At 48.8% G+C, this 55,250-nt stretch carries 60 protein-coding genes and 1 tRNA gene (1 of these 61 running past the window's edge); 22 read left to right on the forward strand and 39 right to left on the reverse strand.

Annotated features, from left to right (window positions below; all coding sequences use genetic code 11):
- Window positions 1-264: 264 nt before the first annotated feature.
- The 3 genes from serS to ACI4J0_RS01550 form a co-directional block, all read right to left on the reverse strand.
- The gene (serS, locus tag ACI4J0_RS01540) at window positions 265-1,554 is read right to left on the reverse strand and encodes a serine--tRNA ligase (RefSeq protein ID WP_439764054.1); all 1,290 of its coding nucleotides are present in this window, start codon (window positions 1,552-1,554) and stop codon (window positions 265-267) included.
- Between the two features lie 114 nt (window positions 1,555-1,668).
- Window positions 1,669-2,328: a hypothetical protein gene (locus tag ACI4J0_RS01545; protein WP_439764055.1), complete on the reverse strand. Its 660-nt coding sequence runs from the start codon at window positions 2,326-2,328 to the stop codon at window positions 1,669-1,671.
- Window positions 2,319-2,828 (reverse strand): hypothetical protein, encoded by a 510-nt coding sequence (locus ACI4J0_RS01550; RefSeq protein WP_439764056.1) that lies wholly within the window; start codon window positions 2,826-2,828, stop codon window positions 2,319-2,321. Before ACI4J0_RS01550 ends, ACI4J0_RS01545 begins: the two co-directional genes overlap by 10 nt.
- A gap of 370 nt (window positions 2,829-3,198) precedes the next feature.
- Here ACI4J0_RS01550 and ACI4J0_RS01555 point away from each other — a divergent pair, with 370 nt between their 5' ends.
- The 4 genes from ACI4J0_RS01555 (at window position 3,199) to ACI4J0_RS01570 (ending at window position 7,207) form a co-directional block, all read left to right on the forward strand.
- A complete protein-coding gene (locus ACI4J0_RS01555) occupies window positions 3,199-3,906 on the forward strand; it encodes a pseudouridine synthase (RefSeq protein ID WP_439764057.1) in 708 nt (235 codons plus the stop codon).
- 181 nt (window positions 3,907-4,087) lie between these two features.
- Window positions 4,088-5,230: an ABC transporter ATP-binding protein gene (locus ACI4J0_RS01560; RefSeq protein WP_439764058.1), complete on the forward strand. Its 1,143-nt coding sequence runs from the start codon at window positions 4,088-4,090 to the stop codon at window positions 5,228-5,230.
- 149 nt (window positions 5,231-5,379) lie between these two features.
- A complete protein-coding gene (locus ACI4J0_RS01565) occupies window positions 5,380-5,994 on the forward strand; it encodes a TetR/AcrR family transcriptional regulator (RefSeq protein ID WP_439764059.1) in 615 nt (204 codons plus the stop codon).
- A complete protein-coding gene (locus tag ACI4J0_RS01570; protein WP_439764060.1) occupies window positions 5,978-7,207 on the forward strand; it encodes a cation:proton antiporter in 1,230 nt (409 codons plus the stop codon). The genes ACI4J0_RS01565 and ACI4J0_RS01570 overlap by 17 nt, the downstream gene beginning before the upstream one ends.
- A gap of 35 nt (window positions 7,208-7,242) precedes the next feature.
- Here the strand turns inward: ACI4J0_RS01570 and ACI4J0_RS01575 are convergent, their stop codons facing one another.
- The gene (locus ACI4J0_RS01575; protein ID WP_439764061.1) at window positions 7,243-7,875 is read right to left on the reverse strand and encodes a hypothetical protein; all 633 of its coding nucleotides are present in this window, start codon (window positions 7,873-7,875) and stop codon (window positions 7,243-7,245) included.
- 97 nt (window positions 7,876-7,972) lie between these two features.
- Here ACI4J0_RS01575 and ACI4J0_RS01580 point away from each other — a divergent pair, with 97 nt between their 5' ends.
- Window positions 7,973-9,538: an NAD(P)H-hydrate dehydratase gene (locus ACI4J0_RS01580; RefSeq protein ID WP_439764062.1), complete on the forward strand. Its 1,566-nt coding sequence runs from the start codon at window positions 7,973-7,975 to the stop codon at window positions 9,536-9,538.
- A 35-nt stretch (window positions 9,539-9,573) separates the two neighbouring features.
- Complete coding sequence (locus tag ACI4J0_RS01585) at window positions 9,574-10,353, forward strand: hypothetical protein (RefSeq protein WP_439764063.1); 780 nt, start codon at window positions 9,574-9,576, stop codon at window positions 10,351-10,353.
- A gap of 236 nt (window positions 10,354-10,589) precedes the next feature.
- Here the strand turns inward: ACI4J0_RS01585 and gpr are convergent, their stop codons facing one another.
- Complete coding sequence (gene gpr / locus ACI4J0_RS01590; protein WP_439764064.1) at window positions 10,590-11,459, reverse strand: GPR endopeptidase; 870 nt, start codon at window positions 11,457-11,459, stop codon at window positions 10,590-10,592.
- 304 nt (window positions 11,460-11,763) lie between these two features.
- Here gpr and rpsT point away from each other — a divergent pair, with 304 nt between their 5' ends.
- Window positions 11,764-12,006 carry a 30S ribosomal protein S20 gene (gene rpsT / locus ACI4J0_RS01595; RefSeq protein ID WP_432650916.1) on the forward strand — a complete coding sequence of 81 codons (243 nt, stop codon included), beginning with the start codon at window positions 11,764-11,766 and terminating at the stop codon, window positions 12,004-12,006.
- Window positions 12,007-12,123: 117 nt separating this feature from the next.
- Window positions 12,124-13,149 carry a hypothetical protein gene (locus ACI4J0_RS01600; protein ID WP_439764065.1) on the forward strand — a complete coding sequence of 342 codons (1,026 nt, stop codon included), beginning with the start codon at window positions 12,124-12,126 and terminating at the stop codon, window positions 13,147-13,149.
- A gap of 59 nt (window positions 13,150-13,208) precedes the next feature.
- Here the strand turns inward: ACI4J0_RS01600 and ACI4J0_RS01605 are convergent, their stop codons facing one another.
- Together ACI4J0_RS01605 and ACI4J0_RS01610 are read right to left on the reverse strand one after the other, a co-directional pair.
- A complete protein-coding gene (locus ACI4J0_RS01605; RefSeq protein WP_439764066.1) occupies window positions 13,209-14,264 on the reverse strand; it encodes a hypothetical protein in 1,056 nt (351 codons plus the stop codon).
- A 4-nt stretch (window positions 14,265-14,268) separates the two neighbouring features.
- A complete protein-coding gene (locus ACI4J0_RS01610; protein WP_439764067.1) occupies window positions 14,269-14,751 on the reverse strand; it encodes a sigma-70 family RNA polymerase sigma factor in 483 nt (160 codons plus the stop codon).
- Between the two features lie 279 nt (window positions 14,752-15,030).
- Here ACI4J0_RS01610 and ACI4J0_RS01615 point away from each other — a divergent pair, with 279 nt between their 5' ends.
- Both ACI4J0_RS01615 and ACI4J0_RS01620 read left to right on the forward strand, forming a co-directional pair.
- Window positions 15,031-15,804, forward strand: coding sequence for a winged helix-turn-helix domain-containing protein (locus tag ACI4J0_RS01615; RefSeq protein WP_439764068.1), 774 nt, complete (start codon window positions 15,031-15,033; stop codon window positions 15,802-15,804).
- Between the two features lie 320 nt (window positions 15,805-16,124).
- Entirely contained in the window at window positions 16,125-16,466 is a 342-nt protein-coding gene (locus ACI4J0_RS01620) for a phenylpyruvate tautomerase MIF-related protein (RefSeq protein ID WP_439764069.1), read from the forward strand.
- Between the two features lie 101 nt (window positions 16,467-16,567).
- Here ACI4J0_RS01620 and ACI4J0_RS01625 read toward each other — a convergent pair whose 3' ends face one another.
- Window positions 16,568-17,962 carry an ABC transporter substrate-binding protein gene (locus tag ACI4J0_RS01625; protein WP_439764070.1) on the reverse strand — a complete coding sequence of 465 codons (1,395 nt, stop codon included), beginning with the start codon at window positions 17,960-17,962 and terminating at the stop codon, window positions 16,568-16,570.
- A 306-nt stretch (window positions 17,963-18,268) separates the two neighbouring features.
- Between ACI4J0_RS01625 and ACI4J0_RS01630 the strand changes: the two genes are divergently transcribed.
- On the forward strand, window positions 18,269-18,772 hold the full coding sequence (locus tag ACI4J0_RS01630) for a hypothetical protein (protein ID WP_439764071.1): 504 nt from the start codon (window positions 18,269-18,271) through the stop codon (window positions 18,770-18,772).
- Between the two features lie 502 nt (window positions 18,773-19,274).
- Here the strand turns inward: ACI4J0_RS01630 and ACI4J0_RS01635 are convergent.
- The 10 genes from ACI4J0_RS01635 to ACI4J0_RS01680 all read right to left on the reverse strand — a co-directional run bounded on the left by ACI4J0_RS01635 (window position 19,275) and on the right by ACI4J0_RS01680 (window position 29,475).
- The gene (locus tag ACI4J0_RS01635; RefSeq protein ID WP_439764072.1) at window positions 19,275-20,426 is read right to left on the reverse strand and encodes an aminotransferase class V-fold PLP-dependent enzyme; all 1,152 of its coding nucleotides are present in this window, start codon (window positions 20,424-20,426) and stop codon (window positions 19,275-19,277) included.
- 22 nt (window positions 20,427-20,448) lie between these two features.
- Window positions 20,449-20,679 carry a DUF3343 domain-containing protein gene (locus tag ACI4J0_RS01640; protein WP_439764073.1) on the reverse strand — a complete coding sequence of 77 codons (231 nt, stop codon included), beginning with the start codon at window positions 20,677-20,679 and terminating at the stop codon, window positions 20,449-20,451.
- Window positions 20,680-21,091: 412 nt separating this feature from the next.
- Window positions 21,092-21,832, reverse strand: a complete 741-nt coding sequence (locus ACI4J0_RS01645) for an immunoglobulin-like domain-containing protein (protein ID WP_439764074.1) — start codon at window positions 21,830-21,832, stop codon at window positions 21,092-21,094.
- Window positions 21,833-21,952: 120 nt separating this feature from the next.
- Entirely contained in the window at window positions 21,953-22,123 is a 171-nt protein-coding gene (locus ACI4J0_RS01650) for a DUF1540 domain-containing protein (protein ID WP_439764075.1), read from the reverse strand.
- Window positions 22,124-22,256: 133 nt separating this feature from the next.
- Complete coding sequence (locus ACI4J0_RS01655) at window positions 22,257-23,495, reverse strand: hypothetical protein (protein WP_439764076.1); 1,239 nt, start codon at window positions 23,493-23,495, stop codon at window positions 22,257-22,259.
- Between the two features lie 22 nt (window positions 23,496-23,517).
- Window positions 23,518-24,771: a hypothetical protein gene (locus tag ACI4J0_RS01660; RefSeq protein WP_439764077.1), complete on the reverse strand. Its 1,254-nt coding sequence runs from the start codon at window positions 24,769-24,771 to the stop codon at window positions 23,518-23,520.
- 99 nt (window positions 24,772-24,870) lie between these two features.
- Window positions 24,871-25,692, reverse strand: a complete 822-nt coding sequence (locus ACI4J0_RS01665; RefSeq protein ID WP_439764078.1) for an alpha/beta hydrolase — start codon at window positions 25,690-25,692, stop codon at window positions 24,871-24,873.
- A 25-nt stretch (window positions 25,693-25,717) separates the two neighbouring features.
- Entirely contained in the window at window positions 25,718-26,785 is a 1,068-nt protein-coding gene (locus tag ACI4J0_RS01670; protein ID WP_439764079.1) for a leucine-rich repeat domain-containing protein, read from the reverse strand.
- Window positions 26,786-26,805: 20 nt separating this feature from the next.
- Window positions 26,806-28,074: a hypothetical protein gene (locus tag ACI4J0_RS01675; RefSeq protein ID WP_439764080.1), complete on the reverse strand. Its 1,269-nt coding sequence runs from the start codon at window positions 28,072-28,074 to the stop codon at window positions 26,806-26,808.
- Window positions 28,075-28,098: 24 nt separating this feature from the next.
- Window positions 28,099-29,475 (reverse strand): D-alanyl-D-alanine carboxypeptidase family protein, encoded by a 1,377-nt coding sequence (locus tag ACI4J0_RS01680; protein ID WP_439764081.1) that lies wholly within the window; start codon window positions 29,473-29,475, stop codon window positions 28,099-28,101.
- Window positions 29,476-29,664: 189 nt separating this feature from the next.
- On the opposite strand from ACI4J0_RS01680, the gene ACI4J0_RS01685 reads away from it, so the two are divergent.
- Together ACI4J0_RS01685 and ACI4J0_RS01690 are read left to right on the forward strand one after the other, a co-directional pair.
- Window positions 29,665-30,243, forward strand: coding sequence for a TetR/AcrR family transcriptional regulator (locus tag ACI4J0_RS01685; protein WP_439764082.1), 579 nt, complete (start codon window positions 29,665-29,667; stop codon window positions 30,241-30,243).
- A gap of 4 nt (window positions 30,244-30,247) precedes the next feature.
- A complete protein-coding gene (locus ACI4J0_RS01690) occupies window positions 30,248-32,551 on the forward strand; it encodes a PEP/pyruvate-binding domain-containing protein (protein WP_439764083.1) in 2,304 nt (767 codons plus the stop codon).
- Between the two features lie 42 nt (window positions 32,552-32,593).
- On the opposite strand, the gene ACI4J0_RS01695 is transcribed toward ACI4J0_RS01690, so the two are convergent.
- From ACI4J0_RS01695 to rpiB, 4 genes are read right to left on the reverse strand one after another with little or no spacing between them, the layout of a single operon-like run.
- The gene (locus ACI4J0_RS01695; protein WP_439764084.1) at window positions 32,594-33,181 is read right to left on the reverse strand and encodes an inorganic diphosphatase; all 588 of its coding nucleotides are present in this window, start codon (window positions 33,179-33,181) and stop codon (window positions 32,594-32,596) included.
- A 4-nt stretch (window positions 33,182-33,185) separates the two neighbouring features.
- Window positions 33,186-34,172 carry a glycosyltransferase family 2 protein gene (locus ACI4J0_RS01700; RefSeq protein ID WP_439764085.1) on the reverse strand — a complete coding sequence of 329 codons (987 nt, stop codon included), beginning with the start codon at window positions 34,170-34,172 and terminating at the stop codon, window positions 33,186-33,188.
- Between the two features lie 39 nt (window positions 34,173-34,211).
- Window positions 34,212-34,847 carry a uracil phosphoribosyltransferase gene (gene upp, locus ACI4J0_RS01705; protein WP_439764086.1) on the reverse strand — a complete coding sequence of 212 codons (636 nt, stop codon included), beginning with the start codon at window positions 34,845-34,847 and terminating at the stop codon, window positions 34,212-34,214.
- Between the two features lie 20 nt (window positions 34,848-34,867).
- A complete protein-coding gene (gene rpiB, locus ACI4J0_RS01710) occupies window positions 34,868-35,305 on the reverse strand; it encodes a ribose 5-phosphate isomerase B (RefSeq protein WP_439764087.1) in 438 nt (145 codons plus the stop codon).
- A gap of 350 nt (window positions 35,306-35,655) precedes the next feature.
- On the opposite strand from rpiB, the gene thrB reads away from it, so the two are divergent.
- Complete coding sequence (gene thrB, locus ACI4J0_RS01715) at window positions 35,656-36,543, forward strand: homoserine kinase (protein WP_439764088.1); 888 nt, start codon at window positions 35,656-35,658, stop codon at window positions 36,541-36,543.
- Window positions 36,544-36,928: 385 nt separating this feature from the next.
- Window positions 36,929-37,336: a bis(5'-nucleosyl)-tetraphosphatase gene (locus ACI4J0_RS01720; protein WP_432650943.1), complete on the forward strand. Its 408-nt coding sequence runs from the start codon at window positions 36,929-36,931 to the stop codon at window positions 37,334-37,336.
- Between the two features lie 64 nt (window positions 37,337-37,400).
- Here the strand turns inward: ACI4J0_RS01720 and ACI4J0_RS01725 are convergent, their stop codons facing one another.
- Both ACI4J0_RS01725 and ACI4J0_RS01730 read right to left on the reverse strand, forming a co-directional pair.
- Window positions 37,401-38,627 (reverse strand): homoserine dehydrogenase, encoded by a 1,227-nt coding sequence (locus ACI4J0_RS01725; RefSeq protein ID WP_439764089.1) that lies wholly within the window; start codon window positions 38,625-38,627, stop codon window positions 37,401-37,403.
- 98 nt (window positions 38,628-38,725) lie between these two features.
- Entirely contained in the window at window positions 38,726-39,199 is a 474-nt protein-coding gene (locus ACI4J0_RS01730) for an ACT domain-containing protein (RefSeq protein WP_439764090.1), read from the reverse strand.
- Window positions 39,200-39,501: 302 nt separating this feature from the next.
- Here ACI4J0_RS01730 and ACI4J0_RS01735 point away from each other — a divergent pair, with 302 nt between their 5' ends.
- The 6 genes from ACI4J0_RS01735 to ACI4J0_RS01760 are packed head-to-tail and all read left to right on the forward strand — an operon-like array spanning window position 39,502 to window position 43,073.
- Window positions 39,502-40,524, forward strand: a complete 1,023-nt coding sequence (locus ACI4J0_RS01735) for an ATP-grasp domain-containing protein (RefSeq protein ID WP_439764091.1) — start codon at window positions 39,502-39,504, stop codon at window positions 40,522-40,524.
- Window positions 40,521-41,375: a YkvA family protein gene (locus ACI4J0_RS01740; protein ID WP_439764092.1), complete on the forward strand. Its 855-nt coding sequence runs from the start codon at window positions 40,521-40,523 to the stop codon at window positions 41,373-41,375. The genes ACI4J0_RS01735 and ACI4J0_RS01740 overlap by 4 nt, the downstream gene beginning before the upstream one ends.
- A 15-nt stretch (window positions 41,376-41,390) precedes the next feature.
- Entirely contained in the window at window positions 41,391-41,618 is a 228-nt protein-coding gene (locus ACI4J0_RS01745; RefSeq protein ID WP_439764093.1) for a hypothetical protein, read from the forward strand.
- Window positions 41,619-41,629: 11 nt separating this feature from the next.
- The gene (locus tag ACI4J0_RS01750; RefSeq protein ID WP_439764094.1) at window positions 41,630-41,767 is read left to right on the forward strand and encodes a hypothetical protein; all 138 of its coding nucleotides are present in this window, start codon (window positions 41,630-41,632) and stop codon (window positions 41,765-41,767) included.
- A gap of 4 nt (window positions 41,768-41,771) precedes the next feature.
- Window positions 41,772-42,725 carry a PstS family phosphate ABC transporter substrate-binding protein gene (locus ACI4J0_RS01755; protein ID WP_439764095.1) on the forward strand — a complete coding sequence of 318 codons (954 nt, stop codon included), beginning with the start codon at window positions 41,772-41,774 and terminating at the stop codon, window positions 42,723-42,725.
- A 21-nt stretch (window positions 42,726-42,746) separates the two neighbouring features.
- On the forward strand, window positions 42,747-43,073 hold the full coding sequence (locus ACI4J0_RS01760) for a TfoX/Sxy family protein (RefSeq protein WP_439764096.1): 327 nt from the start codon (window positions 42,747-42,749) through the stop codon (window positions 43,071-43,073).
- A 283-nt stretch (window positions 43,074-43,356) separates the two neighbouring features.
- Here the strand turns inward: ACI4J0_RS01760 and cysK are convergent, their stop codons facing one another.
- From cysK to ACI4J0_RS01830, 14 genes are all read right to left on the reverse strand, one after another.
- Window positions 43,357-44,286: a cysteine synthase A gene (cysK, locus tag ACI4J0_RS01765; protein ID WP_439764097.1), complete on the reverse strand. Its 930-nt coding sequence runs from the start codon at window positions 44,284-44,286 to the stop codon at window positions 43,357-43,359.
- Window positions 44,287-44,614: 328 nt separating this feature from the next.
- Window positions 44,615-45,244, reverse strand: coding sequence for a class I SAM-dependent methyltransferase (locus tag ACI4J0_RS01770; protein WP_439764098.1), 630 nt, complete (start codon window positions 45,242-45,244; stop codon window positions 44,615-44,617).
- 156 nt (window positions 45,245-45,400) lie between these two features.
- Window positions 45,401-45,814 carry a cytidine deaminase gene (gene cdd / locus ACI4J0_RS01775; protein WP_439764099.1) on the reverse strand — a complete coding sequence of 138 codons (414 nt, stop codon included), beginning with the start codon at window positions 45,812-45,814 and terminating at the stop codon, window positions 45,401-45,403.
- A gap of 44 nt (window positions 45,815-45,858) precedes the next feature.
- On the reverse strand, window positions 45,859-46,305 hold the full coding sequence (locus ACI4J0_RS01780; protein ID WP_439764100.1) for an 8-oxo-dGTP diphosphatase: 447 nt from the start codon (window positions 46,303-46,305) through the stop codon (window positions 45,859-45,861).
- Window positions 46,306-46,408: 103 nt separating this feature from the next.
- Entirely contained in the window at window positions 46,409-46,822 is a 414-nt protein-coding gene (atpC, locus tag ACI4J0_RS01785; protein WP_439764101.1) for an ATP synthase F1 subunit epsilon, read from the reverse strand.
- A 15-nt stretch (window positions 46,823-46,837) separates the two neighbouring features.
- On the reverse strand, window positions 46,838-48,238 hold the full coding sequence (gene atpD, locus ACI4J0_RS01790; RefSeq protein WP_439764102.1) for a F0F1 ATP synthase subunit beta: 1,401 nt from the start codon (window positions 48,236-48,238) through the stop codon (window positions 46,838-46,840).
- Between the two features lie 34 nt (window positions 48,239-48,272).
- Window positions 48,273-48,497 carry a hypothetical protein gene (locus ACI4J0_RS01795; RefSeq protein WP_439764103.1) on the reverse strand — a complete coding sequence of 75 codons (225 nt, stop codon included), beginning with the start codon at window positions 48,495-48,497 and terminating at the stop codon, window positions 48,273-48,275.
- Window positions 48,498-48,614: 117 nt separating this feature from the next.
- Window positions 48,615-49,478, reverse strand: a complete 864-nt coding sequence (gene atpG / locus ACI4J0_RS01800) for an ATP synthase F1 subunit gamma (protein ID WP_439764104.1) — start codon at window positions 49,476-49,478, stop codon at window positions 48,615-48,617.
- A gap of 35 nt (window positions 49,479-49,513) precedes the next feature.
- The gene (gene atpA, locus ACI4J0_RS01805) at window positions 49,514-51,028 is read right to left on the reverse strand and encodes a F0F1 ATP synthase subunit alpha (RefSeq protein WP_439764105.1); all 1,515 of its coding nucleotides are present in this window, start codon (window positions 51,026-51,028) and stop codon (window positions 49,514-49,516) included.
- 45 nt (window positions 51,029-51,073) lie between these two features.
- The gene (locus ACI4J0_RS01810; RefSeq protein ID WP_439764106.1) at window positions 51,074-51,619 is read right to left on the reverse strand and encodes a F0F1 ATP synthase subunit delta; all 546 of its coding nucleotides are present in this window, start codon (window positions 51,617-51,619) and stop codon (window positions 51,074-51,076) included.
- Between the two features lie 44 nt (window positions 51,620-51,663).
- Window positions 51,664-52,170, reverse strand: a complete 507-nt coding sequence (atpF, locus tag ACI4J0_RS01815) for a F0F1 ATP synthase subunit B (protein WP_439764107.1) — start codon at window positions 52,168-52,170, stop codon at window positions 51,664-51,666.
- 36 nt (window positions 52,171-52,206) lie between these two features.
- Entirely contained in the window at window positions 52,207-52,491 is a 285-nt protein-coding gene (gene atpE / locus ACI4J0_RS01820) for an ATP synthase F0 subunit C (protein WP_432651387.1), read from the reverse strand.
- A 98-nt stretch (window positions 52,492-52,589) separates the two neighbouring features.
- On the reverse strand, window positions 52,590-53,408 hold the full coding sequence (locus tag ACI4J0_RS01825) for a F0F1 ATP synthase subunit A (protein WP_439764108.1): 819 nt from the start codon (window positions 53,406-53,408) through the stop codon (window positions 52,590-52,592).
- Between the two features lie 6 nt (window positions 53,409-53,414).
- Complete coding sequence (locus ACI4J0_RS01830; protein ID WP_439764109.1) at window positions 53,415-53,801, reverse strand: ATP synthase subunit I; 387 nt, start codon at window positions 53,799-53,801, stop codon at window positions 53,415-53,417.
- A gap of 286 nt (window positions 53,802-54,087) precedes the next feature.
- Between ACI4J0_RS01830 and ACI4J0_RS01835 the strand changes: the two genes are divergently transcribed.
- Window positions 54,088-54,164 (forward strand) — tRNA-Pro (locus ACI4J0_RS01835).
- A gap of 290 nt (window positions 54,165-54,454) precedes the next feature.
- On the opposite strand, the gene ACI4J0_RS01840 is transcribed toward ACI4J0_RS01835, so the two are convergent.
- On the reverse strand, window positions 54,455-55,250 hold the 3' portion of the coding sequence (locus tag ACI4J0_RS01840) for an exopolyphosphatase (RefSeq protein ID WP_439764110.1). 134 nt of this gene lie beyond the right edge of the window; only the last 796 of its 930 coding nucleotides appear in the window; the start codon falls outside the window, past its right edge; the stop codon is at window positions 54,455-54,457.

Raw genomic sequence — 55,250 nt, forward strand, 5'->3', positions numbered from 1 at the left:
CCCTCCAAAACGTTCCGGTGGAACGTTTTGGATAAAGCAATTTTTATATAGGGTTATGCATATTATACAATGGTCATTTCTTTTTCGACAGACTGAGCCCCCGATAATTTCAATATGAATTATCGGGGGCTATTTTTTTGAAATGTTCCACGTGGGCGGGGGACGCCCCGCGGCGAGTAGAAAATGTTCCACGTGGAACACTTTTTTTAAGAAAAAAGAATAGAGAATAAATAAAAATTAAAAAGTGCTATTGAAAGCGCCTGCTTACTTTTTAACTTCGATGAGGGCCTTGCCGCCCATATACGGCTGCAAAGCCTTGGGTATCCTGATAGAGCCGTCCTCGTTGAGATTGTTCTCAAGAAGGGCAATGAGCATTCTGGGAGGAGCGGCAACGGTGTTGTTGAGAGTGTGGGCAAAATATTTCTTTCCGCCCTCGCCCTTTACTCTGATACCCAGACGTCTTGCCTGAGCGTCGCCTAAGTTGGAGCAGCTGCCAACCTCGAAATACTTCTGCTGACGGGGGCTCCATGCCTCAACATCGTAGGACTTGACCTTCAGGTCTGCCAGATCGCCCGAGCAGCACTCGATAGTTCTTACGGGAACGTCCATAGAACGGAAAAGCTCAACGGTATATTTCCACATCTTGTGGAACCATTCCATGCTCTCCTCGGGCTTGGAGATAACTATCATTTCCTGCTTTTCAAACTGGTGTATGCGGTAAACGCCTCTTTCCTCAATGCCGTGAGCGCCCTTTTCCTTTCTGAAACAGGGAGAGTAGCTGGTGAGGGTGTGGGGGAGAGTAGCCTCGTCCACGATGGTGTCGATATATTTGCCTATCATAGAATGTTCGCTGGTGCCGATAAGGTAAAGGTCCTCGCCCTCGATCTTATACATCATAGCGTCCATTTCCGCAAAGCTCATAACGCCTGTAACAACGCCGCTTCTTATCATAAAGGGAGGTATGCAGTAGGTAAAGCCCTTGTCTATCATAAAATCCCTTGCGTAAGATGTAACGGCAGAGTGGAGACGGGCGATATCGCCCATAAGATAATAAAAGCCGTTTCCTGCAACCTTTCTTGCGGCATCAAGGTCAATGCCGCCCAGCTTTTCCATAATATCGGTGTGGTAGGGGATCTCAAAATCGGGAGTAACAGGCTCACCGAAGCGCTCAAGCTCAACATTCTCGCTGTCGTCCTTTCCCACGGGAACGGTGGGGTCGATGATGTTGGGGATAGTCATCATTATTTTCCTGACCTTCTCCGCAAGCTCGCCCTCCTTGACCTCAAGCTCAGCAAGACGGTCGCCGAACTGCTTTACCTGTGCCTTTGCTTCCTCAGCCTCGTCCTTCTTGCCCTGAGCCATAAGCGCGCCTATCTGCTTGGAGATGCGGTTTCTGTCGGCTCTCAGCTTGTCAGCCTCCTGCTGAGCGGCTCTTGACTGTGCGTCAAGCTCGATCACCTCGTCAACCAGAGGAAGCTTTGCGTCCTGAAACTTCTTCTTTATATTTTCCTTTACTGCGTCGGGATTTTCCCTGACAAATCTGATATCCAGCATTTCATTTCATTCCTTTGTATTATTTTGTCCCTTTTTTGAATTTTTGGACTCGCATACATATATTATAACATATAAGGGAAAAAAATCAAGAAAAAATTTTTTTGACAGTATGATTTAATTGTTTGAATAAGGCTTTGCGTCAAGCTTGCCTTTGCAGCCCAGCTTTTTTGCGATAATTCCCATAAACAGCCGTTGAATGGTATGTCCGAACCGTTCAAATTTCCTTATCTCCTTTTCGGGCATAAATTCGGGTGCGGCAAATTTGTCCGAAACGGTTTTCTCAAAATATCCCTTTTCCGAAAAATACCGTCCCATTCCGGTAAACGGCGCAAGGAGCTTCTTCCTGTTTTTTTCGTCCAGAAGTCCCAGTCCGAACATATCTCCCTTGATAAGGGTCCCGCCGTAACGGCAGCCCAGCTTTTCGGGGAGCGTTTCCAGATATTTTTCGCAGCATCTGCTCTGTGATGCCTCGGGAAATCCCCCTTGTATCAAAAATGACAGAGTGGTTTTTCCGTCCGTTTTGGGAGGGATATCAGACAGGAACTCAAGGAGTATCCCCGGAATATTTTCAACGTAAAGGGGCAGGGCAACAAGAATATTTTCATTCTCCGAAAAAGCCTTTGCAGCCCCTTCCCACTGCCTTCTGTCCGAAAGATACCACACCTCCGAGGTGTTTCCTTTTTCATCAAAGCCGGATCTGAAGGCACCGATAATTTTTGCGGTATTGCTTTTCGGCTTTGGTCTTGCAGCGCCGCTTATGATAACTAAATGCATAAGCTCATCTCCTTTGCCTGTTCTATGGGAAATGCCCCGAGGCTTTCACCCATAAAATTTATCATCACTCTGTCAAGCCATTCGTTCAGATATTCCCTGTCAGCCTTGCCGCTGTACAGCAGTCCGAAGCGGAATTTCTTGTTATATCTCGGCACGTGGCGGAATTGACCGTCAACGACACAGGTGTACATCGTAGCAGCGGGCAGGATACGGTCTATGACGTTTTTCAGACGATGATCTGCAAAATCAAGCGCCGTTCCCGAGATAAAAACCGTCTCGTCATATTTGAGATAACCCTTTAAAAGCTCCTCATAGCCGTCCTTTAAAGAGCATATGCCCGGAGTTTTCAGCCAGCAGTTATTGCAGCCGATACAGGGCTTGATGTTCATTTCATATGCGTTTATGATCTTATAGTCTTCCGAAAATCTGCCGAGAATATCAATAGCCTCAAGCGCCTGAGGGTCGTTACAGGGGAGAGTGTTTACAATAAGCAGACTCATAATTATGATCATTCCTCATTCCATTTATGTAAATCGGTTTGCATTACTCTACCTAATCATAATCGTGAAAACTTAATTTGTCAAGGCGGAAACGGCTTTTTTAATCCAAGTTTAATCTGCGCCGTTTGACAAGCACACTCAAATATGCTAAAATAAACATCATAAAAAGGCGGAATATGCACATACTAATACTAATAACCAATTAACCTATGGACAAAATACGGCGGCTATAATACGCCAACTCTGCGTCAAACTCCCTTGCCGGGCGACAGCCCGCCTGCGGTCGTTTTCCTTGATTTGTCGTATTCTATCCACCGTCTTTATCCATAGAACAATTGGTTATTAGTATAAACGGCGGTGAAATAAAAAAATGCGTATAGATAAATTTGCGTCGGAGCAGACGGGCGTCTCACGGGCAGAAGCAAAGACAATGATAAAACGCAGACAGATAATCGTAAACGGCACACCCGTCACCTCGGGAGATGTTCACATTGACCCCGAAAATGATGATATTGTCATCGGCGGAAAGCACATAATTTACAGGGAGCATTTGTATATAATGCTTAACAAGCCCGCGGGGACTGTTTGCGCCGTGAAGGACGAGCTGAGCCCCACAGTGCTTGAGCTTATCCCTCCCGAGCTTCGCAGGAAGGGGCTTTTTCCCGCAGGCAGGCTGGATAAGGACACCGAAGGCTTTGTTTTCATAACCGATGACGGCGCCCTCGCTCATAAGATGCTCTCCCCCCGCAGCCACGTTGAAAAGGAATATGAGGTGACTCTCGAAAGACCCGCCGAAGAAGGCTACAAGGAGCTTTTTGCCTCGGGAATGACCATTGACGGCGGCGAAAAATGCCTTCCTGCCGACATTATTTTCACCGAGGACAGCAAAAAAGTCCGCCTTATCATCTGCGAGGGAAAATATCATCAGGTCAAGCGCATGATGGAGTCGGCGGGAAATAAGGTCACATTTCTCCGCAGGGTGCGCATAGGCGGCATACCTCTTGACCCCGAGCTGCCCCTCGGAAGGTGCAGAGAAATATTGCACAAAGAAGTCGAAAATCTTTATGCAAAACAGTAATAAATTACCAACAATAATTTCAAGGACGATTTATTTTCGTCAAACTAAATAAATAACTTTTTATAACTTTGGGTAATAAGAGACTTGAAATTTATGTGAGTAATTTGGTATTATATAGTTATAGCCGATATTGTATTGCAAGAATGGTCGGCAGCATTTTGAATAGGGAGGTCCACAATAAATGGCAAGCTTATCACTCAGAGGCATCTATAAGAAATATCCCGGTGGCGTTGTTGCCGTATCAGACGTTAACCTTGAGATCAAGGACAAGGAGTTCATCATCCTCGTAGGCCCTTCAGGCTGCGGAAAATCTACAACACTTCGTATGATCGCAGGTCTTGAGGAAATTTCCGAGGGCGAGCTTTATATCGGCGACCGTCTTGTAAATGACGTTGCTCCTAAGGACAGAGATATCGCAATGGTTTTCCAGAACTACGCTCTGTATCCTCATATGACCGTATTCGAGAATATGGCATTCGGTCTGAAGCTCAGAAAGGTACCTAAGGACGAGATCGCCCGTAAGGTTGAAGAAGCAGCAAGAATCCTCGACATCTCTCACCTGCTCAGCAGAAAGCCCAAGGCTCTCTCCGGTGGTCAGAGACAGCGTGTTGCTCTCGGCCGTGCTATCGTTCGTGAGCCTCAGGTATTCCTTCTCGACGAGCCTCTTTCCAACCTGGACGCTAAGCTCCGTGCTCAGATGAGAACCGAGATCTCCAAGCTCCACCAGAAGCTCGGTACTACATTTATCTACGTAACACATGACCAGACAGAGGCTATGACAATGGGTGACCGTATCGTAGTTATGAAGGATGGTTTCGTTCAGCAGGTAGATTCTCCTCAGAACCTCTACACCAACCCTGTTAACCAGTTCGTTGCAGGCTTCATGGGCTCTCCTCAGATGAACTTTGTAGACGCTTACCTCAGAAAGATCGAGGGCAAGTACACTGTAGAGTTCGGCTCCGAGGACACCAAGACCACAAGAGGCAAGAAGTACTACGTTGAAATTCCCGAGGCTAAGGTTGACGACCTCGCACTTTCCGAGCTCGTTGACAAGGAGATCATTATGGGTATCCGTCCCGAGAATATCCACGACGAGGAAATGTTCCTCTCCGCAGCTAAGACAGGCGTTATCGAGGCTGATGTCGAGATCACCGAAATGATGGGTGCTGAGACATACCTTTACCTCAACTGCGAGGGTATTCCTCTTACCGCACGTGTTGATCCCAGATCTACCGCTCGTCCTCAGGACACTATCAAGGTTGCTATCGATCCCAACAAGATCCACATCTTTGATAAGGAAACAGAGAAGACTGTTATCAACTGATCAACCAAGTAATTTTTTTCAAAACGGGTCTGCATTTTATGCAGGCTCGTTTTTTTATTTTCCCTGGCTATTGACATTTCTGCTTTGATCTAATATAATAGACTTACAGGTCTATTTTTAAAATATCCATTCGGAGGAATACTACACCTATGAAGCAGGAAGAAAAAACAAAGCTCACAAGAGAAAAAATAATCGCCGCAGGGATATTGGAGTTCGGCTCAAAGGGATATAAGCAGGCGTCTATAAACAATATCAGCGGCGCGGGGATAGCCAAGGGGCTTATTTATCACAATTTCCACAGCAAGGATGAGCTGTACATCGCTTGTCTCGGGAAATGCTTTGATGAAATGACCGAAAGGCTGTCCGCGGTTGAAATTACGGGAGACCACAATGCATATTTCAGGGCAAGAGCCGATTTTTTCGCACGGAAGAAAAACGAGGCTGCAATGGTGCTTGAAGCCCTGACCGACCCTCCCGAAAAGCACCATGAGAAAATAAAAGAGATACGCCGCCCCTATGACGAGATGAATACGGAGCGGATAAAGGCAATTCTCTGCGGAAAGCAGCTCAGATCAGGCGTGGACATGGACAGCGCAGTAAGCTATTTTGCGCTTATGCAGGATATGTATAATCTTTATTGCTGCCGCTCGGACATTCGCTCTCCCGAGGACAGGATAACCTTCCACGAAAAAAATCTTCCCGGGCTGTTTGAATATATGCTTTACGGCGTTCTGAAAGGAGAGGGTAATGATGATAATAATTAAATGGCTGGCGGCGATAGTGATCGCATTTATCGTGGGAAAGCTTGTATCAAAGCTGAAACTTCCCTCCATACTTGGCTGGCTCATAACGGGGATCGTCCTGGGTCCCCACGCATTTTCGGTGATATCCGTGGAGCTGATGGATATGCCCGCATACCAGACCCTTATACACATTCTTGAGTGTGCGGTGGGACTGATGATAGGCACGGAGCTTGTGTGGAATAAAATAAAACGAAGCGGCAGAGCGCTTATTGTCACCACATTAACTCAGTCTCTGGGCACATTCGCCCTTGTGACGATCGTGTTCAGCATTGTCTTTGTTATCATGGATATCCCGCTGTATATCGCCTTTATTTTCGGCGGCATCGCCCTTGCAACGGCACCCGCCCCCGCGCTTTCCATTGTCAATGAGTTCAAAACAAGCGGACCCGTTACAAAAACTCTCATACCCATGGCGGCGCTTGACGATATCGTGGGAGTGGCAGTCTTTTTCACCACCATCTCCATAATAGCCCGTCAGCTTTCGGGGGGAGCCATGCCCATGTATATGATACCCGTTATGATATTCCTGCCCCTCATGATCGGCGCTGTTGTGGGAATACCCACAGGCTTTCTCCTCAGAAAAGCAGCGGGAAAATTCTCATCTCTTGCAGTCCTCATCGCAGGGATAATCGTCACCTCGGTCATAGGGCTTTTCTGCAATAAATATTTAATGCCCTCACCCGTCCTTAATTTTATGCTCATGGGAATGGCATTTTCCGCTGCATTTTCAAATATGATACCCGATGAACGGCTTGCACAGCTGACAAAGGATTTTAACCCCATACTCGCAGTATCTATGATAATAGTAATACTGAACCTGGGCGCACCCCTTGACTGGCACGCCATATTCAGCGCAGGGCTGTTTACATTCATCTACATTGCCGCAAGAGCCGCAGGAAAATATTTCGGTGCAAGCATCGGCGCAAGGATATCGGGCTCGGACGAAAAAGTCCGTAAATATCTGGGACTTACCCTCCTTCCCCATTCGGGAGTGTCTCTTGTGTTTACGGGCATAGCGGTTTCCGTGCTGTCAGCCTCGGACGATGGGGGAGTGCAGATAATTCAGGGAACCATTGCCGCCGCTGCTGTTATCAACGAGATAATCGCCGTCATCGCCGCAAAAAAGGGCTTTGAGATGGCTGGGGAAATAAAAGAACGCAGAGAAGAAGCTTGATCTTCTCTGCGCCTAAAAAATCCACGGCAGCTTATTTACTGCCCGCTTTCGGCATTATCCTCTTTCCGAACGGGCATATCCGCCGACTTTACCGAAGCGGCTGTTCCGTCCTCGTTCAGTTCTGCGGAAATCACATCGCCCACAGAAATGCTTTCCATCTCCATGACCGTGCTGTCGGTAATGGTGAATGTGACAGTCTCGCCGCGGGGACGTTCACCGTCAAAATTTTTATCTCCCTTTTCGGGCATACTTCCGTCCTCGGGTAATGCAGGGGGCTCGCCTTCGGGCATATTTCCGTCCTCGGGCACTGCAGGGGGGTCTCCCTCGGGTCTGCTGCCCTTTTCGGGCTTTTCTCCCTCCGAAGGAGGAGCGCTGTCATCGGGTCTGCCGCCGCCGAAGCCCCTGCCGCCCGTCATTTTTTCGCCTGTTATAACATCGCCGTCCACAGCTGTTACACGGATAATATCTCCCCCGAGCTCTCTTTTTTCTTCCGCGGGGGGAGGGTTTTCCGAATCGTTATTATGTACAGCTGATGTTGTTTCGGGGGCAATTTCCGTTTGGGCAGCCGATGTGCTTTCCGTCACGGTCTGAGCCGCAGATGTGTTCTCCGCCGCACCGCAGGCTGTAAGCGCCAGCACGCAGGCAAGTGCGCATAAAATTTTTTTCATAAAAGTCACCTTTCTTTTCAGATTTTGTAATGAAATTATACTAAGCTTATCTTAAAGCAATCTTAATTTTTTTGTTTCCAAAAAAGGAGAAATTTTTATGTATACAGCCACCCCACAGCAGATGAAAACCGCAGAAGCAAACGCTGTTTCAAAGGGAACCTCATATTTGCAGCTTATGGAAAACGCAGGAGCCGCCGCCACAGCGGAAATACTGAAGCGGATACCCCATATATCCGGCAAAAAGGCTCTCATACTCAGCGGAAAGGGAAACAACGGCGGAGACGGCTTTGTTATGGCAAGGCTGCTGTCCGAAAAGGGTGCTTGTGTCACCGTATCTCTCGCCGCGGAGCCGCCTTGTGACGGAATTGCTTTTGAGGAATATTCAAAGATAACTGCCATATCGGATATAGAAATTCTCCCCCTCTCGGATACAGACTTTTCCGCAGAGTATGACATCATCGCCGATGCAGTTTTCGGAACGGGCTTTCACGGCGAGCTGCCCGAAAGCATATCATCTGCAATGAAGCGGTTATCCCACTCCGATGCCCTTAAAATAGCCGTTGATATCCCCTCGGGAGCGGACAGCATAAGCGGAAAATGCTCTGAGGGCACTCTCAGCTGTGATGTGACCGTCACATTCGGCGCAGTAAAAACGGGAATGCTGCATTCCCCCGCAAAAAAGCTCTGCGGCGAGATAATAACCGCCCCTATCGGCATTGACGATGAATGCTTTGAAGGCATTGAGGGCATCTGCGAGCTTATGGATATGGCTCATGCGGCAAAGGCAGTTCCCATAAGAGGCGAGCAGGATCACAAAGGCAATTTCGGCAAACTGCTTATTATCGCAGGCAGCGAGGGCATGAGCGGAGCCGCAGCAATGAACGTCTCGGGGGCGCTGAGAAGCGGCGCAGGACTTGTCAAGCTTGCATCTGTTCCCGAGGTGATCGACCGCACAGGCTCGGGAATTTATGAATGTACCTTCTGCAAGCTTATCCCCACTCCCGACGGGTATATCTCGGCAGATAATGTATCAAAGCTCCTTTCCGAAGCGGAGAAAATGACCTGTATATCCATAGGCAGCGGAATGGGAGCCACTGAGGACAGCACTCTCATACTCCAAAATATCGTAAGGCTGTGCGGCGAAAAAAATATCCCCCTTATCATTGACGCAGATGGTCTAAACTGTCTTGCAGGCTGCATAGATATTATCAGGAACGCAGAATGCAGGGCTGTTCTCACTCCCCACCCCGGTGAGCTGGGACGGCTGCTTGGCATATCCGCAGCAGAAGTCCTTTCGGACAGGCAGGCAGCAGCAATGCGCCTTGCAGAGCTTACGGGAGCGGTGGTATGCGCCAAGGGCTATCCCACCTATATCGTCTCGCCCGAGGGTAAGGTCAGAGCCTCCTTTACGGGCAACGGCGGACTTTCGCGGGGCGGCAGCGGAGATGTGCTAACGGGGATAATTTCGGGTCTTGTTACCGCAAGCAGCCATGGTATTTATGAGGACGAAAGCCTTCTTTTTGAAGCAGCCTGTGCAGGAGTTTACATTTTCGGACTTGCTGCGGATATTGCCGCAGAGAAGCTTTCTATGACCGGTATGCTCCCCACCGACGCAGTAAAAATGCTGCCCGAGGCATACAAAAAGCTCGTGATGCGTTCCTAATAAAATGCCTGTCAGCAGGCGAAAGGAACGTATTTATGAAGCACAGCTTTCTTAAAATTTTCACACCCATAATAATAGCTGCAGGAATATCCGCCTGCTCGGTCTCTGACCTTGCCCCGTCCCCGAAGCCGAAGCTTGACGGGGGATTTACCTGCGAATGTACCGTTACCGCTGGAATGATCCCCCCGGGAAGCGACACAGGCGAGGAGACGGAGTTTGTATTTTCGGGTGATCTCAAACGTCTGGGAGCGGGCTTCTGGGAGCTGGAAATATCCTCCCCCGAAACCATATCGGGAATGAAGATGACCTCCTGTGACGGCGAGCTTTCCTCGTCTCTGGGCGAGCTTTCCTTTGACCTTGCCCCCGAAGATGTGCCGCAGAAATCGCCTGTTTACGCCCTTTTTACGGCTATTGACAATATGTCCTCCGCCTTTGAGAACGGGGCAGAGCTTACCTCGGGAGAGGAGGGCGGCTGGGTGTACACAGCCGATGGCATAAGCGCAGTATTTGACGGCGACGGCGTTATTACATCGCTTGCGCTTGCCTCCCCGAAAATGACCGCACAGTTTACGAATTTTGCAGAGACCGAAACGATCATGGAAACGCCTTCCGAAAGCGAAACGTCTTCCGCACCCCTTGCAACGATCCCCGAGACCGCTTCGGAAACCACCGTTGCATCGGCAATTCCCGAGACCATATCATCGCCTGTCACCACCACAGCAAGCTCCGAAACATCATCACCCGAGACAACATCAGCGGAAACTTCCGCACCGCAAACGGAGAATACGACTGTCCCCGAAACAACAATGGAATAACACAGCAATGCCCTTGAAGCATACTCAAAAGCTTCAAGGGCATTTAAGCATTTTATACTAATAACCAATTAACCTATGGACAAAATACGGCGGCTATAATACGCCAACTCTGCGTCAAACTCCCTTGCCGGGCGACAGCCCGCCTGCGGTCGTTTTCCTTGATTTGTCGTATTCTATCCACCGTCTTTATCCATAGAACAATTGGTTATTAGTATTAAATGTTCCACGTGGAACAATCACATCAGCGACAAAATATCCTCGTCGGACAGCTGGGGCTGAGCCGCGCGGTTAATGGCAAAGGCAAGCAGATGCGCCGAGCGGTCTATCATCTTGTCAATGTCCCGGGGAGTGACCATCATATTGGGCAGGTGCTTGTCGGGGGGCGCGCCCGTAATGCTGTGAACTATGCTGTGCATATCCACCACCGTAGGAACGCCCACCGCAATAACGGGAATGCCCAGCGTCTCCAAAGACAGCTCCTTGCGGCGGTTCTGCACACCCGCCCCGGGGGAGATGCCGCTGTCGGAGAGCTGAATGGTGGTGCCCAGACGGGAAATGTCCATACAGGCAAGTGCGTCTATGGCAATGACGCAGGTGGGCTTTATCTTCTCGCAAACCGCTCTCACAAGCTCCGAGGACTCAATTCCCGTCTGGCCCATGACGCCCGTTGACAGGACTGAGACCATATTCAGGTCAAGCTCGGCAAGCTCCGCCCCCACATTGTCCCCTGCAATGTGACGGGTGGCGATTATCCTCTGAGCCGTTTTTGGACCCAGCGCGTCTGGGGTGATGCTCTCATTTCCGATGCCTGCCACAAGGATATGCCGCTTGTCGGGAATAAGCTCTGTGAGCTCGTCGGCAATGTTCTGAGACTGCTCCGCAAAATCCTCGGGGTGAGCGGAAAGACGGTCGGTCTCAATGGTGATGTACCTGCCCTTTGACTTGCCTATCTTCATGCCTGCCGTGTCATCTGTCACAATTATCTCGGTTATCTCGCAGACGCTGCTTTTTCTGAGCCTTCGCTTTATCCCCTTGGGCAGCTTGTCGCTGTCCGGGTCGAACATCTCCACCGCTAAGTCTGTCCTTGAATATTTTGAACTGCTCATTGCTCAGCCTTCTTTCTTTTTATGTAGTGTTAATATGTGCATAATCACTAAAAATAATTCCGAGAGCAATAAGAAAATTTTACACATATGGATATTGAAAATATGACAGGTCAATGGTATAATATTATTATGTCTGAAAATGCTCGGGCCGACAAGTGGGCATTTTCCGCAGGATTTGAAAGCGTGATCTCAAGGGAACGAAGTCATTGCGCTCCTAAAAAGCCAACACCGTGTCTATGGCTTTTAGTCACACACGATCCGATATAAATAAACTGTCACGAACAATTTTTTGGAGGTAATGATTATGCCTAATATTAAGTCCGCTAAGAAGAGAGTAAAGGTTATCGCAGCTAAGACCCTCAGAAACAAGATGATCAAGTCCAACCTCAAGACCGTTATCAAGTCTGCTGACGCTGAGAAGTCCCCCGAGGCTATCAAGCTCGCTATCAAGAAGGTTGACCAGGCTTGCGCTAAGGGCATTATGCACAAGAACAAGGCTGCAAGAAAGAAGAGCCAGCTCGCTAAGAAGCTCAACGCTGCTCAGTAATTTACATTTAAACATCAAGCCGCTCTGTGAAAGCAGGGCGGCTTTTTCGTTAATATAAATTTAACACATTATCCCGATAACCGCGGTATAATAAAGATAACAGGGGGAGTGATCGAAGTGCCGACAGAAAATACCTTTGCGTCAGAAGCTATTGCTTTAGGGGGATATAACAACGCCTGTGACCGTGCCTGCAAAAAGGTGCTTGCTCTCAAGGAGATCGCTTCACGGATCTTAAAGGGCGTGGCATACGAGTACCGTGACTGTACTATTGACGAGGTCATCAGATACATAAGCGATATTGAGATAAGCGATACTCCCGTTGACGTTGATGTTCTGCCGCCTGTGGTGCATACTGACAACAGCGAGGATATGACCGCGTCTGAGGGCGCACGTTTTTTTGATATCCGCTTCACCGCCAAGGCGCCGGGAAGAAACGGGCAGACCATAGAACTTATAATAAACATCGAAGCGCAGAAAAACTATGACCCGGGATATTCCCTGCTGAAAAGGGGTATCTACTACTGCAGCAGGCTTATTTCCTCGCAGTACGGGCAGGTATTTTCGGGCTCCGATTATGACAGGTTGAGAAAGGTATACTCGGTGTGGATATGCACCGATCCCGACGAGGCTCACAGGAACACCATCACCGAATATTCCCTTTCTCCCAGGCAGCATTATGGGGATATACGCTATAAGTCCGATGAGGACAAGGCGCAGGAGAGACAGAATTACGATATGATATCCCTTGTAATGATCTGTCTCGATAATTTCAGAAATGGAGTAACATCGGAAAACAGTCTTATAAAGCTTCTTTCGGTGCTCCTTTCTCCGAAGATCGAGCTGGGTGCAAAAAAGCTGATCTTACAAAGCGATTACGATATTAAGATGACCCGTGAGGTCAATGAGGAGGTTCAGGGTATGTGCAATATCAGTCAGGGATTTATTGAGATGGGCATTGAAGAGGGCATTGAAAAGGGCATTGAAAAGGGAATTGAAAAAGGCATTGAAGAGGGCGCTGAACGCAAAATGATAGATATCATTTCCACAATGTCAGCAGACGGAAGGACCGACAAAGAAATTTCCGAGATACTTCATATCCCCGAGGAACAAGTGACAAAGCTCAAAGAAAAGGTAAACAAATAAAATGCGGCATAGGATCTACGTTGAAAAAACGAGAGCCTATGCCGTTTATTTTTGCATTGTTATTCTTCGGGATACATGGTGCAGCCGCCTATAGTCAGAGAAGCTATTTCCTCCGGGTCGGCAGGGAATGAAAGATATCCTCTGTAATTTAAGTAATCAAAAACAGGCAGTCCCGCAGATGTGCTGTTATAGTTTACTGTGGTCTTGCTGCAGTTAAGACTGTAGCTCATAGAAATTCCCGTTACGTCTATCTTCTCACCGCTTTTAAGGGTAACATACGCATCCTTGTAAGGACTTAAATATCCTGTTCTATAGACCTCGTTCACCCAGGTTGAGTCATAGGTGTCAATAACGATGCTGCAGGGGTAGACCTTAGCATTAAAGCCATCCATATCCGTTCCCTTTGTTACAAGCTGAACTCCTTCAACCTCGGGGATATTAACGGTAAAGCTTGCGGAAAACAGGGGATCTTTATAAATAATGCTGTCCCTTATAAGTCCCTTGCTGTCATCTGCAAGGCTGAGACAGGTCATATCGAGGGTAATGTCGCCGTTCATTTTGTCTCCGCAGCTTACTGTATAAACGTAATACAGTGTGTCCTCGTCACCCTTTACATATTTTCCCATACAGCCGCCGGAGGGCTGACCGCTTTCCGAAAATTTCTTGAATAATTCAACAAGCTTTGTATCGCAGTGACCATATCCATCCTCGATATGCTCAAAATACTCCTCACTCTCGGGCAAAGCCTCGGGAAAATCAAGCTTGAAAACCGAATAAACCGTATAGCTGTCGGTGGCGCAGCCAACGGGTGTGACCTTCAGCCCTTCGATGTATGTTTCAATAGAATTGACCTCAAGCTCTCCCGTAAGATCATCAAAAGGCGAGTAATCCTTTTCGCCGCCGAAAATAATTGAGAATATCCCGCTGCTTGCGGCATAGACCGTAAAGCCCGTAAGCATTATCACCGCAGCGGCAATTATGGGCAGTGTGCGGCGAAGTTTGCCCCTCGGGCGTACTCTTTTGGGCTGATCTTTTGCGGCATACAGAATATCGCTTATGCACTCCTCGTCTGCCTCAAGCCTGTTCATAGCGGTTTTGTAGCTGTTTATATCCATATTATCATTCCTTTCCGTTGTTCCTCGGGACGGATATGCGCAGAAGCTCCCGTCCTCTCTGTAATCGTGTGCGTATGGTAGACTCCTTTACCCCTGTGATTTGGGAAATTTCTCTCACCGAATATTCCTCGCAGTAAAAAAGATGAACAGGCGTGCGGTATTTTTCGGGAAGCTTCATGACCTCGGCTAAAGCGGACCTTTCCTCCTCGGGCATATCCGCCGCCATATCCTCGGGTAATTCCGTGTCCGAACGCCTTGAAAACCATGGGGAGCGGAGACGGTTTTTGCAGATATTTGCCGTCACCGTAAGGAGCCATGCCCGTTCCTCCTTTTCGGAACCGAAGGAAATATCACTGCGGTACAGCTTTAAGAAAACCTCCTGCGCACAGTCCTCGGCTTCCGCGCGGCATTTCAGATACGAGCAGGCAAGCCTCAGAACGTGATCTATCTGCCGCCGCATTATTTTTTCAAATTCCCCTTCGGTCATTATTTTCTCTCCTTACGAGCTTGATTTGAATGCATTCTGTATATATAACAGTCGGGAGACGGAAAAAGTCTCAAAATCTGTATTGGCATATTTCATAAATCTCTCAGATGTTTTTACAGCAAAATAACAGTAAATGTTAATAAAATGTAAATTCAGCATAATGAGTGAAATTTTTTGCCCTTTTAAATCGTTTATATATCAGAAGCAAAAAAACGGGCGGGATATCCAATAAAAAAATAAACGGACAGCCCGTGAAAATAAGGAACAGGAGGAAAGCTTATGTCAACAAATTCGATATACGCTGCAAAAAGAGAGATAACGGGCATACAAAGCCGCCCGAATGTTATTATAGCATATGGTGAGGATAAAAGGGAAGAGGCATTGAGCCTTTCGGATATGCTTTCGAGGGAGGAGATAAACGTTATCTCCCACAGATCGGGCGAGCCTTTTGACACCGGGAGAATTTCCGGGGACGTGCATATGATGGTCATAAGGGACGGGGGACTTGTCTCTCCCCAGTTCAGACTTATCGAGGAGCTGCGTAAAATGTCCGATATCCCCGTACTGACCGTTTCCGACGGCTGTGACGAGATATATCGCACAATGGCTCTTGCAAAGGGCGCAGACGCTTGTATGAATGCCGACGAGTTCGGAAAATTTGAGTTCAAGGCAAGAGTGGTCTCCCTGCTCAGAAGATATATCGGCGCTCAGAACAGAGTGAGCGGCATTATTTCGGCAGACGGCGAGACACTCATTAACGGCAGTATCAGCATTGACCGCCGCCGCAGGGAGGTTTTCAGAGGGGGCAGTCTTATTCGGATGACCGCCATCGAATACGGCATTGTGGAATATCTTATGGAAAACTGCGGAGCAGTCTGCACCGTTGACGATATTTACCGCAGGGTGTGGAACGAAACTCCATACTGCGTAAGAAAGACCGTAGTGGAGCATATACGCCGCATAAGAAGCAAGATAGAGCCCGACCCTCACAATCCCAGCTACATAAAGGTAGTTTTCGGCGTTGGCTACAAGATGGAGAGAGCGGTAAGCTGACAGAGGCAAGATTTTAAGAAGCAAGAGACAAGAATTTGCCGCCCTTTCGGGCGGCGTTTTTGTTAAATATGCGGGTGTAAAGGTTTTAACTTTATACACTCGGCATAAAACCGCGGACACAGCGGACTTTTCTCATTTCGATTTAAATTTCCCAAAATACGTGTTTTCCGAAAAAAGAAAATCAGTGTAAACTTAAATGTAAAATATTATAAAATACATTAAAATGTCAAATGTAAAATAAATATTAAGAACATTGAAAACGGCAGGCATTTGTGGTATAATCATTTCGGAAAATCAAAAAAAAACGGGAGGAATAATTTATGCCATTTATCAACATCAAAACAAACGCAGAAGTCACCCCGGAAAAAGCCGACAGCATCAGATCCGCTCTGGGACTTGCCATAACCGCCATTCCCGGAAAGTCCGAGGGCTGGCTCATGGTGGGCATAGAGGACAATTACAAGCTTTATTTCAAGGGCACCGAGGAGCCTGCCGCAATGGTGCAGGTGAGCATATACGGCAATGCCTCATCAAATGCTCTTGGAGTGCTTACAAGCAACATCACGGGAATTCTGCTTGACACTCTCGGCATATCCACCGACAGGGTGTATGTGAGCTATATGTCCACTCCCGACTGGGGCTGGAACGGCAGCAATTTCTGAGCCGACTCCAAAATGTTCTTTATGATCAATTCGCTGATCTCAATACAAACAGCGCCGCCGGAACCCGTCCGACGGCGCTGCTTGTTATATGTTCTCCGAAATTACTCGGCGTTGTTATAAACGTTTATCTCCTCGTCAACGATGGGATAATACTCTTCACGAGCCTGTACCCAGTTTTCAAACTGCTCGTTTGCAATGCCCTCATAGAGAACGCCCATTACATCGTCAGCCATAAGGGTGCTGAGGCCGTAGCCGTAATCGTATGCCTGAGTGAACTTCTCGGAATCGTAGAAATCCATAGCGATATCGTACATTTCGGAGGTCCAGCCGGGGTTGTTTGCAAGGTATTTTTCCTTGGTAGCTTCAAGGTATTTCTCGTCGTAGTTAACTGTTCTGTTGCAGTCGAGCCATGCCTTTACGCAGTCGCCGTTTTCGGAGCCCTTGACCCACATATATGCGAATACCTTGTTTGAAACGTAGTATTTATCGGAATCGGGGTCCTTGGGGAAGGGAACGATCTGTATCTCGTCATCGGGAACGGAAAGTGCTGCAGCGTTGTATGCCCAGGTACCCATTGAGTAGAACAGCAGGCTGTCGTCCACGAATGCGGACTCGCCGCCTATCCAGCCGCGCTTGATAAGGTTGTTCTTGAAAATATCCTCAAGAACGCCCTGAGCCTTTTCTATCTTGCCGCTTCTCAGATTGTTGCCGAATTTCTCGCCGTCATAGGTGACCATTGTCTCGCCTGCGGTGTAAACAAATGCATTTGCCCACCAGCCGCCGATGCCGAAGCGCTCTGTGCCGTCGCTGCTGCCGTTTTCAACAAAGGTCTTCATCATATCGGTGAATGCGGTCCAGTCCCATTCGCCATTCTGGTACATCTCATAGGGATCCTCGAAGCCCTCGCTCTGAATGGTGGACTTATTGTACATAAGCACCTGTGTATCGTTGAAGCTGTAGCCCAGAGGAGCGATATAATGCTCGCCCTTCCAGATAAAGCTGTCTGCGGTGTCCTTAACGTCTGCCCACTTGGGGTCCTCCCAGTTTACCAGAGGGTCGATGGACTGATACTGTCCCTTTGCGATATCGCAGGGGAAGGATCTCCACTCGTATGCGAAGATGTCGGGGGAGGTGCCGCCTAAGATATTGGTGGCGAGATCCTCATAGCGCTTGTCGCTGGTGGTGGGGATATATTCTATCTTTGCGCCGTAGGTGTCCTCAAAAAGAGCAAGCTCGGGGCTTCTTTCGGGGGAGTCGTTGGTGGGGTTCAGGTCATAGAAGCCCAGCCATTTGAGCGTCTTGCCGTTTATGTCCACATCAAGTGTCTCGTCGAGAGCCTCTACCTCAACGTTGTCGCCTGTCCATTCGGTAGCGGAGGTGGTGGTAACATCGGCTGTGGTGGTCTCGGTCGTACCCTCGGAGCCGCCTCCGCAGGCGGTAAGAGAAGCTGTAAGGGTGAGAGCCATTGCTCCTGCTATAATTTTTTTGTAATTCATTTGAACATCCTCCTTGAAAAGTATCAAAAAATGTAATCGTTTGCAACATATATGGCATAACAGCCCGCTGATTTTCTTTATAATAGCATAATATTCAAAATAAGTCAACAGCCCAAAAGCCTTTTTGGAGACTTGCACAATTATTATATTAAAATTTGCATATATAGTAAAGACAGGATACTTTGATCTCCGACTTGAATATGACGAACTCCCGAAAGACAATATAAACAAATGAACATTGCTTGACAATATATGATGTTTGTGTTAATATATATGTAACAACTTCATCTGACAGGGGGAACGTTCATGGGAAAATACACAAATGCAGAGGACAGGCGGCAGGTAATAAGCCTTGTGGTCAGGACACTTCTTGGAATAGCCGTCACATTCGGGCTGCTCTGCTGGTATTCGGGAGGACTGCCCGGGGGAGTGGAGAAATTTTTCGCACCCGAAAATCTTATGAAAAATATTTTACCTGCCCTTATCTTCGCGGCGGTGATATTTATCATTACCCGAAAGTACTTTTCCTCTGTTGATATGTGGAAGATACTCCTGCTGAATTTCTGCCTCGGTAACGGTCTGCCCTGGCTGAACCCTATGATAGTTTTTTTGTTTTCCATAAGAAGCGGCGGTGTGCCGGCTCTTTTATCCCTTGACCTTTTTATTGCTATTACCGCCAATCTCGGTCTATATTTTAAATTCGGCAAGAGTGACAATGCAGAGCGCTCCCTTCCCGCTTCCATAGGTGTGTATCTTCTTTCATATCTCTGCCTGCTTGCTCCGATAGCTTTCTGGGGAGTGTATTTTTGAGGTGAGAATGTGCTTTTGTAACCGAATTGTAATTTGACAACAGCAGTCGGAAAATGTATAATTATATCGGTACATAGTACCAAAACCGAAGCAGCCATAAGAGCCAAAAGCTCTGACGGTAGGCGGTGATGTCTCCTCTTTCCCTCGCAAAGTCCTCTCGGGAGGGAGGTGTAAAATTCGTATGACGATACTTGAAATATGTGCGTTGTCAGCGCTTGTCGTTGACATTATTCGCCTTATTATAGATATTCTGAAATACCGAAACGACAAAAAAGACTGACCGCCCAAGTTCCTACCTTGAGCGGTCAGTTACTAACATCAGGTTAGTGACATAAAGCCAAATCAGGAGCAACCGTCTACAGGCTGCTTCTTTATTTTCAGTATATCATAGTTTTTTATTATTGTCAAGAAAAAATTTTGAGTAAAACACTGCCGCCCCATTCGGAAAAAATGAGGCGGCGGTGTTGTTTATATTGCCTTGCTTATCCATATATGCCGCCCATCAAGAGGAATGAGCCAGCTTTTTTACAGCCTCTGCAAGCATATCGGTCTGGGCTGCGGTGTTGAAAACAGAGGGAGAAAATCTTACGCCGCCTTCGGGAAGCGTTCCTGCACTGCGGTGGGCAAGACCCGAGCAGTGAAGTCCGCCGCGGAGAGCGAAGCCTTTGTCGCTGAGATATGCGGCGGTTTCCTCGGCGGAGGAGCCTTCCACATTGAAAAGGACTATGGGCAGATAGCTGCACCGCTCCCGTCTGTATATCCTGACGCGGCTCTCGTTCTCCAGCGCGTTTATAAAACGTCGGCAAAGCTCGGTCTCACGGGAATGTATCCGCTGTGCCCCCACCCGTCTGATGAAGTCTATCCCCGCTCCCACGGTCACGATGCCTACGGTGTTCACAGTGCCGCTTTCTAAGCCCTCGGGGAGAAACGGGGTCTGCTCCGCTTCGAGAGACGTGCTGCCCGTTCCGCCTTCTAAGATGTGGTAAAGGGGATATTTTCCGTCGGTGATGAGCAGTCCCGTTCCCGAAATGCCGTAAAGTCCCTTGTGGCCCGGCATACAGAGAATGTTTATATTGTCCCGTTTGATATCTATGGGGATAACTCCGCATACCTGCGCTCCGTCTCCCACAAAGCAGATGTTTTTTCTGCGGCACATTGCGCCTATCCGTTCATAGGGGAGAAGCTGCCCCGTCACATTGCTGCCTAAGGTGCAGATGACTGCTTTGGTCGCGGGAGTGATAAGGCTTTCGAAATTATGCAGCGTTACGGAATCGTCCGCCGCCGCCTCGGCAATGCTGTAGGTAAGACCTCGCTTTGTCAGCTCGTAAACGGGGCGGAAAACGGAATTATGCTCCAGGGAGGAGATTATTGCATGAAACGGTCTGCCCTCGCGCAGGTCACGCTCCGCCAGCCCCTTTATCGCCATATTAAGGCTCTCGGTGCAGTTTGCGGTGAATATCACGTTCTCGGGAGGGGCGCCGAACATTTCCCCCGCCTTTTCGCGGACATTATAAACAGCCTGCGCTGCGTCCATTGACATTTTGTGTCCGCTTCGTCCGGGGTTTCCGCCGTATCTTACGATCGCCTCCGCAGCCGCTCTTCGCACGCTTTCGGGCTTCGGATACGTGGTGGCTGCGTTGTCAAAATATATCACATAAGATCATTCCCTCCGAGTTTTATTTTGAGCTGCTCTGCTCGCTGCTGATGGATCTATATGAAATGCCGTTGTCCTCCATTATCTTCACGAGTCTGTCCGAACGTCCCTCCACGGTAACGCTGTAGCCGCAGCCGCGGAACAGACTGCCCGGAGTGCGCTTTACCTCTGCGGATATGCCGTATTTTTCAAATACAGACTTCGCCTTGTTTGCATAGGTCACGGAAGCAAAAGCAATGATGTGCTTATTCACGCAGATCACCCTTTCAGTTGACGGATATTTATGCTCCGTCTTGCTTATTATATTCAAGCAGGGCGATTTGTGTTACGGGCAGGCGGACGGCTCGCTAACGATACAGATATACTGACCGATCACGATGTATCGGGCTGAAACGGAGACAAAGCAGCAGCTTCGCACAAACCCACAGCACGACCTCGCCGCGGGGCGTCCCCCGCCGCCGCGGAGACAAAGCAGCAGCTTCGCACAAACCCACAGCGCGACCTCGCCGCAGGGCGTTCCCCGCCGGCGCGGAGACAAAGCAGCAGTTCCGCACAAACCTACAGCGCGACCTCGCCGCGGGGCGCCCCCCGCCGCCGCAGGGCGTCCCCCGCCGGCACCCGCAAAAATACCCCGGGAGAAAGCTCCTCGGGGTATGATATTATATTCACTCCACCTCAAACTCCGCTCTGAACGTGCAGGCGTTCCAATAGTCGGTGTCGGGAATTACCGTTTTGCTTATGCGGTAATTGCCTTCGGGAAGCTCGCCGTATAGCCATTCCCAGTTTATATCGTTCCTTGTTTCCTTATCGGGGGAAATGAGGTCGGCTACGAGACACCAGCCGTAATCATCAATAACTGTTTCGCAAAGCTCCCAGCCGTTTTCGGTCCTGTGCTCTATGTAATAGGAAGGACCGGCTCCAAGCTCTGCGGCGGGAGGTTCTCCCGAATGGGTGTAAACCAGGGTGAGCCCTGTGGGGGTCACATTCTCCGCTGACAGGGAAAGCCCGAAATCGCATTCACGCTCATACTCCGTATCCGCTTCGGCAAATACATACCAATCGTCCTTGTAAAGCACATCTATGGTCATAGGCTCGGTTCCGTTCTGCCAGCCGCCGACACCGCTGAAATTCGCCTGGCCGTTTTTTCGGGGAAGCTCGTTTTCGGGAATTATCTCTGGGAATTTTCCATCCGTATTTCCGCATCGGGGAGCATTGTTTATCTCTCCCGTATTTTCATACAAAAGTCCACTTACCATAACATACTGCTTTGTCGGGACGGTTTCCTCGGTCATCTCCGAAACGGAAATAATGTTATTTTCGTGGGCAGGCACATTCTCTTCGGGGGCGGAAGCTGCTTTGCAGGCAGTAAGGAGCAGTGCCCCGCATATGGCTGTGAATTTTTTCATAAGCTCATCTCCTGTTTTTCCTCTCACTTATAATACAACTCAAAAATGGTAAATGTTTCAATATGTAAAAAAATCCCTCCCTGTCATTGCGGGCAGGGAGAGACATTTTGGTTTATCCCATTACTGGCAGCCGCTCTTGCATACAAAGGACATACAGTCGGTGCACTCGGGAACGGTGGGGTTAGCCTCGTGTGTTCCTACCTTGATGGTCTCGAGAGAGCAGTAATGCTCATTTGCAAGGTTGTACTTGCAGCTTGATACATCGCACTTGATAGAGCTATTCTTTGTCATTTCCTTATCCTCCGAAAATATATATTATCGTCAGATGTGTATTGAGCTTCGGCATTCAAAATCCAATGCACATCGGCGTAATAATATTATTTTCGGAAAAAGGTTTTATGATACTCGGAAAAATTTTGAAAAATCAGTACTTATCTGTCAGCAGAGAAGAGTAACCGCTGCTGCTGCGAATGTAGCCAACATAATAGAGCTCCCCATCTGCTTCATATAATCCCTCAGCCCACAGCTTACCGCTTTCCTCGTCACCGAAGTCAGAGGAAAGGCACTGTTCAAGGCTTTCATTGGTCTGCGAAGCAGGAATACCTACAATGGAGACATCACAGGGAAGAGACTCTCTGTCAAGTATCCTCCAAAAACAGATGGGAGCATTTTCCGCGCTCTCCTCCTCCTGTCTGACGCTCTGACATACCCCCACATACCGCCCCTTGTATAAAACCAGATAGCAGTCGTGAATAAGGCTGTCAGGGTTATGCACATTCACTCCCTCATAAGGCATGGTCTCGCAGTACACAAGGGAAATGTCTGTGTTTTCAAGCTCGCCGACGGTTATGTTTGCGGGGCAGGAAAAGTATCCTATGACAATGCCTTTTTCCGAAAAGGCAGCCGCCTCGTCAAATTCCGCCTTTTCACCCGCAAGGGGCGGCAGGTCGGTCATTCCCTCGAAATCATCATAGGGAACATATTCGCAGAGAGCTTTATTTGCCTCAAGCTCTGTACAGTTCAAGGCAAAAATAAATACTCTGTTTATTTTGGGGTCAAATACCGCCATCTCTCCGCTGTCGGTGACATAGAAATATGTTGTGCCGATATCCGAGAGGTTGGTATCAGTTTCAGACGGCTTGCCGAAAGCATTTTCCAGCGTTTTCAGATTGCTGTTTTTCGCTTCTCCCAGACTCCATTTGCAGATGCCCGAGCTTATCATCATACCAATGATAACTCCTTCTTCCTCGGAAACGCCCCTTCGGTGGGCAATGTAAACATCTCCAAGCTCGCTTTCACCGAAGGCAAGCACTCCCGTAAACATGGAAAAATCATAGCCGTCAAGCTTGTATTCATCGCCGTAAATCACCGAGAAGCCTTCGGGCAGGTCGCATATCATAAGGGGCAGGGCAATGCGGCTGTTGTTTATGCGGATATCATGAATGGCACTTCTGAGCTTTTCGCTGTTTTCGGCGTTCATTGTTTCCGCGGAGAAACCAAACTTTTTTCCAAGAACTTTTTCTGCCGTATCCGAGCCGAAATTGTCCGACACGTGTGCATACTTTTTATACACCCAGGAATGCGGCGCTTTGATCGGCAGGGGCATAAAGAACAGGGCAAACAATATGATGGCAATAATTTGCAAGGTTTTACGTTTTTTCATGTTTGTTCCTTCCGTAAAAAGGTCATTCGCTTATAGGTTCGGTGATAAGGGCGGATATGCCGCTGTTTCGGGAATAGAAAACCAGGAATTTCTGACCCTCAAGCTCGCAGGCTTCGTACATCACAAGGCTGCCGTCATCTTTCAGCTCGCTGTTTTCAAAATGGTCGGCAATGCTTTGGGTATCCGCGGAAACCGGTATTCCCGCAAGGGAAGCGTCGCAGGGGATATCCTCCCTGCCGTTTAAGAACCATGCATATATCACACCCTCACCCACAGGCAGGTGTGACTTTCTCATTGCCGTTACGCTGCCGAAATATCTGCCCTTATAAAGCAGGATATATTTGTCGGAGACGCTTTCCGTATCTTCTATGGGAGCGGTCTCGCGGTGGATAAGGCTGATATCGCCGTCAAGCTCGCTTATGGGTATGTATGGGGCGCAGGAAAGCTCGCCTATGGTAACTGCGCTGTCATTTAATACGGACAGGGCTTCAAATCTCCGGGGCTCTCCCGTCAGCGGCGGAAGGTCGGGCATATTGTCAAAATCATTGTATGGAACATACTTACAGAGGGCTTTGTTTTCCTCAAGGCGGGTGCAGTCAAGGGAGGCTATCATCACCGAGGAGGCTGCGGGCATAAAACGGGCAAATTCGCCGCTGTCCGAAACATAGAAAAGGTCGGGAACATTTTCGTCCGAAGAGGCTTCGGCGGAGGGGGTGCCGAATATCCGTTCAAGCTCCGAGGGGCTGCATATATCCGCTTCTCCCGCGCTCCATTTGCATTTGTCCGAGGAGAGGGTCACAGAAAAGATAACTCCCTCGGCTTCGCCTGCTCGCCGTTCTTTGAGCAGCACGAGGTCGGCAAGCTTTTCGCCGCCCTTTATAACGGCTCCGCCGTCACTCATTGCTATGCGCTCGCCGCCGAAGATAAGCTCGCCGTCAAAATACATATAATCCTCATTAAGCCTTTCGCCCTTTTCGTACTGCACCTGAAAGCCTTCGGGCAGGTCGGAGACAAGCACGGGCAGGGCAATGCGGCTGTTGTTTATGCGGATATCACTGACGGCGGCTCGGAACTTTTCGCTGTTTTCCGCCGACATTACTGTGACGCTTTCAAGCTCTTCGCCAACAGCTTCGCGAATTGTTTCCGAGTCTATATTATCCGAGGTATGGGAATATAATTCATAGGGGGAAAGGGGCTCCTTTTCGTGCAGACAGGCGGTGAGGGTCATGGAAATTAAGGCGGCAAAGAGCATTGCTGTAATTTTTTTGAAATTCATCGGCAGCTGTCCTTTCGCTCGTATGTTCTAAAATTTACAATTTATCCATTGACATTAGGGAACTAATGTGCTATAATTATTCTGCAAGGGGCGGTGGTATTATGATCTATTCTTTGAAATATCGTTATCTTGTTCCCAGCGGAGGGCGAGGGAGAACCACTGTGCGGCAACAGGATTTATATATCGGGGGTCGTTGTTTTTTATGGTGGTGGTGTCGCACATTGCTATGCCGTGGCCGCCTTGGGGGAAAATGTGAAGCTCAAAGGGAACTTTTTTTGCTGACAGGGCAGATGCGAACATCAGGCTGTTTTGTACGGGGACAACGTTATCGTCGGCGCAGTGCCATATAAAGGTCGGGGGAGTTTTTTCCGAAACGTGGTCCTCCAGAGAGGCAAGGGCTTTGAGCTCATCGGTGGGGGCTATGTTTTTTGCGGACAGGGGGTGGGTGTATTCTCCCGCTGTAATGACGGGGTAGCAGAGTATCATTTTATCGGGGCGGATATTTTCCGAAAAAAGCTTTTCATACCTCTCGTAATGTACCCCCAGGCTTGCGCAGAGATGTCCTCCTGCGGAAAAGCCGCAGAGTATTATCCTGCCGTCGCAGGAAAGGGCTTCGGCATTTTTCCGGATATACTCCACTGCTGACGCAAGCTCTAAAAGGGCTGTGGGAAAGGGCTTATCCACGCAGCTGTACTCAAAGACAAAGCCGTTATAGCCGTGGGAATACCACCTTGCGGCACAGGGTTCGCCCTCTCTTTTTGAGCAGTGCTCATAGCTGCCCCCGGGGACGGCTATGAGGGCGGGGAATTTTCTGCCGGGGTCTGTGTCGTGGATAATGCAGGTGAGCGAGGGGGAAAGTCCCTCTCCCGGAATGCCCGATCTTTCATAGGGCGGGGTAAGGCTTACGGTGAAGGTTTTCATTGTGATGTTCCTTTCGCGGAGAATGTTATTCGCTGTGGGAAAGCTTTTCCTTGCAGTAGTACACATCGTGGTCGAGGCTGCGGTACCATGCGAAAAATTCCTCCCGTTCGCTGTCGCTTATATTATCGCAGCGGTACATTCCCACATCATATAGCTTCGGCAGGGTCATAAGGGGGGATATGCTTTTTATGGGAGTGTAGCTGAGCTCGGCTTTTTCCAGAGCGGTATTTCCCGAAAGAGGGGAAATGTCCGCCACGTCTGTTCCGTACAGGTCTACTTCCCTCAGCTTCGGCTTATCCGCAAGTGCGGAGATGTCCGAAAGCAGTTTTTCCTTTTGATGGTCATGATTCTGAGAGGCGTCAAATACCTCAAGGTCAGTCATATTTTTCAGTGGGGATATGTCGTACACGTCTGTGCCGATGATATACAGCTCGCGCATTTTTGTACAGCCAGAAAGACAGCTTATGTCGCTGACCTTCGTTCCCCTGATATCCAGCCGCTCAAGGGAGGTGAGCCTTTCAAAGCCCGTCAGCTCGGTCAGACCTTCGCCGCAATACAGTTCCAGCTCTCTGAGGGTGGTTATCCTGCTTATATTTCCCGTGCTGTCCATATGGTCATAAATGTACAGCTTTTCAAGAGAGGGGAAGCTTCCGTCAAACTCTGCTCTGACATCGCTGTCCGTATCAAGCCATAAAAGCTTCAGACCGTTCATACGGCTCAGGGGGTCAAGGCTCTCGGGGCTTACCCATTGGAATACCAGCTTTTCAGCATTGATATCCGAGATGTGTTCAAGCTCCTCAAGGGTCAGGCTGTGGTCCGTCAGCAGGCAGAAGCTGTTTTCTTCCCAATATTCTGCGTGGTTTTTTGATATTTCCTTTGCCGAAAAGGGGCGGATATAGAGGGCGGAGCAGCTGTCGGGAAGCTCGGAGACGGTACATACGAATTTTGTATTGCCTGCGGTAAAGCTTTCGCGGGAATAACGGGATATAATTTTCTGTATATTCAGGCATAGACAGGTTATGCACAGCACCAACCCGAAAATATACCCGATAGTTTTAAGAATTTGTTTTGAGGAAAGCTTTTCACCACTCATAATATGCCGCCTCCTGTATGTCAGTTTTCTTTTGGGGGCTTCTTTACGGAGCAAAGGGCGGTAAAGCCTTTCTTGAAGCCCAGTATTCCCTTGGCGGTATCGGGGCGCATGGGTTCATCGCCGCAGACTGTGACGATACCTGTGCAGCTGCGGGTGACAGACTCCCATTCGGGGCAGTCAAATGCCTTCGGGGCGCAGAGGAGTATCACGTCATACTGGGCGGAAAGATATTCTGTAAGCTGCGCATATTCGGGGGAGGAAAAAACTGCTGCGGGGGAGGAAACGCTTTTGCTGTCGGCGATCACGTCCACGCCCTTTCTTGCGTTTATGTTGAGGGCGTCCCAGACAGTGCAGCTGCCCGAAATGATATCCGACAGGCTGCCCTTGGGGGTCAGTTTGAAAAAACGGGCGGTTTCGGGCTTTTGCAGGCGGCAATCTATCAGCGCTGTGCGATGACCGTTCTCGGCTAAGGCACAGGCAAGGTAGGCGGTTATTTTTGTTGCGGGGGAAATTTCCGAGCCCGATGTGCGGAAGTCGGGGGCTATGGCTATTATTCTCGGGGGCTTGCTGCCGCTTGCCGAGATAAGCTGCTCTGCGGCTTCCTTATATCCGCTTTTTTCCAGACCCTCGGGGGCGGAAAGGGGCAGTTCGCCTAAGCTTACAGATGAACGGCAGGCGTCCTCGATATATTCCTGCATTGTGAGGGCATATTGATAATCGTTTTCCGTATCGGCTTTTTCGGGGCGGTAGCGCTGAGGTCTTTCCGAGCCTGCGCCCGTCATGAGCAGAAAGCAGACAAGTCCTGCTCCGAGTCCTGCGGAGATGGCTATGGGGATATAGGGCAGGGCGGGGGTATGGGGCATATCAAAATAGGATATGACCTCAAAGGGGGGGATATCTTCGCTCTGTTCTGCGAGACAGAGAATATTTATAAGGATTATGGGGGCTTCGGAGGGGGAGGGGAGGTCTTTTAAAATTATTTCCGCTCCCGAGCTTGCGCCGAGCCGTTCCACCGACAGGGAGGCTTTCAGCTCCTTGGCGGAAAGTCCCGATGCCGCTCCTGCGCTTGTGAGGAAGTCTTCCTCGGTAACGGCTTTTCTGAGGGAGGAAACGCTTCTTGTGACCTCGGTATTTACAACGCCCTCTGTGGAATTTGTTTCCGTAAAATAGATGAGCGCCCGTCCGTTTTCGGCAGGCTCTGCCGAAAAAAGGCAGAAAGCCCCTGCGGCGGCAGCTGTTATAACTGCCGCAAGCAGGGGATATAGAGCCTTTTTTATTCTTCGGGACATTGCCTGACTCTCCTTAGCTTTTCATCAGAATTTTCTCTTTCTCTTGACCCGTCTGTGCTTCTTTTTCTTCTTTGATACCGCAAAGATTATTATGTATATCACTATCAGTCCCGCGGCTATGGCAGCGGCTGCCACGAACCAGCCCGAGGATATGAACTGCTTTGCCTTATCCCAGCTGTAGGCAAGCTGAGAAAGGGTAACATCGTCCTGCGCCGCAAGGGGTATGGAGCATACCTCCTCTCCCGACATGGAGAGGGAATATGTGCCGAAGACCTGTCCCTTGGCGATGGGAGCGGTTATGGTGCCGTCCTCGTTCAAGAGGCTTTCGTCTATGGTTATTTTCTCGGTGAGACGGGAGGTGTCAACTGTCCTGAGCCACATACAGCTGTAGCTTTCCGAGGTCACCAGGCGGACGAAATCGCTGTTTTCGCCAAATCTTACCTGAAGCTCGGTTATCTCCTGATTGGACTGGACTATCTGCTTATATTCGAAATTCTCGAATGCCCATTCGTAGAGCATTTTATGGTCATCGTAATGGTGATACACAGACTCGCCGTTTTCATCATACATGGGTGAGCCCATTGTTACCAGAAGGTAATTATTTCCGTCCCTTGAGCCCAGGGTCACAAGGTTTCTGCCCGATTCGTCCAGAGTTCCCGTTTTAAAGCCCTTGGCGTACTGGTAATAATAGCTGCTGGAGCGGTTGAGCATACTGTTTGTGTGGTAGATATGCGCCCAGCCTTCGCCGTGGACGTTGGTGGCGTGCATCTCATACTCGGGGGTGGTGGCTATTTCTACAAGCTTGGGGTAGTTTTCAACTGCATACTTGGCTATGAGCGCCATATCGTTTGCGTTGGTGTACTGCTTATCGTCGTAAAGTCCGTGGGGATTTACGAAATTGGTGCCTGTGCAGCCTATCGCCTTTGCCTTGGCGTTCATCATATCTATGAAATTGGCGGTGCTTTCGCCGCCTACGTGGTAGGCAAGCACTCCCGCAGACTCGCAGGCGGATTTGAGCATAAGAGAATAGAGCAGGTCGGTGACGGACACTACCTCTCCCCTCTCAAGTCCCACTGCCGAGGCATTCTGTCCGTAAAGCTCGTCAAACACCGCAAGGGGGGCTTCAAAGTATGTATTGTCAAGGTCGCTCACGTTGTCCAGGACTACCATTGCGGTCATTATTTTGGTCAGGGAGGCGGGGTACATTTTTTTGTCCGCATTTTTTGTATATACCACAGCGTCCTTGTCGAGGTTTATCATTACCGCAGCTTCGCTGGAGATCGTAAAATTCGGGTTGAAGGTAACTGCCGAGGCAGGATATGAAAACAGCGTACACAGCATACTCATAAGCATTATGGCGGCTATGAGAAGCGGAGCGGTGCGTTTTTTTCGGAGTGTCATTTTTTATCTGTTCCTTTCATTGATTTTTTGCTGTAAAAGTCTACACTCTTATATTATACCAAATCCCATCGGAAAATGGAAGGGCTTTTTTGATTTTTTACAGGAAAAATTAAAGGGCTATTGACAGCAGGGTTTGTATATGTTATACTGATAAAAATTGAACGCGTTCAATAATATGGAGGCAGGCATATGAAAAAGGACGAAAAGCTGGGTATCACCAAGGAAAAGCTTAGAAATGCGGCGGCGGAGCTGATGAATGAATGCTCCGACTGTTCGGAGGTGACTTCAAGGGCTATTGCGGAGAGGGCGGGAGTGCGGCTCTCAATGATAAACTACTGCTTTGGCTCGAGGGAGGCGCTGCTTTTTGAGGCTTTTTCCCGTAACGAGAAGGACTACAGAGATGACCCGAGGATAAAAAGCATTATCTGCTCGGAGCTTTCCCCGAAGGAGAAGCTGCGGAAAATGCATTATGCGGCGGCGGAATTTCTCATAAAGGAGTACAAGTTCACTAAGGCGGTGACGGGATATGTGCTGCTGCACAGGGACCTGTCAAAGGAGCCTTCGAGCCTGCCCTTTATAAGGGCGCATTTCGGCGGGCGGAAGAGCGAGGAGGAATGCAGGGTGATCGCATATGAGCTTTCGAGCATGATGCAGCTTGTAATTTACAGGCTTGAGGATTTTGCGGGGTTTTCGGGGCTTGACCTCAGAGACAGCAAGCAGCTTCACAGGTTTATTGATATGCGGATAGATATGCTTCTGGGAGAGTGATATTATGAGATACATATTTTCATTTAAGGATATTTCGGAGGACGTGAGCCCTTTATGCGGCGGAAAGGGTGCGTCTCTTGCAAGGCTTACCGAAATGGGGCTGCCCGTTCCCGAGGGGTATGCAGTCATTGCCTCTGCATTTGAAGGAGAGATCATTCCTGCGGCTATGGGCGAGCTGGAAACGCTTATCTCAAAGCTTTCGGACAAGTTTACCTATGCGGTGCGCTCCTCGGCTCTCTGCGAGGACGGGGACAATGCTTCCTTTGCGGGAGCATTCGAGACGGTGACGGACGTTAAGCGGCAGGACATTATTTCTGCGGTGAAACAGGTGGCGGCTTCGGCGGACAGTGTGCGTGTGAAGAGATATGCCGAAAGCTCGGGCACGGAAAGCGGCGGCATTGCGGTGGTGATACAGCGGTTTGTGCGACCCGAATTTGCGGGGGTGGTATTTACCGCAGACCCCATAAGCGGCAGCGCTGCGGTCATGACGGGGAATTACGTCAGGGGCGAGGGGGAGGCTCTGGTTTCGGGGGAGAAGAATGCCGAGGAGTTTTCCTTTAACGCTATGAAATTTTCCTACAAAGGAAATGCTGAATTTGAACGGTACGCAAAGGGGCTTTTTAAATACTGCGAACGCATAAGGAACGGGTACGGCAGACCTATGGACATTGAATGGGCGGTATCGGGGGGAAGGGTATATATTTTGCAGGCTCGTCCCATCACGTCCCTTAAACGCATGTACAGGGACAGCTTTAAGGTCAACGGCAGTCTTTCGGGGGAATATCTGCTGTCGAAAACCAATGTGGGGGAGATATTTATGCGCCCCGTTTCGCCCGTTACCTTCAGTGTGCTGGAGATAATATGCGATGCGCTGGGTATGCCCTGCTTTATTGACAATGTCTGCGGTCAGCCCTATGCAAATTTAAGCGTTATCTGCTCGCTTATGGTGGCTCTCGGGGTTCCGGAAAAGACGGTTTTCAGGAAAATAAGGGAAATTGCCGGAGAACTGCCCGAGGGTGTGAGCGTTCCCGTATTTCCCTTTGACAAGAAGAATTTCAGGAAGAAAATGAGGTCCCTTTTCTTACCGGGGGGCAAAAAAAGGTCAGGCAGCAGGGACAAGCGGGAATTTAAGGAGAGAATGATCGAAATTTCCGATGAGCTGATAAATGAGATACACCGTATCCCCGACAACAAGGCTTTGTTTGATCTCTGGGAAACAAAAGGAACTGAATTTTTGTCAGATGCTCTGGGGGCTATAATGAAGGGAGTTAACGTTTTTCCCCTTTTCGGCACGAAAAAGAAGCTGTCGGACATCTGCGGCGAGGAGATGGCAAATGAGCTTTGCTCGGGAGGTGCGGGCACTCTTGACAGTATGAAGCCATTGCTTTTGCTTGAGGACGTTATAAGTGGGGATATGTCACGGGAGGAATATGTGAGACTCTGCGGTCACAGGCACGTAAACGAGATGGAGCTTTCCGCGCCCTATCCCTATGAGGATAAAAATTTCCCCGACAATATTATTGAGGAGCACAAAAAAGCGGGGGTAGATATACATAAAATGCGGGCGGAACAGGAGAGCCGCTACAATGAAGCTGTCCGCAAATTCAAGGAGCAATATCCCCGCAAGGCAAACAAGCTCGACAGGCTGCTCCGAAGCTTTAAGGAGGCAAACCGCTCCCGTGAGGAGGTGCGGAGCAAGGGCGTGAAGCTTTTCTGCATAATGAGGGAATTTCTGCTGAGGGCAGGGGAGTTAAACGGCATCGGCGAGGATATTTTTATGCTGTATTTTCCCGAGGTGATGGGACTTCTGAAAGGCGACAAAAAGGCACTTGCGCATATTCCCGAGAGACGGGAGAACTATGAAAAATATCTTTCCTATCCCGCCTTCCCGAATCTTATTTACGGCAGGTTCGAGCCTGAAAAATGGCTTGCGGACGAGAAAAGGAGACATGATTTTTATTCGGAGAAGATCGACGGCAGCTCCCTTTCGGCGGATATCAAGGGATTTCCGGGAGCGGCAGGTGTGGTCACGGGTCGCGTAAGGGTCATTTTCAGCTCCGACTGCGCGGAGGAGCTTCTTCCCGGGGAGATACTTGTTGCTCCTGCGACGAACATCGGCTGGACGGTGGTTTTCCCCAGGGCGGCGGCTATTATTACCGACATAGGCGCGCCCCTTTCCCACGCTGCCATTGTGGCGAGGGAATTTGGCATTCCTGCGGTGGTGGGCTGCGGCAATGCCACCACGGTCCTTAAAACGGGGGATATGGTCACGGTGGATGGTGCAGGGGGAACGGTTACTAAGATATAATAAAAGGCTGTCCGAACGGGCAGCCTTAAATTTTTTATTTTATCACGCCTCTGCGGAAACAGTTTCCTTTTTCTTTTCGGGGGTCGGTTCTTTTGCCTTTCCCTTGCAGAAATAATCGATGTAGCGGTCGATGCAGTGGTCTACTATTTCGATAGCAGCCTCTCTGTCCTTTATCTCGTCAATGGCAGTCTCCTTGCCTTCAAGCTGCTTGTATACCTTGAAGAAGTGGGACATTTCCTCGAAAATATGGCGGGGCAGCTCGCTGATATCGCGGTAGCTGTTGTAGGTGGGGTCATTAAAGGGAATGGCGATTATCTTATCATCAATGGCGCCGTTATCGAGCATTGAAATAACGCCGATGGGGTAGCACCTTACGATAGACATTGACAGGATAGACTCGGAGCAGAGTACGAGAACGTCCAGGGGGTCTCCGTCCTCGGCGTATGTACGGGGGATAAAGCCGTAGTTTGCGGGGTAGTGGGTAGATGTGTAAAGCACGCGGTCAAGCTTCAGCATACCCGTTTTCTTGTCCAGCTCGTATTTCATCTTGCTGCCCTTGGGTATCTCGATAACAGAGTAGAAATTGTCCTTAACAATTCTGTCGGGTTCGATATCGTGCCAGATGTTCATAATATCATTTCAGTCCTTTCGGATTATTTTTGCGCGCGGGGCGCTTGGTTTCTTCGGTTTCCTTTATAATATAGCTGGGTCTGCCCTTTATCTCGGTGTACATTTTTGAGATGTACTGTCCGCTCACGCCCATACAGAAAAGCTGTATCCCGCCGATAAGGCATACGAGGGCAACTATAACGGGGTACCCTTCCATAGGCTCGCCGCAGATAAGGGTCTTTATGACCATAGCCGCCGCCAGCAGGCAGAAAACTATTCCCATAATAAGGGATATCCACAGGGGAGCGGTGCTGAATGCAAAAATGCCCTCAAGGGAATAAAGGAAAAGCTTCTTGAAATTCCAGGTGGTCTTTCCTGCGGCTCTCTCGGTGTTTTCCACCTCGATATACTTGGTATCAAAGCCCACCCAGCTGAAAATGCCCTTGGAGAAACGGTTCTTTTCGGGCATATCCAGAATGGCGTTCACCATCTGACGGGTCATAAAGCGGAAATCCTGAGCGCCGTCAACGATATGGGTCTGGGAAATGCCGTTGATTATCTTGTAAAAGGAACGGGCAAAAAAGGAAAGTGCCTTCGGCTCTCCTTTTCGGGAGATACGCCTTGTGGCGGCGCAGTCATATTCGCCGCTTCTTACGTAATCATACATCTGAGGGATAAGCTTCGGAGGGTGCTGGAGGTCGGCGTCAAGGATAACGCAGTAATCCCCGCGTGATCTCTCAAGCCCTGCCAGCATTGCCGCTTCCTTGCCGAAATTACGGGAAAAGGAAACATAGCGCACCCGCTTATCATTTTCCGACAGCTCTCTGAGTATTTTCAGAGTATCGTCCTTTGAGCCGTCGTTTACGAAAACAAACTCAAAGGCGAGGTCGGAGATATTCTCATTATAGTATTTTTCCTTCATACCGTCCGTTACGGCGGTTATCTCCCTGTAAAAAAGCGGGAGGGAGTCCTGCTCGTTGTAGCAGGGAACGATCACCGAAATAAGCTCCATTTTTACGAGTTCCTTTTTCTCCGGAATATGCGGGGGATATTACTTTGTGCCGTACATTCTGTCGCCTGCGTCGCCCAGACCGGGAACGATGTAAAGCTGTTCATTGAGCTCGGGGTCAACGGCTGCGCAGTATATCTGTACGTCGGGGTGAGTTTCGTTTACCTTCTTAATGCCTCTCTCGTTGGCGATGATGCACATGAACTTAACGTTCTTTGCCCCTGCCTTCTTCACGAGATTTACGGCTTCGCAGGCTGCTCCGCCCGTTGCAAGCATAATGTCTGCGATGATAACGTCTCTGTTTGCGATATCCTTGGGGAGCTTGCAGTAATATTCAACGGTACCTGTGGTCTCGGGGTCTCTGAAGGTGCCGATGTGACCCACCTTTGCGGCGGGGATAAGGTTCATGACGCCGTCCACCATTCCGAGGCCTGCTCTGAGAATGGGAACATATGCAAGCTTTCTGCCCGAGATGACCTTGGACTTTGCAATGCCCAGAGGTGTCTGCACGTCAACCTCCTTGACGGGAAGGTCTCTCATAGCCTCGTAGCACATAAGCATAGAAGTCTCGGAAACCAGCTCTCTGAACTCCTTTGAGCCTGTGGTAACATCTCTCATAAGGGAGAGCTTGTGCTGTACCAGGGGGTGGTCGATAACTGTGTATTTTAAGCTGTCCATAGTAAGAACCTCCAATTAAATTATTCGTTCTCGATAGCGGTTATCTGGTCAACTCTGCGCTGATGTCTGCCGCCCTCGAAGGAATTTCCGAGAAATGCGTCAACTATCTCGCAGGCAAGACCCGCGCCTATTACTCTGCCGCCCATACAAAGGACGTTTGCGTCATTGTGGAGACGGGTATATTTTGCCATATAGCAGTCTGTGCAGACAGCGGCTCTTATGCCCTTGCACTTGTTTGCGGCAATGGAAATGCCGAGACCTGTGCCGCATACCAGTATGGCAAGCTCAGCTCTGCCCTCTGTTACCTCTGCGCATACCTCCTTTGCCACTAAGGGATAGTCGCAGCTTGTGCCGTCCATACAGCCCATTTCCTTGATCTCAATTCCCTTATCCTTGAGGTATTTAACGACCTCCTGCTTTAATTCAAAACCTGCGTGGTCGCTTCCGATAGCTATCATTATGATCATTCCTCCGAGATTAAAATTACATTTATACATATTATATCACACCGGAAAAATATAATCAATAGTTTTTATGATAAACTTTTTGCGGGGCGGGTGACGACCCGCGGCGACATCGTTGGGGTGTTATGAAAAAATCTCTTTTGTGGCTCAATAACGTTCGAAGGCACAAATCCCCAAAATCTATCGTCGCGGAAACAAAAATGAAGTCTCACACAAACTCACAGCGCGACCTCGCCGCGGGTCGTCACCCGCCCCGCAAATGTAATAAAAATATCATTGACAAACAATGGCGGAAAATGTATAATAAAAGGCAGAAATAATCTCCCGAAAGGACAGCAAAAACCATGATACATCTCCGCATACCCGCCACCAGCGCAAACCTGGGCGCAGGCTTTGATGCGCTGGGACTTGCCCTCAGCTTTTATAACTACGTAAATATGGAGGAAAGCGACGGCTGCCATATCCGCTCTCTTGACGGCACGGAAATACCCGCAGACGAAAGCAACCTCATCTACCACACCGCAAAAACCGTCTATGATATCTGCGGAAAGCCCTTCAAGGGGCTTACCATTGAGCAGACAAACAATATCCCCATGGCAAGGGGGCTTGGCAGCTCCAGCGCCTGCATCATCGCGGGACTTGTGGGAGCCAATAAGCTTATGGGGGAGCCTCTTTCTCTTGACGAGACAGTTGACCTTTCCGCACAGATAGAAGGGCACCCCGACAATACCGCTCCTGCGCTTCTGGGGGGCATTGTTACCGCAGTCTTTGACGGAAAAAGCGTCCACTGGGTAAAGCAGGAGGTTTTCACCACCCTGAAATTCATCGCAGTGATACCCGATTTCGAGCTGAAAACCGAACAGGCGAGAGCCTGCCTGCCCAAGGAAATCTCCCATTCCGACGCAGTTTACAACCTGTCCAGAGCGGCGCTATTTTCCGCCTCTCTCCTGACGGGAAAATACGAAAATCTCCGCACCGCCGTTCATGACAGGCTCCACCAGCCCTACCGCATGGAGCTTATCCCCCATGCAAGGGATATTTTCGACATCGCCTACACAAACGGGGCATACGGCGCATACATAAGCGGCGCAGGGCCTACTCTTATGACCATCGTTGACTCGGAAAACAAATTCTTCGGGGGGAAAATGCGATTTGCTCTTGACAATATGGGGCTCACAGGCTGGGAGGTCAGGGAGCTGCATATCGACAATCAGGGCACATGTGAGTGCTGAATATGTATATCATGGTCTGCTGCAAGCTTTTGCGGCAGACTTTTTTTGCTGTTTGATATTTTTATAGTATAATACTAATCTTTAACCAACCTATAGACAAATCCGACAGCTATAACGCAGCCACTCGTCGTCAAGCTCCCTTGCCGGGCGACAGCCCGCCTGCGGTCGCTTTCCTAGATTGGCAGCGTTCTATCTGCCGCCTTTGTCTACAGAACGATTAAAGATTAGTATAATATTTACAATTTAATTTCCTGTTTTTTATGCAAAAACAACCTCCAAACAAATTTTTTGTGTTTTTTTATAAAAACTAAAGACAAATCCATTTTTTTATGTTATAATTATACTAATCAAAGATTTTCTATCCGAAAGGGAGTGTGCAGAGTATATGACCTTTGAAAAATCCTGCGGAGCTATCGTTTACCGCAAGCACCACGGGAATACCGAAATACTGCTGATAAAGCATATCAACAGCGGTCACTGGTCCTTTCCCAAGGGGCATATGGAGCAGGGCGAAAGCGAGACCGAGACCGCTCTTCGGGAAATAAAGGAGGAAACGGGGCTGGACGTTCTTCTTGACCCCACGTTCCGTGAAAGCGTTACCTACTTTCCCCGCAAGGACACCCAGAAGGTGGTGGTCTATTTCATCGCCAAGGCAAAGACCTATGACTATACGCCCCAGGAGGACGAGATAGCCGAGATACGCTGGGTGGATATCGGTCATGCCGTGACCATGCTCACCTATGAAAACGACAAGACTATAGTTAATAAGGCAAGAACGGCGATCTGTTTGTAAAAAATGACACACCCCCGACCGGAATGTACGGGAGTGTGTCATTTTTTATTGAAATCAGTATAAATCACATATCAAGAACTCTTATCTTTCCGAGAACTGTGCCGCTCAGTGCTGCAAGCTTTTCGTCAATGTCCTTTTCCTTGAGAGCGGGAGTGATGAAAGCAAGCTCATTTTCGGGCTGACCCTCACGTGTGATGTACTCCACATCACCGAAGAGCTTTTCGATATCGGACTTTGCAGCGCCCTGCACGCGGACGTACATCGAAACGCTGTCCTCCTTGTGATCGGCAATGAAGCTGTTGTCGGTGCTGTCCTCCCACATCTGGGAAAGGATAGTGGTCTTATGCTTTGCACAGTCGATAACGTCGCCCAGAACTGCGCTGGCAGTGGGAAGCTTACCGGCTCCTCTGCCATAGAACATTACTTCGTCAAAGCCGTCGCCGAATACCATAATGCCGTTGAAAACATCGTCAATATGGGAAAGCTGACAGCCGCCGCATACAAATCTGGGAGCCACCATGGGGAGGATCTTTCCGTCCTCGGTGCGCTTTACCGAGCCGATGAGCTTAACTGCTCCGCCCCAGCTCTCCGCATATGCCACGTCCTCGAGAGTGAGCTTTGTGATACCTTCGCAGTGTACCCAGTCGGGGTAAACGTGCTTGCCGAAAATAAGGGAGGAGAGTATGCATATCTTGCGGCAGGCGTCGTCGCCCTCCACGTCTGCGGCGGGATTTTTCTCTGCATAGCCCAGCTCCTGAGCCATCTTAAGAGCGTCCTCGAAGGACATTTTCTCGGTTATCATCTTGGTGAGGATAAAGTTTGTGGTGCCGTTTAAAATACCTGCGCAGGCAGTTATGTCATTTGCGGCAAGGCAGCGGTGAATGGGTCTTATGATAGGGATAGCGCCGCCTGTGGAAGCCTCGAACATAAAGTTGCAGTTATGCTCCTTTGCAGCCTTGAGAAGCTCTGCGCCCTTTTTGGCAACAAGCTCCTTGTTTGATGTGCAGACGCTCTTACCCCTACCCAGGCAGGCAAGGACGAAATCATAGGCAGGGTGAACGCCGCCCATTACCTCTGCAACAACGGTAACATCGTCATCGTTTAAGATATCGTTTATATCCTTTGTAAATTTGTCGGAATAGGGGAGACCGGGAAAGTCTCTGATATCGAGAACGTAGCCCAGCTCAAGGTCAATGCCGCCTCTCTTGTTTATTTTGTCCTTGTTTTTAAGGAACAGCTCCACCGTTCCCGAGCCCACAACTCCGTGTCCCAGTACTGCTAATTTTGCCATAATGTTTATCTCCAATCTGTAATATATAAATATCTTTATTCGTAAAAACAAAGATGATAATAAGCTTTGCTGCCGCTCATTCCTCGGAAATGAGCCGCTCATTCTTCAGAAATGAGCCGCACTTCCACAACGCCATCCACGCCGCATACCTCTTTTCGCAGGGAAGCGCCGTCCATGGGTCTGCCCGAGAGCTTGACTGTTACCGTCACTGCCGCCGCGCCGTCAATGGGAACGCTCTGGTTCAGGGTCAGCACATTCGCATTGCATCTGTGCAGGCAGGCGAGCACCGAGGAAAGCACTCCCGGTGTATCTCTCAGCACCGCATAAAGGGAGACTGTCCGCCCCTTGAGCTTTTCCTCATAGGTGAAAACGCTGTCGCGGTATTTATAGAAAGCCGAGCGGGATATATCCGCCCGTTTGCAGGCGGAAGCGGAGCTTTTCTCGTCTCCGCAGGCAAGGAGTCTTTTTACCTCCATGACCTTTATGAAAACCTCGGGCAGGACATCGCAGCTCACAACTGCGTATCTGGTTTCCGAAGCATCGGTATCCGCTGTAATACTTGGTTCTGACATTTCTGAAGCTCACTTCCTTCGGAAAGCACAAAGCTTTTCTTCAAGTCCTTGTATGAAATACAAATGTATTCGACACAATTACAATTGTACCATCTTTTCCCGACTTTGTCAAGGGCTAATTTTGTTAAATGATACGGGTAATTTGGATAAATTTAAGGCGTTTTGCGGAGGATTTTTTTACCAAAGGAAGAATTTGCTTCAAATCGGGCAGCCCCATAAGAATTTTCCTGCCTTGACATAATATCCCCCTCGTGGTAAAATATTGACATAGCAATACAAATTCTGTCAAGGGAGACTTATAAATGAGGATATGGTTCAACCACTGGTTCAGCACCGCCTATCATATAATCAATTTAATGAAAGGCGAGGGAGACGTTATCATCGGCTCAAGCAGCAATCCCCACAGCGTGGTGGGGCTTGCCTGCGATGAATGGTACACCGAGCCCGAGCTGCCCGAGGAGGAATATGTATCCTTCTGTCTGGATCTCTGCCGCAGCCATAATGTGAACGTGTTCGTTCCCCGTCGGGGAATGGGAGTAATTGCGGAAAATGCGCCCTTATTTGATGATATCGGCGTAAAGCTCCTTATGGACACAGACCCTCATATGCTTGACACGCTCCGCAACAAGGAGCGGGCATATAAATGGTTTGAAGGCTTTGCTCCCGAATATGTTCCCCTGCGGTTTGAGGTAAAGAGCCTTGAGGATTTCCGTAACGCGTATAAGGCAATAACGGCGGAGTATGAACGTGCCTGCTTTAAATTTGCCGCCGATGAGGGAGCGGTGAGCTTTCGTGTTATCGACAATTTTATGAGGGACGCAGGCGGACTTTACAAGGCTCCCGGAATGAAGATAAGCTATGAAAATGCGGAAGCGATACTTTCGGGCTATGATTTCTCAAAGCCATTGCTGATGATGCCCTATCTTACGGGGGTGGAGGTCAGCGCAGACTGCTTTTACAGAGATGGCGGCAGCGTAATAATTCCCCGCTACAAGTCTCAGGGACGTATCTACACCGTAAAATACGAGGAGGAGATAGTGTCCTTCTGCGAGGAGTTCCTAAAGCGTTCGGGACTAAAAATGCCCTGCAATGTTCAGTTTAAATACCACGAGGGAAAGCCCTATCTGCTGGAGGTAAACACCCGAATGTCGGGAGGAGTCCAGCTTTCCTGCCTTGCGGCTGAGGTGAACATTCCCCGACTTGCCCTTGAAAGGCTTGCGGGAAATGAGCCTGAGATAAGCTTTGTCCGCAGGGAGCGCAGAGTAAGCTACATCGAAAGCCCCGTTATCGTGGGCGAAAGGGAATTTGCAGGTGTGACAATATGAAATATACCGCCGAAAATACCGATTTAAATTATTTTGAATTTACGGATACCGACATAAACTCCGTTCAGATAAACGGAAAAGACCTTGTTATCTGTATTTCGGACTGCATTGCCGAGCAGAACGCCCCGGGAAACGATACGGGCAAAAAGCGCTGTATCCCGAAGCTGCGGCTAACCCTTTCGGACTTCCGTATAAAAAGCGCCCTTCTTCACGGCATATCTGTGCTTAATATCAAGGACAACTCCGTCAGAAAAAACAAGGACAGGCAGCTATACAAAAGCGAGCTTTCTTCACTTGAGGAAAGGCTTTGCGGCGGCGGAGATATGGACATTTTCTCTCTTGATGTGCAGGAATGTGACGGAGGATACGAGCTTTGGGCGGAAATAAACATCGAGGACGACGAGCGTACATGGTATCACATTAAATTTGCCTGCTCTCATATGACCGCCGAGTGGGAGGAATTTGGTGAGGCAATAAACGACAAGCTTACCCTGAAACAGCGTGCTGCTATCCTCAAAGACTATATCCCCGCAGTTTTCCTGGCTCTGGGTCACAAGGACACGCCCCTTGCGGCAAAAATAGCGGCAGGCTTGGCTCTCGGCTATGCCCTGTCGCCAATTGACCTGATCCCCGATTTTATACCCGTTCTGGGATATCTTGATGATGTTCTTATCCTTTCGGGGCTTATCGCCATAGCCGTAAAGCTTATCCCGGGTGAGGTGCTGGCAGAGTGCGCAAAAAAAGCCGCCGAGGGAAGGGTGTCACCGAAAAAGCAGTGGTATTATTCTCTGCCCATAATAATCATATGGCTGATAATTATCGGGCTTATCGTTAAGGCTATAATAAAATGAAAGGGTGATCGGGAAATGGTACTTGGTATTATATTCGCCGCAGTAGTGAATATTGCGGTAATAGTATGGTTTTTCGACCGCCTCAAGGATTTTCGCAGTGCGTCAAAGGAGAATATGAAGGAATATGAAAAGCTTAAAACCGACCTTACCGTATCGGCTGTTGTAATGGGTATCGTTCTGCTTTTCACAGGAGTGCTCATATTCCTTGCGTGGCTGTTTTCCACAGCCATAACCCTGATGTAAGGAGGGGCGGTATGAGCGATAAAACCTTCAGACGGCTTCTTATTCTTACAGCGGCAATAGGCGGGGCTTCGCTTGTTGCCCTTGTGGTCTATACCGCCGTTTTGTATTCCGATGTATCTATCATCTCATTCATTGCAAACGGCAGGTGACAAAATGAAGCTTGTAAAACAAATTACTGTTCTTATCCTTACGGCAGCGGTGTTTATCACAGCGGACATTTTCGTGTGGAACTTCTGCACAAAACGGTGTCTGACCGATAATTCCCCGAGCAGACAGGTGCGCTCTATTGAACTTGACAAATATCTTCCATTTGATGAAAATTCGGAGATAGTTAAGCTAAGGGACAGCCTGCCCCTTGAGGGAGAGCTGCCGGTTATAGACGGAGCGGAGGGGCTTTATCCCGTATATTCCGCCTTTGTGAACGCAGTATATCCCGAAAGCTCGGTATGCTTTGACGGGGAGAGATTCACCTCCGAAAGCAAGCTTCAGATGAGAAATACTCTGAAAGCATACAAAGCGGTGGCGGACGGAAACGCCGATATCGCCATATGTGCCGCCCCCTCAAAGGAGCAGCTTGAATATGCGGAAAATGTGGGAGCGGAGCTTGAATTTGTTCCTATCGGTCACGACGCTTTTGTGTTCATCGTTAATTCCGAAAATCCCGTTGATTCTCTTACAAGCGAGGAAATACGGGGAATTTACACAGGCAAATACAAAAGCTGGTCGGAGCTTGGCGGAAAAAATGTTCCTATAGGTGCGCTTCAAAGGCTGAAGGGCAGCGGCAGCCAGACCGCCTTTCTCCGATTTATGAACGGGGAAACGCCCGTCAGCGACTATGACAGCTTTCTGGGCAGTTCTATCGGCTTTTCGTTTCGATATTATGTGGAGGGAATGAGGGAAAGCAGCGGAGTTAAAATGCTCGCCCTTGACGGCGTTTATCCCGACAAGGAGAGCATTTCCGAAGGAAAATATCCCCTTGCGGCGGATTTTTATGCAGTTTATGACAAGAGAAACGAAAACCCCAACGTTCCCGTTCTTATTGAATGGTTTCTCTCCGAAAACGGTCAGCGAATTATTGACGAGACGGGATATGTTCCTATGGCATAACAAAAAAGGAGATGTAAATTTATGGGTACAAGCAAATCATATCTTGAATATATCCTCGACAGCCTTTCGGGGCTTGAGGATATAACACACAAGTCCATGATGGGCGAATATATCGTCTATTACCGCGGAAAGATAGCCGCATACATATGCGATGACAGGCTTCTCGTAAAGCCCGTAAATGCCGCAAAAAAGCATCTGCCGAATGCGCCGATGGAGCCGCCCTATGAGGGCGCAAAGCCAATGCTGCTTGTGGAGGATACGGACAACAGAGAGCTGCTCATGCGGCTTTTTACCGAAATGTACGATGAACTGCCCGAGCCGAAGCCGAAAAAGCCGAAAAAGAAATGATTGTAACCGAACATATCGCAGGCGGTATTGTTTCCTGATTTATTATAAACCTGCAGTTAATTCGCTATAACAGCAAAAGAGACCGTACAAGGCGGTCTCTTTTGGATAAATATGAGATATACCGGCACAAGATCAATCTTGTGGATAAATAATGTCTTAATATGATACAAATATTATAGCATATAGTTATACGTTTGTCAATACTTCAACTATTGGAGGCACGCCGTCTATTTGGCTGCTTCTTTGTTTTTAGTATATCATATTCCATGGGATTTGTCAAGCCTTATTCCGAGAACATAGCGGTAGAAAGATACCTCTCGCCTGTGTCGGGGAGAAGAGCAACAATGGTCTTGCCCTTGTTTTCGGGGCGCTTAGCAAGCTGTATAGCCGCATAAAGAGCCGCACCCGAGGAAATGCCCACCAGAACGCCCTCAGTCTTGGCAATTCTCCTGCCTGTTTCAAAAGCGTCATCATTCTCAACAGGGAGTATCTCGTCATAAATTTTAGTGTCAAGAGTGTCGGGAACAAATCCTGCGCCGATACCCTGAATTTTGTGAGGACCTGCGGTGCCCTTGGAAAGAACAGGAGAGGAAGCAGGCTCAACGGCTACTACCTTCACATTGGGATTTTTGGATTTCAGATATTTTCCCGTACCCGAGATAGTACCGCCCGTACCAACGCCTGCAACGAAAATATCAACGGTTCCGTCGGTGTCGTCCCAGATCTCAACGCCTGTGGACTTTTCGTGAGCGGCAGGGTTAGCGGGATTTGAGAACTGCGAGGGGATAAAGCTGTCGGGAATTTCCTTGGCAAGCTCCTCAGCCTTTGCAATAGCGCCCTTCATACCCTTTGCGCCCTCGGTGAGAACAAGCTCAGCGCCGTATGCCTTCATAAGCTTTCTGCGCTCCACGCTCATGGTCTCGGGCATTGCGATAATGAGCTTGTAGCCCTTAGCCGCAGCAGCCGAAGCAAGACCGATGCCCGTGTTGCCGCTTGTAGGCTCGATAATAGTGCTGCCGGGCTTTAAAACGCCCTTAGCCTCGGCATCTTCCAGCATAGCCTTTGCAATTCTGTCCTTAACGCTGCCTGCGGGATTGAAATACTCGAGCTTTGCGTAAATTTTCGCCTCAAGCTTTTCCTCCTTCTCGATATTCTCAAGCTCCAGCAGGGGGGTGTGACCGATAAGGTCGGTGATCTTCTTATAAACCTTCATATGTATCCGCCTTTCTGATGTTTTGAATGTTAAATATAGATATTTCCTATCTGTTTAATATGAATTATATCACAACGTTTCTGATTTGTCAAGTGTTTACTGAAATTTTTTTCGGGAGAGGCTAAAAAAATTTCAGCGTATGTACCGTTACCGAGCCGACAGTATGTCGTCCATACAAATAATAGAACGATTGGCTGCAGGCTCAGCCTGCCGTTACCGAGCCCACAGTCTGCCGCCACTTGAATTTTGAGTAGGGCACATAAGCGTTTTCGCAGGCTTTTTTCGCGATTTCCATAAGCTCGTTGTAGGTCATATCAAAAAATATTGTTTAGAGTGTAAATTCACTTTCAAAATCAGCCTTTACTAACTTTTTCCCATTTGGTAACGGATATTCATCGGCGGATAAATACCGATAACCGATACAGTCCATATGATTTTTCAATTCCGTAAGTTCAATTTGGTGGTGTATACTGTTCAAACCATCAAACGAGTGAAGATACGGAGACTCGGAAACAAATTCCTCACCTGTATTTATTTGAATACCACAGGAAATATATTTAGGTTTTACCTGCTTTATAACACTCTGAAAGCACTCATATCCGATATATTCGATAAGCAGATTTGCGACAACAAAATCAGCGTTTGGCAGTGCGGAGCTCTCAGCACTCAAGTCAATGCAAAGGCATTTTAGTATATTACCCAAATTACTGTATCTTTTTTCGACTTCCTGCAAATATTCCTGATTTATATCAACACCATACACAGCCGAATATTTGTCGGTATCAATATGTTCAAGCCCATTTCCGCCCGCAACGCCCAAAACCATAACACTGGTGGCAGGGTATGAATTTAACTGCACCTTCATCATATCATTAAGCACTTGCAGCTGCATTACAGTATCCGAGCTCATATGATTTTCATAATCGGAAAGATAAATTGAGTTCCAAGGGTTATTCATTTGATCTCCTCTAAATTCCATAATAAATTTTTTTGCGAGCCGATACAAATTCTGTTGGCGCGGAGACAAAGCCGACATTCCGCAAAAACTCACATCGGACCTCGCCGCGGGGCGACCCCCGCCGGCGCGGAGACAAAGCGGCAGTTCCGCACAAACTCACAGCTCGACCTCGCCGCGGGGCGACCCCCGCAGCTTAAATCCGTGGGGCATAAGCTCCTCAAGGGTGAAAATTTCAAGGCTTCCATTGTCATTTCTCAGAATAACTCTGAAACCCTCTTCCGCAAATTCGCTTAAAAACTGCCTGCAAATGCCGCAGGGAAAGGTAAGTCCGCCCCCCGCATTTGCAATTGCAATAGCGGAAAAACGTACCGCATCCTCGGAGACCGCCTTGACAGCAGCAGTCCTCTCGGCGCATATCCCCGCCCCGTAGGAGGAGTTTTCCACATTGCACCCCGTAAATACCCGTCCGTCCGAGGAAAGGAGCGCCGCCCCAACCTTGAATTTTGAGTAGGGCGCATAAGCGTTTTCGCAGGCTTTTTCAGCCATTTTCATAAGTTCATTGTCGGTCATATCAATATTCCTTTCTGTAAATATTCAGATAAAATGGAAATTGATTATTTCTTTACAATTCTCCATTCTTCTCCATCGACTACATATTGAAACTCAGACAAATTTTTATCAAGCATAACACTTAGCAGATCATAAAAATCATTCACAAGATCTATTGTTGGCAATTCTGATTTTTTTACCCAATACATTTTTCCTTCTTCAGAACTTCTCAACTCGCCTTCAAATTGGTTTGTTTCAAATAGAAACACAATATATCTGCCGTTTTCGATCGGAAATTGTTTTACGCCGCATAAGTGAGGGTTAAAAATTGTAAGACCTGTTTCTTCTTTCATCTCCCTGACAACAGCATCAACAATAGATTCTCCCGGTTCAATATGTCCTCCCGGAAGTGTATACCCTTTCCAATCATTTTTTATTCTGTTCTGTAATAAATATTCTTCATCTTTATGTATCAAGCATAAGACAGTAAGCTCAACATTTTCTGTTCGCATTGCTTCTCTCCGTTTCCTTATCACAAAATTTCCCGAAAAATAAAATATACACAAAAGCTGCCCCCGACGAAAGCATCGCCAAGAGCAGCTTTAACTTTTAAAGTTACTTCAACAAAGTATTGTGAACATTGATTCTGTTAAGCGCCCTCTTGAGTTTAAGCTCAGCGAGATCAAGATCTCTCTCGCTGTTTTTGGCAGCGATACGCTGCTTAGCGTTTTCCTCGGAGCGTTTAGCCCATTCAATGTCTATCTCGTCCGCCCATTCAACAGCGTCCGCAAAGATGTTCACCTTGTTTCCGCCCACCTTGATAAGCCCCGCCGAGACCGCAGCAAGACGGTATTCGCCGCTCGCCTGCATTACCTTCAAAGGACCCGAGGGCAGACTTGCCACAAGGCTTGTGTGATTTGCCAGAATACCGATATCGCCCTCGGTAGTGCGGACGATTATCTGAGTGGTCTCCCCGTCAAAGAAGGTCTTTTCGGGGGTTATGACCGTAAGCTGAAAGGGTGCAGCCATAGTTACTCAGCCTCCTCAGTTGCCCGACTGTTTAGCTTTTTCCACAGCCTCGTCGATAGTGCCCACGAACAGGAAAGCGGACTCGGGAAGATCGTCGTGCATACCCTCGATTATCTCCTTAAAGCCTCTGATGGTCTCCTTGATAGGCACATATCTTCCCTCAAAGCCCGTAAACTGCTCAGCAACGCTGAAGGGCTGAGAAAGGAAACGCTGAATTTTTCTCGCTCTGGAAACGGTCAGCTTGTCCTCGTCGGAAAGCTCGTCCATACCCATGATAGCGATGATATCCTGGAGCTCGGTGTATCTCTGGAGAATGTTCTGCACCGCTCTTGCAACCTCGTAGTGCTCACGTCCCACGATCTCGGGAGTAAGTATTCTCGAAGTGGAGTCAAGAGGGTCCACCGCAGGATAAATACCCAGCGAGGAAATGGAACGGGAAAGAGTGGTGGTAGCGTCCAGATGGGCGAATGTAGTAGCGGGAGCAGGGTCAGTCAGGTCGTCCGCAGGCACATATACCGCCTGAACGGAGGTGATGGAACCCTTGTTTGTAGATGTGATACGCTCCTGGAGAGCGCCCATCTCCGTAGCCAGAGTAGGCTGATATCCAACGGCTGAGGGCATACGGCCCAGCAGAGCGGAAACCTCAGAACCTGCCTGAGTGAAACGGAAGATGTTGTCGATAAAGAGAAGAACGTCCTGACCCTCAACATCACGGAAATACTCCGCCATAGTCAGACCGGAAAGACCGACTCTCATTCTTGCTCCGGGAGGCTCATTCATCTGACCGTAAACGAGAACGGTCTTGTCAAGAACACCCGACTCCTTCATTTCGTTGTAAAGGTCATTTCCCTCACGGGTGCGCTCGCCAACGCCTGTGAAAACGGAGATACCGTTGTGCTGATTGGCAATGTTGTTGATAAGCTCCTGGATAAGAACAGTTTTTCCAACGCCTGCGCCGCCGAAAAGACCAATTTTACCGCCCTTGAGGTAGGGGCAGATAAGGTCGATTACCTTGATACCTGTTTCAAGTATCTCATTAGAAGCGGTCTGCTCCTCGTAGGAGGGAGGCTCGCGGTGGATAGCCCATCTTTCTTCGGCCTCGGGAGCGGGCTTGTTGTCAACGGGCTCACCGAGAAGGTTGAAGATACGGCCGAGAGTTTCCTTTCCGACAGGAACGGTAATGGGTGAACCTGTGTCAACAGCGTCCGTGCCTCTTACCAGACCGTCTGTAGACGACATAGCGATACATCTTACTACATCGTCGCCGATGTGCTGAGCGACCTCGCACACCAGCTTTTTGCCGTTAAGCTCGATTTCTATAGCATTGAGAAGATTCGGAAGGGAGTCCTTTGCGAAGCGGATATCAACGACCGCTCCGATTATCTGGACCACCTTTCCGACATTGTTCTGCGGCATTAAGTGATCACCTCGTTATTGTTACTTTGTTAACCTAAAGGTAAAAGTTTCGCTCAAGCCTTTTCAAAGGCTTGCGGGGGTCGAGGGGGCAGAGCCCCTCGTCGCCCTCCGCAGAGGGCGAAATCTCCTTATCCTTGGAAGAGCTCCGCAAAGGGGTGAATTGAAAACAGTCCAGTGGACTGTTTTCAAGAGGGGAACGCCCTGCGATAGAGGGCGTTCCCCTCTCCCCGGGATTGTTAAGGGTCGCAACCCTTAACACAATGCGCCTGTGGCGCATTGCATAGCGCAGCATTTCTTTGGAAAAAAATTTATACAAGCAGTATAATAAACATTAAGTGTAATACTCAAAGTAAAATTATACAAATAGTAATTGCCATTATTCGGCGCTGTTTGCGCCGCCGACAATTTCGGTAATTTCCTGAGTAATGGAAGCCTGTCTTGCGCGGTTATACATAAGGGAGAGACTGCTTATCATTTCGGAAGCGTTGTCCGAAGCGTTTTCCATAGCATTGCGTCTTGAAGCCTGCTCGGAAGCGAAGCTGTCCACGCAGGAGCCGAAAATCATACCCGTGATATATCTGGGAACGATGTGGTTAAAGACCGCACCTGCGGAAGGCTCGTAAATGGGGAGAGCCTTGGATTTTTTCAGCTCGGTCTTGAACTCCACAGGCAGCAGCTGCTTTGAAACGGCAGTCTGTGTAATGGGAGAAACAAATTCTGTGTAGAAGAGCTCCTCTCTCTCGTAAACGCCCTTGATGTAAGGCTCCACAATGGATTCTGCGATCTCCTCGGCCTCAACTATCTTGATGCTCTCGCAGATGTTCTGATACTGAGCCATAAGATTGTAGCCGCGTTTCTCGTAAAATTCCACCGCTTTTTTGCCGATGGGAAGAATATCCACCTTGTCCCTGCCGCCAAGCTCGTCGATCCTTGCCTGAGCAAGCTTGAAAACGTTGTTGTTGAAGCCGCCTGCAAGACCTCTGTCGCCTGCGATCACAACAAGGAGGGACTTGCCCTCCCCCGACTTACGTGTAAAGGGGGAGAGAAATCTGGGATTTTCCGCCTGTATTTCGCACATAGTGTCATAAAGAGCGTTGAAATAGGGGCGAGCCCTGTCAGCCTTTTCCTTAGCCTTTCTGAGCTTGGAAGATGCAACCAGCTCCATTGCCTTGGTTATCTGCATAGTGGACTCGACGCTTTTGATGCGCCGCTTGATGACCTTCATATTGCCTGAAGCCAATTTAATGCTCCTCCTTTAGCAGTGAGATAGGGGTATCAGAGAGCTGCGGTGAATTTCTTCACAAACTCCTCGAGAGCGGACTTCAGAGCCTCTTCGTTTTCCTTGGTAAGCTCCTTGGTCTCCTTGATGGAGTCGATTATCTCGGGGTGACCGTTGTCGATGTAGTCGAAAAGCTCAGCTTCAAACTCGCCTATCTTGTCAACGGGAACGTCCCTCAGATAATTATGTGTAACAGCATAAATGATAACGACCTGATTTTCCACCGCAATGGGAGAATTTCTGTCCTGCTTGAGAACTTCAACCACACGTTCGCCCAGCGCAAGTCTTTCCTTGGTGTCCTTGTCCAGGTCTGAGCCGAACTGAGAGAAGGACTGTAACTCTCTGTACTGTGAATAGGTGAGCTTGAGAGAGCCCGAAACCTTCTTCATAGCCTTTATCTGAGCAGCGCCTCCAACTCGTGAAACGGAGATACCGGGGTTAACGGCAGGTCTTACGCCCGAGTTGAAGAGGTCAGTCTCAAGGAATATCTGACCGTCAGTAATGGAGATAACGTTTGTGGGAATGTAAGCGGAAACGTCGCCCGCCTGAGTCTCGATAATGGGGAGAGCGGTGATAGAGCCTCCGCCGTAATCCTCGTTCAGGCTGCACGCACGCTCGAGCAGACGTGAATGGAGATAGAAAACATCTCCGGGATAAGCCTCACGTCCGGGGGGTCTTTTAAGCAGCAGAGAAAGTGTACGGTAAGCCACAGCGTGCTTAGAAAGATCGTCGTAAACGCAGAGAACGTCCTTGCCCTGCTTGAGGAAATACTCGCCCATAGCAACGCCCGTGTAGGGAGCGATATACTGCAGGGGAGCAAGCTCGGAAGCGGTAGCCGAAACTACAATGGTGTAGTCCATAGCACCCGCCTTCGCGAGAGTTTCAACCACATTGGCAACGGTAGAGCGCTTCTGACCGATAGCCACATAGATACAAATAACGCCCTTGTCCCTCTGGTTGATGATGGTGTCGAGAGCGATAGCGGTCTTACCTGTCTGTCTGTCGCCGATGATAAGCTCACGCTGACCTCTTCCGATGGGTATCATAGAGTCGATAGCCTTGATACCTGTCTGGAGAGGACGGCTAACAGATTTTCTTGTGATAATGCCGTAAGCGGGCTGCTCAATGGGCAGCCTCTCCGCAGCAGTAATAGGACCCTTTCCGTCAATAGGCTGACCGAGAGCGTTAACGACTCTGCCCATAAGCTCCTCGCCCACGGGAACAGAAACGACGCTTCCCGTCCTCTTAACGGTGTCGCCCTCTTTTATCTCAGAGTCGGAACCCAGCATAACAGCAGCAACGAAATCCTGCTCAAGGTTCATGGCCATAGCATAAATGCCGCCCTCGAACTCAAGCAGCTCGCCCGACATACAGTTATCGAGACCGTGGATACGGGCAATACCGTCTCCCACAGTAACGACTGTGCCTGTGTCGGAAAGCTCTATCTTGGAGCTGAAATTCCTTATCTGATTTTTAATTATTCCGGTAATTTCGTCCGGACGCAGATCCATCTGATTCACCCTTTCGTAACATTGATGAATGTGGGTATCCCGTTGTTAAACGGAAACCATATCTCTTATCTGTTTGTGCATATTTTCAAGTCTGGTTTTAACAGAACCGTCCATCATGGAGCCGCCCGAGGAAACTATCATGCCGCCCATAATTGAGGGGTCGACCTTTTCCCTGAGGATAACGGTCTTGCCGTATTTCTTCTCAAGCTTTGCCTTCAGCCTGTCTCTTGCGTCGTCCTTCAGTGGAACGGCAGTGGTGACTGTAGCCTCGGCAATGCCCGCTTCTTCATAATATCCGTTTCTGAACTCCTCCGCAATTCCCGGAAGATATCTGCACCTGTTTTTCTCGGACAAAACGCAGAGAAAGTTAAGGGCAGTATCGGAAATTTTCCCTTCAAAGACCGTCTTGATGAGAGAAAGCTTTTCCTCGTCGGTGACGGTGGGGGCGCAGAGGACCTCGGTAAGCTCGGGGTTTGCGGAGAAAATGCCGCAAAGAGCGTCCAGCTCTTCGTCCAGCTCCTTCATAGAGCCGTCCTCGGCAGCGATCTCAAGCAAAGCCCTTGAGTAAACATTTTCAACTGAGCCTGCCATAAAAATGACCCTTCCTTTCCGTAAGCGCAGTAAGCACCGTCAGATCAGTCTTCTCCGATGCCGCCGATAAACTCGTCAATAAGACGTTCCTGCTCCTCGTCGGAAGCAACCTCTTTTCCGATGACCTTGCCCGCAATGTTAACGGCAATATCGGAAATTTCGTCCTTGATCTGATTAACGGCACGCTTGCGTTCTCTCTCGATGTCGGCATTAGCCTTGGAAACGATACCCTGAGCCTCGTCCTTTGCCTGAGCGATTATCTCGTCGGAGCGAAGCTGAGCCTTTTTGGAAGCAGCCTTAACTATCTCGGCGGACTCCTCCTTGGCAGCGGAAAGCTTCTCGGCGTATTCGTTTTCCATATTCTTAGCCTTTTCGAGAGCGGCATCAGCGTCCTCATAGGTCTTTGACACCTGAGCCTTGCGCTCCTCGATTATCTTGTTAACGGGAGCGAAAAGGAATTTCTTGAATAACAAAAACAGGATAAGGGTATTGAGCAGCACACCGATAATGGTGGAAGGCTCAATGCTGAAAAATTCAAAATTAAGCTGCATTTAACTGACCTCCGTCCTGTATCCGTAATTCCCTTATCAGCCCTCAAGGTGCTTGAGGAAGGGATTAACGAACAGCAGAATGATACCAACGAGGAGACCGTAGATACCGGTGGACTCTGCAACGGCGCAGCCGATAAACATTGTGGTGGTGGCAGAGGACTTAGCCTCGGGCTGTCTGCCGATGGTCTCGATAGCCTTGCCGACAGCGTAGCCTTCACCGATACCGGGACCGATACCTGCGATAAGAGCAAGACCTGCGCCTATGCCCTGACCCATAAGTACGAGAGCCTTTGCCAGAAGCAATGCCTGAGCGTCTGTCATATTCATAAAAAATACCTCCGATTTAAAATTTACTTGATTAGAAAAAATCTGTCGCTAATATACAGCCTGTATAATTCTGAAAGATATTACAGAATGTCCTATTCTTCCTTGCCTGCAGCGTCTCCCACATACGCCATAGTAAGCATAATGAAAACGTATGACTGGATAACGCCCGAGAAGAAGTCGAAATAGAGCGACAGCACAGCGGGGATACCCACCTGGAAAATGTGGAAGTAATTGAGCGCGCTGAAATTCAGAGCCAGCGCATTATAGACCACATTGCTGAGCACAGTAAGGAAAGCGTATACGATGGAGCTGATTATCATACCGCTGGAAATATTACCGAACATACGCAGAGCCATAGCCACAGGAGTGGCGACCTCACTGAGAATGTTGATGGGCGTGATAACAGCTACAGGCTCCGTAAAGCCCTTGAGATATCCTCCGAAGCCGTTGGATTTGATCTTGTAGAACGTAATGAGGATAAACGTGAGCGCAGCCCAGGTACCGGTGCAGTTGATATCTACCGTCATACTTCTGAAGCCGAAAATGCTGATGAGCGAGCCTGTAAGCGCGAAGGTGAATATGGTAGCGATGTAAGGTGCGAGGTGCATCATTTTTGAGCCCATATTTTCCTTGACCAGGTTGTTGAAGAAGGTGACGAACCATTCCGCAAGGACCTGTTTTTTGGAAGTGGGAACGACTTTCAGATCGCTTGTCAGCCATTTGATGAGGATAAACAGGAGAATGATCAGAAGCCAGCCTGTAACGACGGTCTCGGAGATGGAGAAAAGCTCGTCCGAACCGTTCATGACCGTGATCATTTTTCTCGGACCGAGAACGTCAACGTGAAGCTCGGTGTCGAAAAATCCTGCCGCAGCAGCCGATAAAGCGGACGCTGCCTGAGCGGTTTCCATATTGCTTTACCCTCCTTTCCTTGAATTTTTGTCCCGATGGATAATTGCGCTGCCTGAGTAGAACAGCTTAGGGTACAGCAGGGGGATAAAAACGCATACGGGGTTAAAGTATGCGCAGTTAAAGCCCAGAACAAGAGCCGCACCCATGACCGCAAGGCGGATAAGATAGAAGCTGAACATGTATCTTTTAGCCGCCTTGGCGGAACCTCTCTCCACGGCTCTCTCCGCCGAGAGCCCCAGGATAATGAAGTTAGCAAGGGAAGCGGCAGTGCCCAGCAGAAGACCTGCGGGGATCTGAATGTTCAGCCCGTAAAAGGGCAGCGCTGCGATAAATATGAGTAAATCGGCAAGCAGTATCTTAGGGAGCAGAAACTCAAGCTGCTCATTTATCATTTTACTGAAAATCCTTATCTTCATAAGATTTGCCGTAAGCTCCTTTTTTATACCGAAAGCCGTTAATTTACAGATAAATATGCATAATAGTATTATACCAAATTCGGATAGAAAAAGCAATAAATTTCCGTAACTTTTGTTAAATCATACTAAAAGATTAGGCAAAATTACAACATCTCCCATAAAACGCCTTGTGCAAAACGGAAAAACTGCCGAAAAAAACAAATTCCCCGATTTTCCTCTTGACACAGAGCGGTATATGTGGTATCATATATAGGCAAATTATCGGGGCGTAACTCAGTTTGGTAGAGTGCTTGCTTTGGGAGCAAGATGCCGCAGGTTCAAGTCCTGTCGCCCCGACCAAGCAGGCAGGCAGGCTGAGCCTGCGTGCGCTCGTTCTATAGTTTCTTTGGGCGTCATATCGTCGGCTCGGTAACGGCAGAAATATGTGACTTTTTTAAAAGCTTATATGGGACGGTTTTCCTGTCCCATATTTCTTTTTTTATATTATAGCACAAATGTTTGCAAATGTCAATATACAAATCGCACAAATTTTCCGAATAGCTCTTGCCGAGGGTCGGAAGCAGCCCACAATTGCCGCAGACGTAATAGCCATAAAAAAGCCCCTCTGAAAACTCAAAGGGGCAAAAGCATTATGTATTGTAATACTTGTCGTAATTAACAAGCTCGTCTAAAAGCTTGGGTATCTTCTCGTCCATTTCCTCATCGGAGAACTGGCAGGTGCCCACCGCCTTGTGACCGCCGCCGCCGTACTTGAGCATAAGGCTGCCCACGTTAACATTGGAGGTGCGGTTCAATACAGAATATCCGCAGGCGCAGGAGCAGCCCTTGCCGCCCTTTCCGCTGACTATCCATGCAGAGATGTTCTGCTCGGGGTAAAGGCTGTAGATAAGGAAGCGGTTGCCGCTGTAAATGGGGTCAACGCCTCTCAGGTCGGAGATGATAACGTCCTTTTCAACTCTCGTGTGAGCCTTGACCATTTCAATGAACTTGTCGTTCTGCTCGAAGTAAACCTCAATTCTCTCCTTCACATCGGGAAGAGCGAGAATTTCATCCGTGTTCATCGTGCGGCAGCAGTCAATGAGCTTTTCCATAAGCTGATAGTTTGAGATGGTGAAATTTCTCCATCTTCCCAGACCCGTTCTGGGGTCCATCAGAAAGCCGATAAGTATCCAGCCTGTGGGGTGAAGTATCTCCTCGCGGGTAAGATTGCCCGAATCCACCTTGTCAACGGCGATCATCATATCGTCATAATGGGAGAAGCGCTCCTTGCCGCCGTAGTAATCGTAAATTATCCTTGCGCAGGAGGGAGTTATGCGGCTTTCGCCCTTGTACTTTCCCTCGAGCTGATTTCTTTCGTGTTCGCTGGAGTGGTGGTCGAACCACAGACCGCAGCCCTCCACAAAGGGGACGTTTGCCAGGCAGTCA

It is taken from the genome of Huintestinicola sp., from assembly GCF_051882455.1.
GTDB lineage: Bacteria > Bacillota > Clostridia > Oscillospirales > Ruminococcaceae > Huintestinicola.

What these genes read in the sequence shown, in the direction of transcription:
- ACI4J0_RS01825 (WP_439764108.1), bottom strand. Translation starts at nt 53,408, where the DNA reads ATGGAAACCGCTCAGGCAGCGTCCGCTTTATCGGCTGCTGCGGCAGGA.
- ACI4J0_RS01555 (WP_439764057.1), top strand. Translation starts at nt 3,199, where the DNA reads ATGCGTATAGATAAATTTGCGTCGGAGCAGACGGGCGTCTCACGGGCA.
- ACI4J0_RS01575 (WP_439764061.1), bottom strand. Translation starts at nt 7,875, where the DNA reads ATGAAAAAAATTTTATGCGCACTTGCCTGCGTGCTGGCGCTTACAGCC.
- ACI4J0_RS01610 (WP_439764067.1), bottom strand. Translation starts at nt 14,751, where the DNA reads ATGACCGAAGGGGAATTTGAAAAAATAATGCGGCGGCAGATAGATCAC.
- ACI4J0_RS01605 (WP_439764066.1), bottom strand. Translation starts at nt 14,264, where the DNA reads ATGGATATAAACAGCTACAAAACCGCTATGAACAGGCTTGAGGCAGAC.
- ACI4J0_RS01690 (WP_439764083.1), top strand. Translation starts at nt 30,248, where the DNA reads ATGAGATACATATTTTCATTTAAGGATATTTCGGAGGACGTGAGCCCT.
- ACI4J0_RS01625 (WP_439764070.1), bottom strand. Translation starts at nt 17,962, where the DNA reads ATGAATTACAAAAAAATTATAGCAGGAGCAATGGCTCTCACCCTTACA.
- ACI4J0_RS01570 (WP_439764060.1), top strand. Translation starts at nt 5,978, where the DNA reads ATGATGATAATAATTAAATGGCTGGCGGCGATAGTGATCGCATTTATC.
- atpE (WP_432651387.1), bottom strand. Translation starts at nt 52,491, where the DNA reads ATGACAGACGCTCAGGCATTGCTTCTGGCAAAGGCTCTCGTACTTATG.
- ACI4J0_RS01545 (WP_439764055.1), bottom strand. Translation starts at nt 2,328, where the DNA reads ATGCATTTAGTTATCATAAGCGGCGCTGCAAGACCAAAGCCGAAAAGC.
- ACI4J0_RS01780 (WP_439764100.1), bottom strand. Translation starts at nt 46,305, where the DNA reads ATGCGAACAGAAAATGTTGAGCTTACTGTCTTATGCTTGATACATAAA.
- ACI4J0_RS01730 (WP_439764090.1), bottom strand. Translation starts at nt 39,199, where the DNA reads ATGTCAGAACCAAGTATTACAGCGGATACCGATGCTTCGGAAACCAGA.
- cdd (WP_439764099.1), bottom strand. Translation starts at nt 45,814, where the DNA reads ATGACCGACAATGAACTTATGAAAATGGCTGAAAAAGCCTGCGAAAAC.
- ACI4J0_RS01830 (WP_439764109.1), bottom strand. Translation starts at nt 53,801, where the DNA reads ATGATAAATGAGCAGCTTGAGTTTCTGCTCCCTAAGATACTGCTTGCC.
- ACI4J0_RS01585 (WP_439764063.1), top strand. Translation starts at nt 9,574, where the DNA reads ATGAAGCACAGCTTTCTTAAAATTTTCACACCCATAATAATAGCTGCA.
- ACI4J0_RS01695 (WP_439764084.1), bottom strand. Translation starts at nt 33,181, where the DNA reads ATGAACATCTGGCACGATATCGAACCCGACAGAATTGTTAAGGACAAT.
- ACI4J0_RS01620 (WP_439764069.1), top strand. Translation starts at nt 16,125, where the DNA reads ATGCCATTTATCAACATCAAAACAAACGCAGAAGTCACCCCGGAAAAA.
- ACI4J0_RS01675 (WP_439764080.1), bottom strand. Translation starts at nt 28,074, where the DNA reads ATGTCCCGAAGAATAAAAAAGGCTCTATATCCCCTGCTTGCGGCAGTT.
- ACI4J0_RS01680 (WP_439764081.1), bottom strand. Translation starts at nt 29,475, where the DNA reads ATGACACTCCGAAAAAAACGCACCGCTCCGCTTCTCATAGCCGCCATA.
- cysK (WP_439764097.1), bottom strand. Translation starts at nt 44,286, where the DNA reads ATGAAGGTTTATAAGAAGATCACCGACCTTATCGGTCACACCCCCCTG.
- gpr (WP_439764064.1), bottom strand. Translation starts at nt 11,459, where the DNA reads ATGAGCAGTTCAAAATATTCAAGGACAGACTTAGCGGTGGAGATGTTC.
- ACI4J0_RS01725 (WP_439764089.1), bottom strand. Translation starts at nt 38,627, where the DNA reads ATGGCAAAATTAGCAGTACTGGGACACGGAGTTGTGGGCTCGGGAACG.
- rpsT (WP_432650916.1), top strand. Translation starts at nt 11,764, where the DNA reads ATGCCTAATATTAAGTCCGCTAAGAAGAGAGTAAAGGTTATCGCAGCT.
- upp (WP_439764086.1), bottom strand. Translation starts at nt 34,847, where the DNA reads ATGGACAGCTTAAAATACACAGTTATCGACCACCCCCTGGTACAGCAC.
- ACI4J0_RS01650 (WP_439764075.1), bottom strand. Translation starts at nt 22,123, where the DNA reads ATGACAAAGAATAGCTCTATCAAGTGCGATGTATCAAGCTGCAAGTAC.
- ACI4J0_RS01745 (WP_439764093.1), top strand. Translation starts at nt 41,391, where the DNA reads ATGGTACTTGGTATTATATTCGCCGCAGTAGTGAATATTGCGGTAATA.
- ACI4J0_RS01770 (WP_439764098.1), bottom strand. Translation starts at nt 45,244, where the DNA reads ATGAATAACCCTTGGAACTCAATTTATCTTTCCGATTATGAAAATCAT.
- thrB (WP_439764088.1), top strand. Translation starts at nt 35,656, where the DNA reads ATGATACATCTCCGCATACCCGCCACCAGCGCAAACCTGGGCGCAGGC.
- serS (WP_439764054.1), bottom strand. Translation starts at nt 1,554, where the DNA reads ATGCTGGATATCAGATTTGTCAGGGAAAATCCCGACGCAGTAAAGGAA.
- atpF (WP_439764107.1), bottom strand. Translation starts at nt 52,170, where the DNA reads ATGCAGCTTAATTTTGAATTTTTCAGCATTGAGCCTTCCACCATTATC.
- ACI4J0_RS01670 (WP_439764079.1), bottom strand. Translation starts at nt 26,785, where the DNA reads ATGAGTGGTGAAAAGCTTTCCTCAAAACAAATTCTTAAAACTATCGGG.
- ACI4J0_RS01580 (WP_439764062.1), top strand. Translation starts at nt 7,973, where the DNA reads ATGTATACAGCCACCCCACAGCAGATGAAAACCGCAGAAGCAAACGCT.
- ACI4J0_RS01630 (WP_439764071.1), top strand. Translation starts at nt 18,269, where the DNA reads ATGGGAAAATACACAAATGCAGAGGACAGGCGGCAGGTAATAAGCCTT.
- atpA (WP_439764105.1), bottom strand. Translation starts at nt 51,028, where the DNA reads ATGGATCTGCGTCCGGACGAAATTACCGGAATAATTAAAAATCAGATA.
- ACI4J0_RS01560 (WP_439764058.1), top strand. Translation starts at nt 4,088, where the DNA reads ATGGCAAGCTTATCACTCAGAGGCATCTATAAGAAATATCCCGGTGGC.
- ACI4J0_RS01810 (WP_439764106.1), bottom strand. Translation starts at nt 51,619, where the DNA reads ATGGCAGGCTCAGTTGAAAATGTTTACTCAAGGGCTTTGCTTGAGATC.
- rpiB (WP_439764087.1), bottom strand. Translation starts at nt 35,305, where the DNA reads ATGATAGCTATCGGAAGCGACCACGCAGGTTTTGAATTAAAGCAGGAG.
- ACI4J0_RS01645 (WP_439764074.1), bottom strand. Translation starts at nt 21,832, where the DNA reads ATGAAAAAATTCACAGCCATATGCGGGGCACTGCTCCTTACTGCCTGC.
- ACI4J0_RS01760 (WP_439764096.1), top strand. Translation starts at nt 42,747, where the DNA reads ATGGGTACAAGCAAATCATATCTTGAATATATCCTCGACAGCCTTTCG.
- ACI4J0_RS01750 (WP_439764094.1), top strand. Translation starts at nt 41,630, where the DNA reads ATGAGCGATAAAACCTTCAGACGGCTTCTTATTCTTACAGCGGCAATA.
- atpC (WP_439764101.1), bottom strand. Translation starts at nt 46,822, where the DNA reads ATGGCTGCACCCTTTCAGCTTACGGTCATAACCCCCGAAAAGACCTTC.
- ACI4J0_RS01550 (WP_439764056.1), bottom strand. Translation starts at nt 2,828, where the DNA reads ATGAGTCTGCTTATTGTAAACACTCTCCCCTGTAACGACCCTCAGGCG.
- ACI4J0_RS01565 (WP_439764059.1), top strand. Translation starts at nt 5,380, where the DNA reads ATGAAGCAGGAAGAAAAAACAAAGCTCACAAGAGAAAAAATAATCGCC.
- ACI4J0_RS01685 (WP_439764082.1), top strand. Translation starts at nt 29,665, where the DNA reads ATGAAAAAGGACGAAAAGCTGGGTATCACCAAGGAAAAGCTTAGAAAT.
- ACI4J0_RS01615 (WP_439764068.1), top strand. Translation starts at nt 15,031, where the DNA reads ATGTCAACAAATTCGATATACGCTGCAAAAAGAGAGATAACGGGCATA.
- ACI4J0_RS01755 (WP_439764095.1), top strand. Translation starts at nt 41,772, where the DNA reads ATGAAGCTTGTAAAACAAATTACTGTTCTTATCCTTACGGCAGCGGTG.
- ACI4J0_RS01660 (WP_439764077.1), bottom strand. Translation starts at nt 24,771, where the DNA reads ATGAATTTCAAAAAAATTACAGCAATGCTCTTTGCCGCCTTAATTTCC.
- atpD (WP_439764102.1), bottom strand. Translation starts at nt 48,238, where the DNA reads ATGCCGCAGAACAATGTCGGAAAGGTGGTCCAGATAATCGGAGCGGTC.
- ACI4J0_RS01735 (WP_439764091.1), top strand. Translation starts at nt 39,502, where the DNA reads ATGAGGATATGGTTCAACCACTGGTTCAGCACCGCCTATCATATAATC.
- ACI4J0_RS01700 (WP_439764085.1), bottom strand. Translation starts at nt 34,172, where the DNA reads ATGGAGCTTATTTCGGTGATCGTTCCCTGCTACAACGAGCAGGACTCC.
- ACI4J0_RS01740 (WP_439764092.1), top strand. Translation starts at nt 40,521, where the DNA reads ATGAAATATACCGCCGAAAATACCGATTTAAATTATTTTGAATTTACG.
- ACI4J0_RS01720 (WP_432650943.1), top strand. Translation starts at nt 36,929, where the DNA reads ATGACCTTTGAAAAATCCTGCGGAGCTATCGTTTACCGCAAGCACCAC.
- ACI4J0_RS01665 (WP_439764078.1), bottom strand. Translation starts at nt 25,692, where the DNA reads ATGAAAACCTTCACCGTAAGCCTTACCCCGCCCTATGAAAGATCGGGC.
- ACI4J0_RS01655 (WP_439764076.1), bottom strand. Translation starts at nt 23,495, where the DNA reads ATGAAAAAACGTAAAACCTTGCAAATTATTGCCATCATATTGTTTGCC.